The organism is Treponema sp. UBA3813 (genome assembly GCA_002368605.1).
GTDB lineage: Bacteria > Spirochaetota > Spirochaetia > Treponematales > Treponemataceae > Treponema_D.
The window spans coordinates 1-42,884 of sequence record DFEB01000065.1 but is presented as its reverse complement, the minus strand read 5'-3'; the positions used below and the strand labels follow the sequence as shown (position 1 = coordinate 42,884).

At 43.4% G+C, this 42,884-nt stretch carries 40 protein-coding genes; 36 read left to right on the top strand and 4 right to left on the bottom strand.

Features of this window, described 5'->3' with window-relative positions; genetic code table 11:
* The 14 genes from B2089_RS10015 to B2089_RS09950 all read left to right on the top strand — a co-directional run.
* A partial coding sequence (locus tag B2089_RS10015; protein ID WP_296687112.1) for a hypothetical protein occupies positions 1-820 on the top strand: 820 nt, incomplete at its 5' end.
* A gap of 412 nt (positions 821-1,232) precedes the next feature.
* A complete protein-coding gene (locus B2089_RS10010) occupies positions 1,233-1,940 on the top strand; it encodes a flagellar biosynthetic protein FliO (RefSeq protein ID WP_296323528.1) in 708 nt (235 codons plus the stop codon).
* A 1-nt stretch (position 1,941) separates the two neighbouring features.
* Entirely contained in the window at positions 1,942-2,820 is an 879-nt protein-coding gene (gene fliP / locus B2089_RS10005) for a flagellar type III secretion system pore protein FliP (RefSeq protein ID WP_296323530.1), read from the top strand.
* Positions 2,821-2,830: 10 nt separating this feature from the next.
* Positions 2,831-3,097 (top strand): flagellar biosynthesis protein FliQ, encoded by a 267-nt coding sequence (gene fliQ, locus B2089_RS10000; protein ID WP_296323534.1) that lies wholly within the window; start codon positions 2,831-2,833, stop codon positions 3,095-3,097.
* Between the two features lie 21 nt (positions 3,098-3,118).
* Positions 3,119-3,922: a flagellar biosynthetic protein FliR gene (gene fliR / locus B2089_RS09995; protein WP_296323538.1), complete on the top strand. Its 804-nt coding sequence runs from the start codon at positions 3,119-3,121 to the stop codon at positions 3,920-3,922.
* The gene (gene flhB / locus B2089_RS09990; protein WP_296323541.1) at positions 3,919-5,022 is read left to right on the top strand and encodes a flagellar biosynthesis protein FlhB; all 1,104 of its coding nucleotides are present in this window, start codon (positions 3,919-3,921) and stop codon (positions 5,020-5,022) included. The genes fliR and flhB overlap by 4 nt, the downstream gene beginning before the upstream one ends.
* Positions 5,023-5,047: 25 nt before the next feature.
* Positions 5,048-7,192: a flagellar biosynthesis protein FlhA gene (locus B2089_RS09985; protein ID WP_296323544.1), complete on the top strand. Its 2,145-nt coding sequence runs from the start codon at positions 5,048-5,050 to the stop codon at positions 7,190-7,192.
* Positions 7,185-8,480 (top strand): flagellar biosynthesis protein FlhF, encoded by a 1,296-nt coding sequence (locus tag B2089_RS09980; protein ID WP_296323546.1) that lies wholly within the window; start codon positions 7,185-7,187, stop codon positions 8,478-8,480. Before B2089_RS09985 ends, B2089_RS09980 begins: the two co-directional genes overlap by 8 nt.
* A gap of 2 nt (positions 8,481-8,482) precedes the next feature.
* Positions 8,483-9,328, top strand: coding sequence for a MinD/ParA family protein (locus tag B2089_RS09975; RefSeq protein WP_296323549.1), 846 nt, complete (start codon positions 8,483-8,485; stop codon positions 9,326-9,328).
* A gap of 95 nt (positions 9,329-9,423) precedes the next feature.
* Entirely contained in the window at positions 9,424-10,203 is a 780-nt protein-coding gene (locus tag B2089_RS09970; RefSeq protein WP_296323551.1) for a hypothetical protein, read from the top strand.
* A 15-nt stretch (positions 10,204-10,218) separates the two neighbouring features.
* Positions 10,219-11,016: an RNA polymerase sigma factor WhiG gene (whiG, locus tag B2089_RS09965; RefSeq protein WP_296323554.1), complete on the top strand. Its 798-nt coding sequence runs from the start codon at positions 10,219-10,221 to the stop codon at positions 11,014-11,016.
* A gap of 36 nt (positions 11,017-11,052) precedes the next feature.
* A complete protein-coding gene (locus B2089_RS09960) occupies positions 11,053-12,987 on the top strand; it encodes a FapA family protein (protein WP_296323556.1) in 1,935 nt (644 codons plus the stop codon).
* Positions 12,987-13,319, top strand: a complete 333-nt coding sequence (locus B2089_RS09955) for a hypothetical protein (RefSeq protein WP_296323559.1) — start codon at positions 12,987-12,989, stop codon at positions 13,317-13,319. The genes B2089_RS09960 and B2089_RS09955 overlap by 1 nt, the downstream gene beginning before the upstream one ends.
* Before the next feature lie 6 nt (positions 13,320-13,325).
* On the top strand, positions 13,326-14,072 hold the full coding sequence (locus tag B2089_RS09950) for a hypothetical protein (RefSeq protein WP_296323561.1): 747 nt from the start codon (positions 13,326-13,328) through the stop codon (positions 14,070-14,072).
* Here B2089_RS09950 and B2089_RS09945 read toward each other — a convergent pair.
* Both B2089_RS09945 and B2089_RS09940 read right to left on the bottom strand, forming a co-directional pair.
* Complete coding sequence (locus B2089_RS09945; RefSeq protein WP_296323564.1) at positions 14,061-14,474, bottom strand: J domain-containing protein; 414 nt, start codon at positions 14,472-14,474, stop codon at positions 14,061-14,063. The two genes, B2089_RS09950 and B2089_RS09945, sit on opposite strands and share 12 nt — an antisense overlap.
* Positions 14,474-15,784, bottom strand: a complete 1,311-nt coding sequence (locus B2089_RS09940; protein ID WP_296323567.1) for a glucose-1-phosphate adenylyltransferase — start codon at positions 15,782-15,784, stop codon at positions 14,474-14,476. Before B2089_RS09940 ends, B2089_RS09945 begins: the two co-directional genes overlap by 1 nt.
* Before the next feature lie 159 nt (positions 15,785-15,943).
* Here B2089_RS09940 and B2089_RS09935 point away from each other — a divergent pair, with 159 nt between their 5' ends.
* Genes B2089_RS09935 through B2089_RS09895 form a run of 9 tightly spaced genes read left to right on the top strand, consistent with a single transcriptional unit; the run spans position 15,944 to position 25,438 of the window.
* A complete protein-coding gene (locus B2089_RS09935; protein ID WP_296323571.1) occupies positions 15,944-16,720 on the top strand; it encodes an ABC transporter permease in 777 nt (258 codons plus the stop codon).
* Between the two features lie 7 nt (positions 16,721-16,727).
* The gene (locus B2089_RS09930) at positions 16,728-17,390 is read left to right on the top strand and encodes an ATP-binding cassette domain-containing protein (RefSeq protein ID WP_296323577.1); all 663 of its coding nucleotides are present in this window, start codon (positions 16,728-16,730) and stop codon (positions 17,388-17,390) included.
* 15 nt (positions 17,391-17,405) lie between these two features.
* The gene (locus B2089_RS09925; protein WP_296323580.1) at positions 17,406-18,335 is read left to right on the top strand and encodes an MlaD family protein; all 930 of its coding nucleotides are present in this window, start codon (positions 17,406-17,408) and stop codon (positions 18,333-18,335) included.
* 2 nt (positions 18,336-18,337) lie between these two features.
* Positions 18,338-19,252: a tetratricopeptide repeat protein gene (locus B2089_RS09920; RefSeq protein ID WP_296323583.1), complete on the top strand. Its 915-nt coding sequence runs from the start codon at positions 18,338-18,340 to the stop codon at positions 19,250-19,252.
* Between the two features lie 41 nt (positions 19,253-19,293).
* Positions 19,294-20,259, top strand: coding sequence for a PhoH family protein (locus B2089_RS09915; RefSeq protein ID WP_296323585.1), 966 nt, complete (start codon positions 19,294-19,296; stop codon positions 20,257-20,259).
* On the top strand, positions 20,252-21,976 hold the full coding sequence (locus B2089_RS09910; RefSeq protein WP_296323589.1) for an HD family phosphohydrolase: 1,725 nt from the start codon (positions 20,252-20,254) through the stop codon (positions 21,974-21,976). Before B2089_RS09915 ends, B2089_RS09910 begins: the two co-directional genes overlap by 8 nt.
* The gene (gene ybeY / locus B2089_RS09905) at positions 21,976-22,458 is read left to right on the top strand and encodes an rRNA maturation RNase YbeY (RefSeq protein WP_296323594.1); all 483 of its coding nucleotides are present in this window, start codon (positions 21,976-21,978) and stop codon (positions 22,456-22,458) included. Before B2089_RS09910 ends, ybeY begins: the two co-directional genes overlap by 1 nt.
* A 10-nt stretch (positions 22,459-22,468) precedes the next feature.
* Positions 22,469-23,290, top strand: a complete 822-nt coding sequence (locus B2089_RS09900; RefSeq protein WP_296323597.1) for a hemolysin family protein — start codon at positions 22,469-22,471, stop codon at positions 23,288-23,290.
* A 6-nt stretch (positions 23,291-23,296) separates the two neighbouring features.
* Complete coding sequence (locus B2089_RS09895) at positions 23,297-25,438, top strand: tetratricopeptide repeat protein (protein WP_296323600.1); 2,142 nt, start codon at positions 23,297-23,299, stop codon at positions 25,436-25,438.
* Here the strand turns inward: B2089_RS09895 and B2089_RS09890 are convergent.
* Positions 25,435-26,268 carry a tetratricopeptide repeat protein gene (locus B2089_RS09890; protein ID WP_296323603.1) on the bottom strand — a complete coding sequence of 278 codons (834 nt, stop codon included), beginning with the start codon at positions 26,266-26,268 and terminating at the stop codon, positions 25,435-25,437. The genes B2089_RS09895 and B2089_RS09890 overlap by 4 nt on opposite strands.
* A gap of 150 nt (positions 26,269-26,418) precedes the next feature.
* Between B2089_RS09890 and B2089_RS09885 the strand changes: the two genes are divergently transcribed.
* The 13 genes from B2089_RS09885 (at position 26,419) to tyrS (ending at position 41,896) form a co-directional block, all read left to right on the top strand.
* Positions 26,419-26,700 (top strand): CRISPR-associated protein Cas2, encoded by a 282-nt coding sequence (locus tag B2089_RS09885; RefSeq protein ID WP_296323605.1) that lies wholly within the window; start codon positions 26,419-26,421, stop codon positions 26,698-26,700.
* Positions 26,701-26,717: 17 nt separating this feature from the next.
* Positions 26,718-27,852, top strand: a protein-coding gene (prfB, locus tag B2089_RS09880; protein WP_296323609.1) for a peptide chain release factor 2 whose coding sequence is annotated in 2 segments (ribosomal slippage) — positions 26,718-26,786 and positions 26,788-27,852 — 1,134 coding nt in all. Because the reading frame shifts where the segments join, the coding sequence is not laid out codon by codon here.
* Complete coding sequence (locus B2089_RS09875; protein ID WP_296323611.1) at positions 27,852-29,552, top strand: hypothetical protein; 1,701 nt, start codon at positions 27,852-27,854, stop codon at positions 29,550-29,552. Before prfB ends, B2089_RS09875 begins: the two co-directional genes overlap by 1 nt.
* Positions 29,553-29,561: 9 nt before the next feature.
* The gene (gene ftsY / locus B2089_RS09870; protein ID WP_296323614.1) at positions 29,562-30,431 is read left to right on the top strand and encodes a signal recognition particle-docking protein FtsY; all 870 of its coding nucleotides are present in this window, start codon (positions 29,562-29,564) and stop codon (positions 30,429-30,431) included.
* Positions 30,432-30,444: 13 nt separating this feature from the next.
* A complete protein-coding gene (locus B2089_RS09865) occupies positions 30,445-31,707 on the top strand; it encodes a hypothetical protein (protein ID WP_296323616.1) in 1,263 nt (420 codons plus the stop codon).
* The gene (locus B2089_RS09860; protein WP_296323619.1) at positions 31,697-32,992 is read left to right on the top strand and encodes an ABC transporter permease; all 1,296 of its coding nucleotides are present in this window, start codon (positions 31,697-31,699) and stop codon (positions 32,990-32,992) included. The genes B2089_RS09865 and B2089_RS09860 overlap by 11 nt, the downstream gene beginning before the upstream one ends.
* Positions 32,985-33,671 carry an ABC transporter ATP-binding protein gene (locus B2089_RS09855; protein WP_296323622.1) on the top strand — a complete coding sequence of 229 codons (687 nt, stop codon included), beginning with the start codon at positions 32,985-32,987 and terminating at the stop codon, positions 33,669-33,671. The genes B2089_RS09860 and B2089_RS09855 overlap by 8 nt, the downstream gene beginning before the upstream one ends.
* An 8-nt stretch (positions 33,672-33,679) precedes the next feature.
* The gene (locus tag B2089_RS09850; RefSeq protein ID WP_296323625.1) at positions 33,680-35,008 is read left to right on the top strand and encodes an ABC transporter permease; all 1,329 of its coding nucleotides are present in this window, start codon (positions 33,680-33,682) and stop codon (positions 35,006-35,008) included.
* Between the two features lie 52 nt (positions 35,009-35,060).
* A complete protein-coding gene (locus tag B2089_RS09845; protein WP_296687089.1) occupies positions 35,061-35,576 on the top strand; it encodes a UvrB/UvrC motif-containing protein in 516 nt (171 codons plus the stop codon).
* A complete protein-coding gene (locus B2089_RS09840; RefSeq protein WP_296323630.1) occupies positions 35,576-36,673 on the top strand; it encodes a hypothetical protein in 1,098 nt (365 codons plus the stop codon). The genes B2089_RS09845 and B2089_RS09840 overlap by 1 nt, the downstream gene beginning before the upstream one ends.
* 115 nt (positions 36,674-36,788) lie before the next feature.
* Positions 36,789-38,036 (top strand): right-handed parallel beta-helix repeat-containing protein, encoded by a 1,248-nt coding sequence (locus B2089_RS09835; protein ID WP_296687087.1) that lies wholly within the window; start codon positions 36,789-36,791, stop codon positions 38,034-38,036.
* A 62-nt stretch (positions 38,037-38,098) separates the two neighbouring features.
* On the top strand, positions 38,099-40,624 hold the full coding sequence (locus tag B2089_RS09830; protein WP_296323636.1) for an ATP-dependent Clp protease ATP-binding subunit: 2,526 nt from the start codon (positions 38,099-38,101) through the stop codon (positions 40,622-40,624).
* Positions 40,625-40,651: 27 nt separating this feature from the next.
* Positions 40,652-41,896: a tyrosine--tRNA ligase gene (gene tyrS / locus B2089_RS09825; protein WP_296687082.1), complete on the top strand. Its 1,245-nt coding sequence runs from the start codon at positions 40,652-40,654 to the stop codon at positions 41,894-41,896.
* A gap of 70 nt (positions 41,897-41,966) precedes the next feature.
* Here tyrS and B2089_RS09820 read toward each other — a convergent pair whose 3' ends face one another.
* Positions 41,967-42,731 carry a DUF4469 domain-containing protein gene (locus B2089_RS09820; protein WP_296687078.1) on the bottom strand — a complete coding sequence of 255 codons (765 nt, stop codon included), beginning with the start codon at positions 42,729-42,731 and terminating at the stop codon, positions 41,967-41,969.
* Positions 42,732-42,884: the final 153 nt, after the last annotated feature.

The following is a 42,884-nucleotide window of genomic DNA, read 5'->3' as shown; positions in this document are numbered from 1 at the left end:
TGCAAAAAAACATGGTATAATCGGAGAGAAAATGACTGAGACTGAGAGAAAATTTTATCAGAATTCCTCAAAAAGCTGGCTTTCGGCCGTGCGGAGCATGGAAACACGCGGGAAAAAGCAGCTTCTTCCCTCAAATGGCAATTTGTATGCCTATGCCGCAAACAATCCTGTCAAGTATACAGACCCGGATGGGAAAGTTGTAAACTTTGTTATAGGGGCTGCCATTGGCTTTGTTACAGCTGCAGTTTCTGAAATTGGTGAAAAAATGATGAGTGGGCAGTCGCTCTCTGAAGCTGCTAAAAATACATTTACAAGTGGAAAATCATGGGCTGTTATGGGAGCATCTGCCGCAATAGGGGCTGCGACTTCTGGTGTTTCAGGAATTGCTGTAAAAGCAGCAACATCGACCTCAAAGGCTGTTATTTCACTTGCAGCAAAAGAAGGTACAAAAGAAATTGCAAAAGTGGCCTTAAAAACAACTTTGATAAATACAGCTTCAGGTGCAGTTGATGCAGGATTAAAAGATGTCGCAACTAAAGGTATAAAAGGACAAGAACAAAATTTTGGTGATACATTAAATAAAATGACCGATGGCGCAACAACAGCCCTTTTATTTACAGGTATTACAGAAGGTTGCATTGCTGTAAATACTGCGACATCAGGACAGATTACAAATGTTTTGACAGGAACAAAATCGAATTTTAATATGCATCAGCCAAAATGGGCGGGGTCTGTTGGTGTGACTGGAGAATCGATTGTACCTGCAGCCTTAGATATAAAAAATGAATTAAAAAAATCAACTGTGCATTATGGTGATTGACATGAGAAAATTTCCTTCTTTCATAAAATGGCTAACAATCACGCTAATCGCTCTTCTGATTTCTGTTTTTATTTCAATAGAAATTGATAAGATTCATTTATTTAATGACAGGACAAGTTCGATTATTTTCAAGGTTATTTTTTTTGTAATTTATGCTATATTGCTATTCTTTTGGGTAAGAAATGATAGAAATTGGTGGAGGTGACAAAAAATATAAGTTTAAAACGGTTTATTCGTATAGTCTTTCCCAAATCCCGCTGTATAGTGGAATTTTCGCCCTGTCTTAGTCACAACAATAGGCGTTTGCGGGAGTTGGGGCGATAGCCGAAAAATCTAAAAATCTTTCAAGCATCTGTCAAAAAACATTCGACAGATGCTTTTTTTTTTGCTATAATCATGTTAGGTGGGTAAAATGACAAAAAAGTTTCTTTGCCGCAAGCGGGTTTTGGCTTCGCTTTTGGCTTTTTTGCTTTCTTCGGCGCAATTTTCTGTTTTTGCGCAAAATTCAAATCAAACGACTGATTCTTCTGCAATGACCGAGATTTCTTCATCTTCGGTGGAGTCTCAAGATTTTTCTTCAAATTCTTCAAATCAAAATTCAAATCTTTCGGCACAAAACTGGAACTGGTCAAGCGGTGGCGAGCAGAGTCAAAGTCAGCCGTCATCAATCGGCCTTTTCTTCCGTATGGTATTTGCCCTCGCTCTTGTTCTTGCTGCCGCCTATCTTGCCATAAGGGTACTGAAGCGTGGAACTAAGCTTTCAAATTCTGACGACCCGTTTTTGCGCCATGTCTCCCATCTTGCTTTGAGCGCAAGCCGTTCGGTCGATGTTGTCACGATTTTAGACCACGCATACATTCTTGGCGTATCGGATAATGCTGTCAATCTTGTGGGAGAAATCACGGATCAGGAACTTGTGAATTCCATGAATCTTTACGCCGACAAAAAAGACAATACCAAACGACCGCGCTCATTCAATGATATACTCAATATTTTCATGCCTGGCGGCGGGGCGCAAAGCAAGGGCGAGAATGTATTCGGCTCTAGCGCATGGAACGCCTCAGAGTCGCTCCGCCGTCAGCGCGAGAGGCTCAACGAGAATGAGGAAGGGGGCGAGTAAAATGAAAGATGCGATTTCAATCTCCTTTCACAAATGGCTTCCGAAAATCGTGCTCGCCGCTTTTATCTCAGTTTTCTGCCTTTTCCCGGTAGCTTCTCAGTCAAGTCAGAATAGCAATTTCCCTCAGGGCTCGACGAATGGAAGAACTGAGATGAGTGGGCAGGTTCGCGGACTTGACTTTCCCAACATCGATGTGAATATTACCCGTCCTCAGTCGGGCGAGCAGATTGCCTTTTCGGTACAGCTCCTTCTTTTGCTCACGGTTCTTACTCTTGCTCCAAGTCTTCTGATTCTTACCACATGTTTTTTGCGTTTTTCAATCGTGCTTGATTTTATTAAGCGTGCTCTTTCCCTTCAGCAGGTTCCGCCGACATCGGTTTTGAACGGAATCGCGCTTTTTATGACGATTTTTATCATGTTCCCGACCTTGCAGCGTGTTTACAACAACTCTTTCCGCCCGCTCTCGAACGGCGAGCTTACTATCGAGCAGGCTTACCGAGAAGCAGAGGCTCCTCTCCGAGAGTTTATGCTACGGCAGACAGTCGTTGAGCAGCCTGATGGAAGCATGGGCTCTCGTTATATTTCCACCTTTCTTACTATGGCGAATCTTCCGGCTCCAAACGGACCAGAGGATATCCCCACTTATGTGATTGTTCCTGCTTATATTCTTCATGAACTTACAGTGGCCTTTCAAATAGGTGTTTTCCTGTATATTCCATTTATTGTCATAGATATGGTTGTTGCTAGTATTCTCATGAGTATGGGCATGATGATGCTCCCTCCAGTTCAGATTTCCATGCCATTTAAACTCATGCTTTTTGTCATGGTTGATGGTTGGGGCTTGCTGACGCAACAGCTTTTCTTGTCTGTGATTCGTTAGGAGGTAAGAAGTGTCTATAGGGCTTATCGTAAATCTTATGAGAGGGGCTGTTTTTCAGGTTTTTATCCTGTGCGCTCCTGTTCTTGGGGCGGCTCTCATCGTTGGTCTCATTGTCGCAATTTTTCAGGCGACTACTTCGATTCAGGAACAGACGCTTACTTTTTTACCTAAAATGCTTGTGATTCTTTTGATACTTGCGCTTTTTGGTGGTTGGATGTTCTCTATGATGGGCAACTATACGGTCAACTTGTTTTCTCAAATTCGGAACATTTCTTAGCAGAAAAGTGGTGCTTGAATTATGTTAGAGCGGATTCTAACGAATGCTCCGATTTTTCTCCTTATTGCGGTGCGTTGCTTTGCTATGATTATGACGCTTCCGCTTTTTTCTATCCGAAATGTTTCTCGCGTTGCAAAAGTGGCTTTTACCGGCTATATGGCATATCTTATTTTTCCCCATGTGGATCTTTCTGTATATGCGCCCTATATTGCCTATGACGGAGCTTTGTCGCTGCCTTATGTCGCCCTGCTTGTTGGTGAAGGTCTTATCGGTATTCTTACTGGTTTTTATGTGACGATTATTTTTGCTGCTTTCAGTTCTGCGGGTCAGTTTTTTGCCTTTCAGATGGGATTTTCCGCCTCTGAAGTTTATGATGCTCTTTCTCAAGTTGAGAATCCTTTGATGGGGCAGTTCTTTAATCTTGTCGCCATGCTCATTTTCTTGCAGAGCGATTGGGCTCTTATGCTTTTTTCAAAGGCCTTGCTCTCAAGTTTCGATTCTCTCAATGCGCTGAATCTTGTGTTGCAGCGTGAGAATATGATTCAATTTTTGCTCGGTGGACTTACGAAATTGTTCGCTGATGCTTTTGTTATTTCTCTCCCGATTATGGGAACTCTTCTGCTTATTTCGGTGACTATGGGAATCCTTTCGAAAGCTGCTCCTCAAATGAACCTTATGAGCGAAGGTTTTCCGATTATGATTCTGACTTCATTCTTTATAATCACTGTTGTTTTTCCTCAAATTTGTGAATTCTTCATTCATTCTTTTGAAGCAGGATTTGCAAGCCTTCAGCGTTTGTTTACGATTGTCGGAGGTGGAGCATGAGCGGGGAAGAATTCGAATTCATTGATCTTCAGTGGTTTGCTGCTGAAGACGAGGGACGAACGGAAGAGCCTTCCGAGTATAAACTCCGTAAGGCGCGTGAAGAGGGGCGGGTTGCAAAAAGTCAGGAGCTTTGTTCTGCGCTTGTTATGCTCGTAACGGTAATCGTGCTTATCATTGCCGCTCCTTATTTCTGGCGCTGGTTTGAGGAAATCCTTGTTTTTTATTTTACCCATGCGACTGAAACGGAGATGCTGCAAAAACGCTTCTTTTATCACTTTTTGATTTCCCTTGCAAAAATGGTTCTGCCACTTGCTTTGTGTGGTATTGTCGCTGGAGTTCTGGCTAATCTGATTCAGAACAGGGGTTTTATTTTTTCAACGAAGCCCATTGAGCCTCAGTTTTCTAAAATTACTCCGCGAATTGGTCAATATCTTAAAAAGACACTTTTTTCATTTGAAGGTGGGTTTAATGTAGCGAAATCATTTGTTAAGGTTGGAATGGTAGGCTTTGTTTCCTTTATGATAATTCGCCTGAATATAAACATAATTCTTGAATTTATAAATGCTTCCAGCGTTCATCACGCTGTGGGGAAAATTGCATGGACAGCGGCCCAAATTCTTGCTGCCTGTGCAATCATTTTCCTTGGAATTTCCATTCCTGACTATCTTGTGCAGCGCAAGCAGTTCATCGAGAGCATGAAGATGACCAAGCAGGAAGTTAAGCAGGAGTACAAGGAGATGGAAGGTGACCCTGAGGTAAAAGCTCACTTGCAGGCTGCTCAACGGGAACTTTTGCAACGGAATATGCCCCAGCAGGTCGCAAAATCCGATGTTGTCATCACGAACCCGACCCATTTTGCGGTCGCGCTCATGTATGATCAGGCCGTTTCCGACGCACCGCAAGTTATGGCGAAGGGAAGCGATAATCTTGCCTTCAGAATCCGTGAGATTGCAAAAGAAAACGATGTTCCTATCGTAGAAAATCGTCCTTTGGCCCGCGGGCTCTATGCAGAAACTGAAATCGGTGATATAATACCTAGTGACTATTTCTCTGCTATTGCAACGATTTATAGTCATCTGGAAAAATTTAATAAAAAGTAGTGAGCTATTTCGGGTGGGGATTTGAATGGCGAGCCGTTTTAATTTAAAAAATGTTTTGGGGAACATTGAGAATCATGCTGTAGCCGCAGCTGCAATTGCTGTCGTGCTCATGCTTTTGATTCCCGTACCGGGAGTCCTTCTGGACTTCCTTATGATTATAAACATTTCAATTTCTGTTATAGTTCTTCTCGTTGTTCTTTATACGCCCAAATCTTCTGATTTTACATCTTTTCCCCGCGTTTTGCTTTTTGCCACTCTTTATGGCCTTGCCCTTAATGTGTGTTCCACGCGATTGATTCTCACAAAGGCTTCTGCAACCGGTTACCGTAACTTTCCCGGCAACATGCTGAAAGCCTTTTCTTCTATTGTAACTGGTGACAATCCGATGAGTCCGTCAACGACAGGTTTGGTCATCGGTATGGTGATTTTTATCATCCTCATTATCATTCAGGTCATCGTCATCACAAAGGGTGCCACCCGCGTTTCTGAGGTCGCAGCCCGATTCAGTTTGGACGCCATGAACCAGAAATTCTTCGCCGTCGATTCTGAACTCAATTCAGGCTATATCACGGACGAAGAGGCTCGTGACAAAAAAGCCGCCATTCAGCGGGATATCGACTTTTACTCAAGCATGGACGGTGCCTCAAAGTTCGTCAGCGGAAATGTTAAGGCCGGTATTTTCATTACGGCCATTGACTTGATTGCGGGAATCATTGCCGGCGTCGCTATTGGTGGAATGCAGTTTGGGGACGCGGCAAGCACTTATTCACGACTTACCATTGGTGACGGCCTTCTCGGTCAGCTTCCGTCGCTTTTGCTTTCTTTTGCCACAGGTCTTATCGTTACCGGCAATTCAAGTGACGAAGTCCTTGGTGATCAGCTTAAAAAACAGCTTACGGCAAGCGGTTATGTCTACATTATTACTGGCGTTACCCTGGCTCTAATGAGCCTTATTCCCAACTTTCCCTGGTATCTTTTGCTTCCTGTTGGTGCGCTTTTTGTCTTTTACGGTTATCGTCTTGTTCGTAGTGAGAAGGCTTCCTTTGCTAAAAAGCTTGAGGAAGAGCAGAACGCAAAAAACAAGAAAGCGGCCGGAGAAAATGGTGAGGTCAGCCCTGTAGTTCCTCTCGATGCCCTTTGCCTTGAACTGGGCTATGCTCTTATTCCTCTCGTGGACAAAGAAAAAGGCGCGGAACTTCTTGAGCGAGTCACTCGAATCCGCCGTGAAGCAGGCCTGGATTTGGGCTTGGTTGTTCCGAAAATCCGTATCATCGATAATATGACCCTTGCTCCTGATGAGTACAGCTTTAAAATCAAGGGAATTGAGGCTGGTCGTTCTCGTATTAAAATGGGTTATTATATGTGCATGAATACGGGTTCTGTTACCGAAGAGCTTAAAGGCGAGGCTACGACCGATCCTGCATTTGGTGTTCCTGCTATTTGGGTTAGTGAAGAGCAGCGTTCTGAGGCAGAAAATGCTGGTTATGCCGTTGTTGACCCTCCGACTATTATCGCAACTCACATCACTGAGATTATTCGTTCTCATGCGGCAGAGATTCTTGGTCGTCTTGAGACAAAGGCTATTATCGACAAAATTAAAGAAACGAATCCTGTTGTTGTTGATGAAGTCCTTAATACATACAAATACACTTATGGCGACATTGAGCGTGTTCTTCAAGGCTTGCTTAAAGAGCAGGTTTCTATCCGTAATATCGTCGCTATCCTCGAAACTTTGGCAAATTATGGTAACATGCCGCATAATAACTGGCTCCTTGTGGAGAAAGTGCGTGAAGCCCTCGGTCTTCAAATCTGCTTGCAATATGTAGACAGCCGTGACCCGAATAAAAAACTCAGTGTTCTTCAGGTCTCGCAGTCTGCCGCTGAGAAGATTATGAGCCATTGTGTGGTTCCGAATGACGGCGGACAGCCTTTCGTGGCTTTCGATCCTGTTGACGGACGCAAGTGGATAAGCGCCGTTAGCTCAGCTATGGCATCGGTTCGTGAGCGAAATTACCTCCCTATTTTGCTCTGCGGTACTGCCGAACTCCGTCAGCTTGTGCACAATTCACTTTGCAGGGAAATGCCAGGAACTGTCGTGCTTTCACTGAATGAAGTTGTTGCGGCTGGAAATAATGTTAATTTGGAGATTCTTGGAGAAATAAATGTATAACGACGGTTTTGCTTTATCTGCTGATAAGAATAATCCAAAAACAACTCCTGCATATTCTGGTATTACCGGATATGCCCGAAATGACGAAGAGACTCAGGTCATTGTTGGAAAGAGTGTTGAGGAATGTAAGCAGAAATTGTTCAATTTGTACCAGCATAATTACAAAATCTGGGGACAGAGGCAGGTTCTGAAACCCGGTATTCTCGGTGGCCTTTTTGGACAGCGTGAATATTACGAGGTTAGGTATACGATTGGTCAGCCGAAACCCTTGTCATCACAGGAATCTTTTCAAAAAAGCCGTGATGAGATTCTTACGAAAGCAGGAAGTAGCGTTACTAATACGCTTCAGATTGCAACGCTGGATAAAAAACTCGATGAAATGAAAAAAATAATGGAAGCGAATATGAAAAATATCGCTGCCGCCACAAACGCTGGTGATAAACCTTTGTCTATTCAAAAAATCGAGGATTTGCTTCAAGAAAATGAATTCACATTTGCATATATAAATAAAATTACCACAAGACTGCGTTCAGAACTGTCTGTCGATGAACTTGAGGATTTTGACTATGTGCAAAAAAAAGTCGTTGACTGGATTGGTGAGTCTGTTAAAATTGCTCCAAAAATTCCCCATACATATCCCCATGTAGTTATCGTAGTTGGTCCTACTGGAGTTGGAAAAACGACTACTATAGCAAAATTTGCCGTTAATCTTATCAAAGAGGCTCATGAAAAAAATGAACCTCGTCCCCGTGTAAGAATGCTTACTACTGATCACACCAGGGTTGGTGCCGTTGAGCAAATCAAAAGATACGGTGATGTCATGGAAATTGAAGTTGACAAGGCTGAGACTGCCGCCGATGTAAAGAAAATCTTTGAAACCTACAAGGATAATCTTGATGTTCTTTTTATTGATACGCCAGGATACAGTCCCAAAGATTTTGAAAACCTCGGAAAAATGCGAAAAATGCTGGAAGTGCAGGGGATTCATCCTGATGTTTACCTTGCTGCCACGGCTTCGTCAAAAGCCCGTGATTTAATTTCAATCATTCAGAATTATGAAGTCTTTAATTTCTCTTCTGTAATTATTACGAAATGGGACGAGACTTCTGCAATCGGAAATGTAATCAGCGTTCTTTCTGAAAAAGGAAAGGCTGTTTCATATATCACTGACGGACAAACTGTCACGAAAAATATTGAGCGCGCGTCTGTCGTTCGATTCTTAATAAATTTACATGATTTCACTATTGACCGCAAGCATATAGATGAGACATTCCCGGAGGATAAATAATTATGGAAGATCAGGCACAGGAACTCAAAGAAATGATGTCTAATAACCGCAAGACAAGGATTATCGCTATTACGAGCGGTAAGGGCGGTGTCGGAAAGTCAAATCTTTCCGTTAATATGGCGATTGCCTATGCCCAGCAGGGAAAGAAAGTCATTCTTATTGACGGTGACTTGGGAATGGCCAATGTAAATGTTCTTATGAACATCGTCCCCCAGTATAATCTCATGCAAGTCATCAACAAGCAGAAGACCATGCAGGAAATCATCACCGACACAGAATTCGGGATTAAATTTATCGCAGGAGCCAACGGTTTCTCAAAAATCGCTAACCTCACTGTGGATGAGCTGGATTATTTCGCAAAGCAGTTCGCTATGCTGGGTAACGCCGACATCATCCTTATTGATACAGGTGCTGGTATCGCAAACAATGTTCTCCAGTTTGTCGCTGCCGCCGATGAGGTTTATGTCGTCACGACTCCGGAGCCAACGGCAATTACCGACGCCTACGGCATCATCAAAATCATTACCACCGAGCTTGTTGACCGCGAGACGAACATTAAATTGCTTGTAAACCGCGTTCACTCTGCTGACGAAGGAAAACGCATTTCAGAGCGAATCATAAACATCGCCGCTCAATTCCTTAACTACAAGGTGGATTATATCGGCTTCGTATATGATGATCCGGTCGTTCAAGCTTCGGTTATCCGACAAAAGCCATTTATCGTTGTAAATCCGACTTCAAAGCCTGCCCAGTGTATTAAGCACATCGTCGGACGAATCGAGAAAAGCGATAATGGAACTTCAGAAGGAGTTTCCAGCTTCCTCAAAAAATTCTTGCGGAAAAACTAGTTATTTCAGTTCTTTTTCAGAAAAGTGGCGGCAAAAATGATAAAAAACTTGACCGAATGAATTTTCTGATTTAAACTCTTATATGGGAGGAAAATATGATAAACCCGAAAAATATATGCGTCTCGGCTTGTATCGGGTTTTTTCTGTCTTTTTTTATTGGATTGCTTTCCGATGTCCGTTTTTCGCATGTTTTAATCCGTGCTTTTTCCTTTGCGCTGGTTTTTGCTGCTCTCTGCATCGGCGTCACTTTCCTGTATCAAAAATTTCTTTCCAATGATAACGGCGGTTTTTCTGCTGAGGCTGAAACTGTTTCCCAAAAAACGACTTCTGGCGGTGTCGTAAATATTGTTGTTGACGATTCAAATCTTTCTGATGATGGCTTGGCTCCAAAATTTACGATTATGAGCAAACATGTCGGTGATTTGGCTAAATCTGATGAAGCTGTAAAAAAAGAAGAGCCTGTCAAAGCCCAATCGAAAAGTCCCGAAAGTATTTCTGCGGCTCCTTCACCACAGGAAGCTCCTGCAGTGCAGCCATCTGCTGCCGTAGATAATAATTCTGGTCAGAATGATTCTTCATTTAAACCAGTAAGTTTGGCTGATACACAGGCGCAGTCAAAGCAAGAACCCGCTCCTGCTTCGGCTCCTGCTGCTGATTCAAATTCGATTGAGCAGTTGGACGAATTGCCTGATATCAGCTCGATGAGTGAGAGTCCCTCTGATTCCTCATCAGATTCTGTTCTTGATTCTGTAAATGAGGTTGTAAGCGACTCGGAATTTGCTTCGGGTGGAGCTCCTTTAAAAGAGCAGCCTGTTAGCGGAGATACAAATGTTATGGCGAAAGCTATTCAGACATTATTGGCACAGGATAATTAATACAAAGGTGTGAATATGGATAATACAAAAACGCAAATTATTAATGATGAAGAAGAAGACGCACTTTGGGAAGAATTTAAAAAGACCAAATCTGCGGCTCTGCGCGACAAAATCATCCGAAAGTATATGCCTTTGGTAAAATATGTTGCCGGTAAGGTTTCGGTTGGTCTGCCAGCGAGCATGGAATTCGATGATTTGGTCGGTTTCGGACAGTTCGGACTTCTTGATGCAATTAGCAAATACGATTTAGATAAAAAAGTAAAATTCAAGACTTATGCTGTTACCCGAATCCGTGGTGCGATTTTTGATGAAATGCGTCAGCTTGACTGGGTTCCTCGTTCTGTTCGTCAGAAATCCCGTGAAATCGAAGATGTCATTGCGGGTTTGGAGTCACGGCTTTCTCGTCCTGCAACTGATGAAGAAATAGCAAAAGAAATGAATCTCTCTTTGGAAGAGTACCAGCATACGGTTATGAAGGTTAGCGGTACATCTGTCCTTTCTCTCAATGATGTCTGGTATTCAGGAGATGATTCGGATCATCTTTCAATCGGAGATTCAATTGAATCCCCCCAGAGCCTTAATCCTGATGTTCAGGTCGAGCGTGAGGAAATTCGAAAGGTCATCATACAGGCAATTAACGAGCTTCCCGAAAAAGAAAAAATGGTCATTGTTTTGTACTATCATGAAGACTTAACATTTAAGGAAATCGGTCAGGTTCTCGATGTGTCCGAGTCTCGTATTTCACAGCTTCATTCGAACGCAAACTTGCATCTGCGTGCAAAACTTACTAATTTCAGAAAGGGAATTTTCTAATTTTTTATGATAACGCTCGAAATAATTCGCAAGGATATGGCAGACTTTCTCTCAAAAGACAAAGATATTGAGTGTGTTGAGGTGCGTGCCGATACGCTCGACGAGGCTTTGGCTGATGCTGCCGTGCAGTTTGATACGAAAGTTTCTAATCTTGAGTATGAAGTCATCGAGCGAGGTTTTGATGGTTTTTTAGGAATTGCAAAGAAACCCTGGTTTTTGAAAGTTTATCAGAATCCTGACATGGTTAAAAAAGTCGTTGTGGGTAAGAACGGCGAGATTATCGAATCAGAAGACGAAGAGAATATCGAAAAAATTGTTTCAAAAAACGGCGAATACTTTATCCATCATTTTGGTCCAGAAATCATGCTCAAGGTTACTTTGCCTGTGGGTGAAGGAGTTCCTGTCATTGAGGATGTTGTCATTGAAGATTTGCAACGCCCTGATACAAAGAGTTTTGATGAAGACCTTGTTCGCTCGCTTGTCAAAAACGGAACTGATGATGAGTATAAAGCTGTCGGAGAGTACAATCATGAGGCCTCTGCCGACGCGATTTTCGTTATTGACATTTCAAGCGATGAGTTAAAGGCAACGGCAACAATCAATCCTCCGTCTTTGGGCGGAGCTGATGTAACGGCCGAAGCAATTGAAAAGGCCCTTGGGCAGCAAGGAGTTGTCGCCGGCATCTCAAAAGAGAAAATTCAGGCTCTTGTCGATCGCCCGATTTATAATGAACCAGTCGTTGTTGCTGAAGCAATTTTGCCGATTGACGGAAAAGACGCTTATATTACATACAACTTTGAGACAGACCGATCAAAACTTCGCGCAAAACAGGCGGCGAATGGTCAGGTCGATTTTAAGGAACTTAACCTTATCCAGAATGTAGTCGAAGGACAACCGCTTGCGCAGAAAATGCTTGCAGAGCAGGGAAAGGCTGGAAAGACGCTTTACGGTCGTTATCTTGAGGCGAAAAATGGCAAGGATATCCAGCTCCCTCTTGGAAAAAATGTCCGTGTCGATACGGATGGACGCACGATTCTTGCAGATGCCAACGGTCAGGTTCTTCTTATAAATGATAAAATTTGTGTTGAGCCAATTATGGAAGTCGATGGCGTCAATATCAAAACAGGAAACATTACCTTCCTCGGAACTGTTATTGTCAAAGGTGCGGTCGAAGATGGATTCAATGTCAAGGCTTCTGGAAATATCGAAGTCTCTGGCACTGTCGGAAAGTGTACGCTTGAATCGGACGGCGATATCATCGTTTCTTCAGGTATCATCGGTCGAGACGAAGGAAAAATCGTCTGTGGCGGCTCTCTTTGGGCAAAATTCATTCAGAATACAACTGTTCAGGTTGAAGAAAATGTCATTGTAACAGACTCAATCATGAACAGTGAGGTCTCGGCCCAAAAACGCATTATACTTAATGGAAAACGAGCCCAGATTACGGGCGGAAATGTTTTTGCTACAGAGGCCGTTATTGCTAAGAATATTGGCTCTGAAGGCGGTGGTACGGAAACAACTATTTCTGTAGGTTTCGATCCGAGGGCTAAAAAGAGATTGGAAGAGTTGCTTGAGATGCAGAATAACAATATTAAGCAACTTGATGAACTTGAGCTTAATATTTCAACTCTTGAAAATATGAAAAAGGTACGAAAGTCTCTTCCAAAAGAAAAAGAAGAGAGTCTTGTATCTCTCAATGAGCAGAAGAATGAAATAATTGAAGAGAATATTAAATATAATGAAGAAATTGAGCAGATTCAGGCTCGGCTTCGGGAACTCAAAAATATCGGAAAAGTTTATGCGTCAGGAACTGTTTATTCCGGCGTGAAAATCTTTGTTCGTGACGAAAAAGACGAGGTTAGAGCAGATACGAAGAGTGTTACATTCTTCTACGAAAACGGATTTGTTCGGCGCGGAAAATATGAGCAACCTAATATGGATGATATAAAAGGTCCGGAGGGTTATAGCTAATGAGTGTTTCGCCGCTTGATTTGCAGACAATGTATGCAAATATGAACAATGTAGCCCGAACCGTTTCTCATCAGCAACAAGGAGTGGTGCTTGCGCAGCAGCTTCAGGAATCAAAGATAATTCAGCAAAATGCAGAGAAAGCGGCTCAAGTTCATAAGGCTGCAGATAATGAGGCGAAGTCAAGCGGAATAAACGATGAGGGGCATCAAGGAAGCGGTGGCGGAGCCTCTTCAAAGAAAAAACAAAAAGATAATCAGGAAGAGGGGCTTCCGCGGCGAGAGTCAGAAATCCGCGAGTCTTATCTAGGCATTCATATTGATATTGAAAGGTAATAACTAATGGCAGTTGTTTTTATTGCGGCTTTTTTTTGTGTATTGAATATAAGCCTTTGGATTACGATTATCCTAAAATTCAAGAAGCTTTTTTCTACAGATGATATCATCGCTTCGACCAGGGAAGAAATGGATAATATGATTGCTGATATGAACAGAAATGCCGGCCGAAACATTGAACTCATCGAGGATAGAATCAAACAGCTTAAACTTGTTGTTGCAGAAGCTGACCGGCATATTGAGACGGCAAAACGAGAAATAGAAAGCCAGAAAAGTGCTCTTTCTTATCAGCAAAAAATCGATTCAGTTGTTAATGCGAAAAAATCATCTCAGTCTGGATTTTCAGCTTCTGAAAGGGCAGCTCAAAAGTATCTTCAAACTCAGAATATTTCAGCAGGCTTGCAGTCGGGAAATCGTTATGAGATAACTGATGAAGGAAATCGGCATGTTAAGCATGGTCGTGATGTTCAGGGTGATTTGTTTGAACAGGCAGAGGCCGATGATAACAAGAGCATTGTCTCTGATACAGGTACTACTTTTACCGTTGAAAGTGACGGCTCTTCGTATGCCAGTGTTCCTGTTATTGGTGGAAATGTGAGCTATGCGGACGATCCTATACATCCGCAAAAGAAATTCGGTGAGCTTGTCAGGGATTTGCATTATGCCGGTCATTCAGTAGAGGAAATTGCGCGTGAATTGAATAGTTCCACGACAGAAGTGCAGCTTGTTATTGATATGGACTTAGGATTTTAATTTTTTTGCTTTATTTGATTCGTACCAGTTTTCGATTAGTTTCCATTCTTTTAAGAGTTGTGCAGTTTTTTCTTTCGCTACTTTTTGTAAAACTGGATTATCGTTTCGCCTGTCGGGATGATAATACATTAATTTTTCGCGGTAGATTCTTTTTGCCGAGTCAAAATCCGCCTCTTCGCTTATTCCGATAAAATCAAATGCCGCCTTGATTTCGGCAGGAATCCTTTTTTTTGTTTTTTGAGCGGGCGGGGGAGATGCTTTTTCTGCTTCTTTTTGTATAAAATTAAAATCCGAGAATGTATTCTCAATTCTTTCGTTTTGAGAAGTCTCCCCGGATTTTGGAAGTTCACCCTTTTCGAGGGCTTCGCTGAGCAAATCGCCCAGCTTGTCGAACATTGTCATTAAATTACTGTGCCAGACGGGATGACCGCGCCTTTTCGGATGACGATGATTCCCTCTGAACTATAGAATGAAACTCCGTTGTCGAGTTTGTTTTCGCCGTCAGGGTAGACTTTGCCGCTTACATTGATGCTACAGTTGTCACCGATAGCCGCGTCTTTGTCGATGATGGCTTTTGCAATCTTACAGTTCTTTCCGATTCCAATGTTTGGACGACCTTCCTTTTTGTTGTCGGCTTTTGCCTCTTCGTTTTCGTAGAAATCTGCGCCCATAGTGATTACGCCGTCAAGCTCGCTGCCTTCTCGGATAATCGTCCTTACGCCAATGACAGATTTTGTGATTGACTTTGCGTTGATGATCATACATCCTTCTGTGAGAAGGGAATTTTCGATGTGCGGAGCCCCGTTGACTTTTGGCGGCGGAAGGTTTCGCATGTGTGTGTAAATCGGTGCGTCCGCGTCGTAGAAGTTGAATGGAGGATGGTCAAGGGTGAGATCCAAGGTTGAGTTGTAGAAGCTGCGGATTGTACCGATGTCTTCCCAGTAGCCGTCGAAGATGTATGAGTTGACCTTTTTGTTTTTGATTGCGCGGGGGATAATCTCTTTGCCGAAGTCAGTGAATTCGTTGTCCAGCATTTCTTCCATTGTTTTTGCGTTGAAGATGTAGATGCCCATTGAGGCGAGATATTCCTTTTCGGCCGGCAAGTCTCCGCGGGCATTTGCGGGAATCTTCCAGTTGCCGCTCTTTAAGACATCGACTGATGGTTTTTCGATGAATTCAGTGATGGCCTGCTTGTTGTCGATTTTCATGATGCCGAAACCAGTTGCGTCCCGTTCGTTTACGGCTGTGGTGGCAATCGTGATGTCAGCGCCGCTTGCGATATGACTGTCCATGAAGGCCTTGAGATCCATGCGGTAGAGCTGATCGCCAGAGAGAATGATGTAGTGGGTCGGGTTCTGTGAGCGGAAGTGAACCATGTTTTTTCGGACTGCGTCTGCCGTGCCCTCAAACCAGCCTGAGTGTTCCAGTGTTTGCTCTGCTGCCAGAATCTCTACGAAGCCCTTTGAGAAATGGTCGAAATTGTATGAGCTTGTGATGTGGTGGTGTAGTGAAGCCGAGTTAAACTGCGTGAGAAGATAAATCTTGCGGTAGCCTGAATTGATACAGTTTGAGATTGGAATGTCAACGATTCGGTATTTGCCACCGAAAGGAACTGCCGGCTTGGAGCGTTCTTTTGTAAGAGGGTAAAGCCGTGTTCCTTTACCGCCGCCCAAGATGATTGCCAAAACTCGTGGTTCTTTTGAATTTGCCATAATGTATACGCTCCTGAAAATTTAATTGTGTATTTTTAATGTCTATTCAATAATCATAACCCCAAAAAAAGGAGATTGCAAATTATTTCTAGCAGAATTTTGTGGTTTGATAAAAAAAAGTGTGCTATTATAGTAAAAGCCTCTTCGGACGGCTTTTTTATGCTAAAAAAAATCGGATTTTTGGTCTCTTCTTATTTTGTCTCTCTGCCTTATCTTTTGGGATACATCGGAAAGGTCTTTGTTGGTACGACCGGATTTTTAAAGAGAGAAAAGGCTGCTCGAAAAGTTCTTGTCATGCAGCTTTTGTTCACTTTTATTGAAGCCCTTCCCATTGTCGTAGTCCTTTCGGCAGCCTTTGGTTCTGCCATGTTCATTATCGGTTATTCTTTCTTGCAGTCAATTGGTCAGGAATCTTTGATTTATGGGCTTTTATCCCTTTTGATTATGCGGGAGCTTGGACCTGTCCTGGTTGCCTTTGTAGTCATCGCCCGTTCGGCAACTGCTATAGCCACCGAACTTGGAGGAATGGTCACTTCGCATCAAATCGAAAGCTATGTCGCCTGCGGAATTGACCCTATAGATTACCTTGTCGCTCCGCGTTTTTTAGGAGTGACACTTTCTATGTTTTTTTTGAATCTTTATTTTTCTCTCTGCGGACTCCTTGGCCCGGCTCTTATCTCACAATTTATTAGTCCCCTTGGTTCGGCCGGCTATGTAACGAACCTGTTGAAAACGGTCTCTGCCTTTACGATTATCACTTCAATGCTGAAAAGTTTTATTTTTGGCATGATTGTCTCAATTATTGCGACCTACTATGGTTTTAATGTCGAGCGCGCCTCTACCGAAATTCCTGTCGCTGGAATTCAGGCTGTTTCAAAGTCTTTTGTCGGAATTATTCTGGCTGATGTCGTTATCATTGTTCTTTCTTCAATGTGAGGCTAAAATGGCTCTTTTTACTCTGGAAAACCTTTACTTCAAGTCTCGTAACCAGGAAATTATCAGGGGCGTCAATCTTGAAATCGAAAAAGGCTCAGTCGTTGGATTGACGGGAAAGTCTGGTGGCGGAAAGTCAACCTTGCTAAAACTTATCGCCGGAATCCTCGTTCCTTCTTCTGGTAAGGTCTTGTATGAAGGCGTTGACATTCAGTCGATGAATAATATAAAAAACAAAGAGTTCCGGCGGAAATGCGCCTTCGTTTTTCAGGATTCTGCCTTGTGGGCGAATCAGGATATTCAGCAGAACCTGAATCTTCCTCTTCAAACCCACAATCCGGATATGACTTATTCCCAGCGTCTCGAAAGAATCCATGAGATTTGTTCGATTGTAAAGTATGACCGGTCCCTTCAGCTCAGACCCGCAGATTTGTCTATGGGAGAGCAAAAAAGAATTGCATTTGCAAGAGCACTTATAAACAATCCTGAAGTGCTTTTCCTGGATGAGTGTACCGAGTCACTTGACCGAAAAGGAGTTGAGGTTATTATGTCCCTGCTTAATTCTTTTGTGAACGAGGGAAAAACCGTGATTTATGTAAGCCATAGCTCTGTATTCATTACTTCTCTGGCTGGCAAGGTTCTTGTTATTGAAGAAGGTCAATTAAGTGAGTAAAATAAAGGCAAAAGTATGAAATTTAAAATTCGTTATGCTGATCAGATTGTCGGATTATTCTCATTGATTGGACTTGTCGCGCTTGTTCTTTTTATTTTTTTAATCGGTGCCAAGCAGAGTTGGTTTGCCAAAAAAAACAATTATTATACTTATTTTACATCAGGCTCCGGCTTTTCGACTGGTATGGATGTCACTTACAAGGGCTTCTCAATCGGTAAAATCAAAAAGGTTGAGCTTGACGGCTATGATGTTCGCGTTGATTACTACATTCTTGGAGAATATGCTGATTATGTAAAAGAAAATTCTCTCGTAGAATTAATAACGAGCCCGATTGGTCTTGGCGCTTCCTTTATTTTCCATCCTGGAAAGGGACCTGACTTACTTCCTTCTGAATCAGAGATTTATCGCATTGATTCTATCGCTGCCCGTGAGATTATCGCTGCTAAAAAAATTCGTCTGGATAGTCAAGAAGATTCTATCGGCGTACTTATGAAAAAAGTCTCCACGGTTCTTGATAATGTCAATATGCTCCTCTTTACGGTGAATGGAGCGCTTGATGGAAGGGGGAACTCAACCCTCAAGGATCTTGTCTCAAATGTCAACGATATTACGAAAAATTTAGCTTTCCTTACTGACAGCCTTAATGATGAGCAGGGGGCAGTTCCTTCTTTGCTGGGACCAGAGCTTTCCAATAATTTGAATCATGCTCTTTCAAATGTTGCGGTTATTACCGAGGAGCTTGCTTCTATTTCAGAAACCGCAGATATCCTTATAAACAATGCATCTCCTGAAGTTAATTCGATTCTTGTCCAACTTAATGCGACTCTTCTCGATGTTCAGGATGTTCTGGACGGCGTGAAAAATAATCCTCTCATAAGGGGTGGTGTTCCTGACCGAACGAAGGGAAAATCTTCGACAACTCAACTGAGAAGCGAGGACTTCTAAAAATGAAAAAAGCATTTTTCTATTTAATTCTTTCCTGCCTTTTCTTTTTATCTTGCTCTTCTGCGCCAAAACGGGCGATGCTTGTGACGGACAATTCTCAGGTTGCCTATTCTCAACTTGAGGATGCGAATAACAGCATTGTTTCCGGGAAATATTCCCGCGCTTACAATTTGCTTGCATCGGCATACTCCCTGGCTCTTTCCGTTGATAACACGGATTTGCTGTGTAAGGTTACTCTTTCCGGAATAGTCTTTAAGATTCTGTGTCCTGATATTTCGGAGATAATCCCGGCTGCTGAACGGCAAACTTCGGTAAATGAAGATGTTTTTCTCCTGAAATCCAAGGACGAAATCCTTGCGGAGTCAAAAAAACTCGCCAACCGTTCTTCAAATCCTGCCTTTTTCTCGAAACTTTGTTCCATATATGAAACACGAATTTTTCTTGAAAATGAACTTGCTGCTTCTGATACAAATTCAATTTCTTCAGACTCCTGTCGCTCCTATCTTTCAGTTCTTGAATCTGTCCGGCCTTTGCTTAAGAAAGAGCCTTATTATCACGCTTATCTGTATCGTACTGAAGGGGATGTTTGCATGGCAGCCGGCATGTATGATGCTGCTCAGAAAAACTTTGCAGAGGCGGCTAGAATCCACACGAATGACCGCTATCTTGTTGAAATTGGTTTAGACTGGTATTGTCTTGCCCGCGCTTATTCTCTTGGTGGTAAAAAAAGTGATGCGATTTCCGCGATTCAGAGTGCTCTCAAATACGATAAAGATGCCGAAAATACAAGCGGAATTGCCTCTGACTATATAGCTTATTCAAAAATTCTTTTAAAAGATAATCCTACTGACGAAGAAAAAAAATTATCTGAGGAACTTGCCTTGTGGGGTGAGAAGATTCTTAATGCAAGGAATTAGTTTAGTTGCATGAAAGCGATTTTGCTATTACAATAAAGCAAGTGAATTCTGAATATACGATTGTGCTTGCCGACAGTGATTTGCTTTCCAGAGTGTGCGGCACAAATGACAGCAATTTAAAACTCATAGAAGAACACATCGGGGTGCCTGTTTTTACAAGGGGTAATGAGATTTCTATTTCCGAAGACAATCCCCGTGTGCAGCAGGAATTCAAATTCATCATAGACCGAATCGTTGACGAAATTTCAGATTCCGGGGATTCTTCTTCCGACTTAATCCATTCTATTTTAAATACGGGTTTCGTTCACGGTGTCGCTGACACAGACTTTAATGCCGCCCGCTATGCGATTTCAATTCCGGGGGCAGTGCGAAAAATCTATCCCAAAACGCGCAATCAGGCCGAGCTTGTAAAGGCATTCCGCAAGCAAGATTTGGTTTTCGCTGAGGGACCTGCTGGAAGCGGCAAAACTTTCCTTGCCATCGCAGAGGCTCTTTCCCTTGTCCTTTCAAAAAAAGTGAATTCCATCGTGCTTACCAGGCCAATTGTTGAGGCGGGGGAGAGCCTGGGATTTTTACCCGGTGACCTTGAAGATAAAATAAATCCTTATCTCAGGCCTCTTTATGACTCAATGAATGCCTGCCTGCCTCGTGAAATAGTGCATAAGCTTACCGAAAATGGTATTATTGAAGTGGCTCCCCTTGCCTATATGCGGGGAAGAACCTTAAATAACTGTGCTGTCATTCTTGATGAGGCGCAAAACACAACGACAGAACAGATGAAGATGTTCCTCACCCGTATGGGCGAGAACGCAAAAGTCTTCATCACCGGAGATATAACACAAATTGACCTTCCCAAGCGCTTTACATCTGGTTTGGTTCATGCCTTGCGGATTCTTGACGGAATCCCGGAAATCGGCATGGTTCGCCTTACTGGAAGCGATGTAGTCCGCTCTGAGCTGGTCAGAAAAATCGTACAGGCGTACGAAAATGAGGTAAAAAATGAGTAAAGAAAAAAACGAAGAAAAGGGAATTTCGGTTTTCTTCTCTTCGATTGGGCATTTTATCACAAAAAACTGGCGTTTTATCCTTGCCTTCTTCCTTACTTTTGTGGTCGCTACTGCAATCGTCTGGTATGACGCTAATACCACCGAAACTCTAGCTTCTTTTGCAATCGAAGAATATGAAGTTGGACAGGTAGCTGATAAAACAATTTATGCCACAAAATCCTTGCCTGAAGATATGCAGTATCCTGTTGCCATCGAAAAAGGCGAGAAGGTAATCAGAAAAGGCTTCCCTATTACCGAAGAAGAATATTTTAAGTTACAGAAAATGGCAGATTCTCCGCTTTATGTGGATTACCGTGCTTTCTGTGATAAAGTCCTCTATTTAATTCTCGTTGCAGTCTTGTGGATTGTGCTTTTTAATCCAGTTTTGCTCAGGCGGAAAGTCGAGGTAAAAGAGGTTATTTTGGAGTGCGTACTTTTCGTGCTTGTATTCTTTGCAACTTCATTCGGCATGAAAAACGCGATTTTCCAGAATCCTTTTACTCTTCCGATTATGATTCCGTCTGTTTTCTCCGCCTTCCTTGTCGCGATTCTTTTTGGACAGACCTCGGCACTTTTCTTCTCCTTCTTGCTTTCCCTTGGAGTTTTGGGCGCCTCTTCTTTCCAAATTGTGCCAGCCTTGTACACTCTTGCCCTTTGCGTGTCAGCGGCGCGAATCGTTATGAAAATCGAAAGACGAATCGACATGGTTTTTGCCTCAATTATGCAGGCTGTTTTGAGCATCGTTTTTATAATTTTCTTTAAAGTTATGTTCAACTCGGATTTTAACGATGCTGTTTTTGTTTTCCCGGCACTTGCCTTTAATTCATTCCTTTCTGGAATTCTGGTTCTCGGCTTCCTTACGCCTCTTGAGTCAATCATGAACACGGCTTCTGTTTTCCGTCTCATGGATTTGAGTGACCAGAACGCGCCTGTTTTGCGAAAACTTCTCCTTACCGCCAGCGGAACTCACCAGCACTGTATGATGGTGGCTCAACTGGCCGAAAATGCCTGTAAGGAAATCGGGGCAAACGCTCTTTTGGCACGAGTTGGCGCATATTATCACGATATCGGTAAAATGGAACATCCGGAATATTTCACCGAAAACAATATCGATACGGCCAACAAGCACACTGACTTGAATCCTTCGCTTTCAGTTTCGGTCATTAAAAGTCATATCAAACTTGGCGTGGAAAAGGCTCACCAGCTCCGCCTTCCCCAGCAGATTATCGACATTATCGCAGAGCATCACGGAAATTCTGTCATCTCTTACTTCTACATGAAGGCAAAAGAAAAAGACGAGAATGTCAGCCCGGAAGATTACTCATATCCCGGTAACCCGCCGGCTTCAAAAGAGAGTGCCGTGGTCATGCTGGCAGATGTCTGTGAGGCGGCTTGTAAGTCTCTGGAAAAGCCCACTGCCCAGCGTCTTGAGAAATTCATTCAGGAACTCATAAACGCCAAAATCGAGAGCGGCCAGTTGGACAATTCAGCCCTTACTTTCGGCGAACTCACCAAAATCCGCGATACATTTGTGCGTATCCTTGCCGCCTATTATCATGGCCGAATCAAATATCAGAATCAGCGGGATCCGGACGCGACTGGCGATACTGAAAACGGCGACAAATCTTTCACCAGCGAAAAAGACAAGTCACTTTCAAGCGAAGTAAGGGGTAAATAATGGCAAACAGAGTTCTTATTTCTGTTCAGGGGGGAATCACGATTCCCACATGGCTGGATGATAATAAAATAGGAAAATTCGTTATCGAAGTCCTGAAAAAACTTTCTTATGATAAAGAAGAAATCTCAATTTTATTTTGCAATGATTCTGCCATTCAACAACTTAACCGGGATTACCGCAACATTGACTCGCCTACGGATATTCTCTCATTTGAGAACGGTACGAAGTATACCGATGAGGAAGGAGAGTGGCTTTCTGCCGGGGATATAGCCATTTCCCTTGATACGCTCCCCAAAAATGCCGATTATTTTAAGGTGAGCCAAAACGAGGAGCTTAAGCGGCTTTTAATTCACGGAGTCCTGCACTTGAACGGCTACGACCACGGCGAAGAGCACATAGAGCCTGGTGTCGCTCCAACGGACGAAATGCTTGTCCTGCAGGAGAAAATTTTGTCAGAGTTTAAAGAAATAAATTTAATATAAAGGAAACAGTATGGGATTATTTAAATTCGGTAAAAAGAAAGACGAGGACTATCACTCCAGTAACGCCGCCAAGTCGGAAAAATCTTCTGATTTGGATCGGGCACAAGAAGAAATTCTCATTGAAGAAAAAAAGGACATGATTAAGGGAATCGAGGATTTGTCTGAGACCACGGTCAAGGAAGTCATGATTCCTCGGATTGATGTTGATTTTATTTCAATCGACACTCCGGAAGACGAGCTTCTGGAAAAAATCGCCGCCAGCGGTCATTCCCGCTTCCCAGTTTACAGCGAGTCAATCGACAATGTTACGGGAATCCTCTATGTAAAGGATATTCTCAAAGCCTTCTCTAAAAAAGAAAAGGTTGACTTGCAGAAAATCACCAAAAAAGCATATTTTATCCCTGAGTCAAAGAAAATCGACGGGCTTTTGCGTGAATTCAAACGCCGCCACCAGCACATTGCCATCGCAATCGATGAGTACGGCGGAATTTCCGGCATCGTCTGTATGGAAGACATCATCGAGGAAATCGTAGGTGACATTCAGGACGAATTCGACAACGAAAAAGAGGACATCGTTTCTCTGGGCGAGAATGTCTGGCTCTGTGATGCCCGTGTTGACCTGGACGACCTTAACGAGACTTTGGAATCCAACTTTCCCACTGAGGATTTTGACACTCTGGGCGGCTTCGTCCTTGATATGTTCGGCCGCATTCCTGTCAAATACGAAAAGATTGAGTACGAGAATTTTGACTTCATCGTTCAGGACATGGAAGGCCACCGGGTCAATCTCATAAAAGTGATTAAAAAGCCGGTGGAAAATTCCGATAACTAATATTGTATGAAGTCGATTTCAAAATTTTTTCTTGTTATTGCGATTTTTTCTCTTTCACTTTCTGCTTTTTCTCAGAATCTTGGCGCTCTCCGCCTTTTCGATCGGGGCGTGGCAAAACAGAATAGCGAAGATTATTACGGGGCCAGTGAGGATTTCCAGCAGGCTCTTCAGGCAAATCCTTCTTACGGGGAGGCTTGGTTTCACCTTTCTCAGGTGACTTACTCGCTGGGAGATTATTCCCTTGCCCTCACTTACCTTGATGAAGCCGACAAATATGCAAAAAATCGCACCGACATTCAGAATCTCAAAGGCTTGATTCTTATCGCACTGGGACGACTTGATGAGGCAAGGACTGTTTTCAGTGACGTTCTTAAAAAATATCCCAATGATATTGATTCCCGCTTCGGTTTGGCAGAACTTGACCTTTTTACGGGAAGCTTTATAGGGGCAAAAAATCAGTATGAGGACGCTCTAAAAAGACAGGGAAACAACCGCAAGGCTCTCCTTTCTCTCGCTCTTATCAGTGAGGAAATGGGAAACCACGATACGGCGCGAAAATATATCGAGCAGGCTTTGCGCTATCACTCAGGTGAGGCAGAGGTTCACTATCTGGCGGGCTATCTTGACGCAAAGCAGGGAAAATTCGCTGAAGCAGAAAAGCGTGCCCGTGCCGCCGTGCAAATTAACCCTGACTACACGAAGGCCTATGTGCTTCTTTCTTCTATTCTTTATGCCCAGAAAAAATACAGCAATGTTATCGATTTGTGTGATTATTTAATTGAGAAAAATCGAAACACTAGCGAGGCCTGGTATTTAAAAGGCCTTTCTCAAAACCGACGGGGAGATTGGAAGAGCGCAATCTCAACATGGTCAACGGCTCTTACAATCAATCCCCATGACGAAGTGATGCGTAGCGGTCTTGAATTGCTGATTATGAAGAATCTTCCTGTGGAGGATGCGAGCCGCGCCGAATATGCCTCATTTCATGCCCAAAAGGGCCGTGAATTTGCAAAATCTTATTTTGGAGAAGAAGCTCGCTACGAGTACCAGCGAGCCTTAAAAATCAATCCCTATGATGACACGGCCCGCGCTGAATTCGCGGCATTGCTCGGAAACACAGGCTTAAATGAAAATTACCTCAATCAGTTGAAATTTATAAAGCAGAATCAGGAGCGCGCCGAAGCCGAAAAATCTGAGTCTGAAAAGGCAAGTACAAAACTCACACCTGAGCAGAAAAAGGTCAACGATACTATCGAGGCCTATGAATCTCTGATGAAGTATTCTCTTGCTGCAAAATGGAATGTAGATCCTTTCTATCTTGATAAGACACGCTGGCATGTGGGCTTATATTACACGAAGTCTCCTGTTCAGCTTTTGCACTGCGATGCCGAAGAAATTGCCGCAGGCATGTGCGCGGATATATTTTCTGGAATTGCATCAACATCAGTCGCTGTGCAGAATCAGCCTGTTTCTGGATACGGCGAAGCTTATCGCTTGGCTCGAAACAGTCACATGGATTATTTTGTCTTGCTTGCCATTGATGAGAGTGAGCGTGAAATCACTTTGAGTGCAGTCGTATATTCGGCTCGAACTGGAACGGAAACAGCGAAATTCTCTTCATTCCGAACTGGAAACGATAAATTTTCTGCCGTTTTGCGCGCCTTCCGCCGTGACTTACTGGATATTCTTCCTGTTCGTGGAAAAATCTTGCAGAGAAGCGTGAATGAAATTCTTGTTGATTTGGGAAGCGTTGAAGGAATGAAGGCTGATGTCGTGCTTGATGTCATTAAGGCTGGAAAAATCGTCACTAATGATAAAGGGCTTGGTGTCACTTTTGAAGAAAAAAATCTTTTGGGAACGATAAAAATAAACCGTGCTGGCGAGGAAATCTCACAGGGAACCCTCTCGCAGACGGGATTTTATGATCGTGTGAATGTGGGTGATGAGGTTCTCGTTAAATTCCGCCCGGATGAAAAATCTGCGGAGGATGCACAAATTTCTGAAAATGCGCCTGCCGCTGGTGAAAACGGCTCTCGAATCTTGCCGGAAGATGAAAACGCCGAAAAACAGAAGAAGCTTGATGCCCGTGAGATGGGCTTGATAAAAACTCCTGCAATTATTCAGCTTATTCGTGGGCTTAAAAACTAAAGACTTTCTTTGGGAATCTGATAAAAATCTAGCGTAGAGTCAATCCACTTTTTTGAAAGCTCTGGATATTCATCTTCGACAAAAAGGAAGAGCTCCAGGGCTTTTCTGTAATCTTTGCAATAATAATGGGATTCAGCAAGGTAGAAAATAGCTCGAATCATGACAGCCGGGTCTCTCGTGAGACTCAAAAATTCGCGTAAGTCTTTGACAGAGCCTTTGTAGTCTTTTTTTATGAAATAAGTTTTTAGTGACTCAAAAAGAAAAAAATCATCTCCTTCTGGGGAAAGCACCATATCTTCTTCGAAAATATATGGACTGAGTAATTTTGTTTTTTTAACGGCGTATTTTCCTGCGAGAATTTTGCCCTCGTTTTTTGCCTTTGCTCCCATTTTTGTTGGGGGGATGTTTAAGTCTGAAATTAAATCCAGGTAGGGAAGTGGAAGCTCTCTCAAAAATCCTGGAATATATTGGTCTTCAGGGGTAGATGCAATCTCAATGTAATCATCTGGAGGAATAAGAGAAACTGCTTTAACCGTTGCGTTAACTGTGGGAAGAAGCATGTTGAAAAGGTCGCCGTTTTTGTCGCGGGCAATGAGGGCATAGTAATAGTCGCCATAGTGAGTTAGAGTATCGGTGTAGCTTGTTGTTTGCGCTGGAACTTCGGCAACAGGTTTTTCTGCTGAAATGCTGGATTTTTGCTGGATTTGGCTGGTTGAGCGGAAAATTGCAATGCTTGCCGCATTGAAGTCCGAAGGAATGTTCCATTTTAGTTGGATTTTGTTTAGACCGATTTTTTGTGCGGAAATTGCTGTGCAAACAGGCCTTGCCATGACTTTTTGGGCGTATAAATTTACAGGGAAAGAGAGAAAAATGATTAGTGTTAGTAATGTGAAAAAAGCCCTGCGCAGAATCTGCATATCTTTATTTTGCAGCAAAAAGTGCGGTTTGACAAGATAAAATCTATGTTTTATTCTATATAAATGTTCGTATCCGTAGTTCTTGATCCGGGCGGAATTGACAGCGCAAAATCAATCGCCGAGATTCTTACCCGCTACTCTTTCAAAAAAATTCAAAAGGCTTGTTGGGAAAGTATGCAGATTAACGAGGCTCAGCTTACGGTTCTCAAACGAGAAATTGATTCCGTCACAGATTATTATGACACGCTTAGAATTTACCAGTTTCCGGTCAATTCAAATTTCGCTGTCACGGAATTGCGTCACAAGCAATGGAAGCGGAGTGTCTACGGAGCAAAACAAAATTAAAAATCCAGGAGAAAAAAATGTTAGAAGAACTTAAAGAACCGATTTCAACTCTCGAAGAAGATATTAAAAATGTCTGGGGGCGTCTTTGACGCGCCTGCCATCGATAAAAAAATAGCCGAAACCGAAAAACTCACCGCCGCAGAAGATTTCTGGAATGATGCCGAAAAAGCCCAGAAAGTCATGAACGACCTCAAATTGCTTAAAGGTCGGGTGGAGCCTTGGCGGGAGCTTTTGCAGCAGATTGACGACATTAAAACTCTTTACGAGCTGGGCGCCGAGGGCGGGGATGATTCCGTGGAAGAAGAGGTGAGGGCTGAACTCGCTGACTGCCAGAAAAAGTTTGAGGAGCAGAGCATATTAAATCTCCTTTCGGGCGAAGTTGATAAAAACGGCTGCTTCCTTACGATTCATGCCGGGGCTGGCGGAACCGAGGCCTGTGACTGGGCTTACATGCTTTCACGAATGTATATCCGCTGGGCAGAGCGGCACGGCTACAAGCTTGAGACAGTTGATCTTCAGGAAGACGAGGGCGGAATCAAATCCACCACGATTCAGATTACCGGCGATTATGTATACGGTCATTTAAAGGGCGAGGCCGGCGTTCACCGCCTGGTGCGAATCAGCCCCTTTGACGCCAACGCCCGAAGGCACACTTCATTCAGCTCGGTTTTCATTTTCCCAATTCTTGACGATACGATTAAAGTCGATATCAGGCCGGAGGATTTGCGGGTTGACACTTACCGTTCTGGCGGAAAAGGCGGCCAGCATGTAAACAAAACTGACTCGGCAGTCCGCTTCACCCATATTCCCACCGGCATCGTCGTTCAGTGTGACAGCGAGCGAAGCCAGATTATGAACCGGGCCACTTGTATGAACCTCTTGCGGGCAAAACTTTACGCCCATTACGAGGAGGAGCGGGCAAGGGAGACGGCAAAATTCGGTGCCGAAAAAAAGGACATTTCCTGGGGTAACCAAATCCGTTCCTATGTGTTCCAGCCATATACGATGGTAAAAGACCACCGCACAAAATTCTCTGTGGGTGACATTCAGGCCGTCATGGACGGAGACATCGACCAGTTCATCGACTCCTTCCTTCAGGCTCAGTGGAAAGGCCTGCCTGTTGGCGGCGACGATGACGAAGATGACTTGTAATGAAGAAATTTTTTTTCGTTCTTGTTTTTAGTTTTCTCGCTTTTTTTGCCTTTTCGGATAACTGGACTCTGGGCGTCATGGAGTTTTCTTTTAAGCAGACTCAGGCTAGGAGTGAAAGTGCTTCTAAGGCAGCCTCCGTGCTTCCCCAACTTATAATTGACCAATTTTCCAATGAAGAGCTACGCACGATTCCTGCCACCGAGATCCTTGACCGCAAGTTGAATGAACTTCAAACGGCGCGTCTGTCACTTTTTCTTCAGCTTTCAAAGGAATACAAAAGCCGGGATTCCCTTGTGCTTACGACGACAAAGCCAAAAACGCTTCAAAAATCAATAAAAGAGGAGATGGAAAAAATCCGAGACATCGAGATTAAAATCGATGAGAATCTTGCAGAAGTAAAAAAAGTCCGAGATGAAGCCGCTCCTAAGATAGAGCGTGAAAAAGCGATTTCGGAAGGAAGAAAGGTTGACGACAAAAAAGAAAATGACGGATTTTTCCCTTTTCAACTTCCATTTTCTTTTTTTCAAAAAGATGAAAACAACGAGATTGTCAGTGAAAAAATAAAACTATATAAAAGTGATTCGTCTTCACTTTTTACGGCAAGTGAAAAGGCTCTGGAATCGGGCTATTCTTCATGGGATTTTGAGTCTGAGGTTATTGCAGCGAAAATCAACGGTCTTATTACTGGCGAGATTACGGTTTACGGCGATTATTGTTCTGTTACGGCAAGTCTTCGTGTTTATCCTGGCTCGCAAGTCCTCGGATCTGTTACAGAAGTCGGGCTTTTGACTGATTTGATGCCGCTTGCCAATTCCATTGCGAGAAATCTTGATTCAAAAATTGCGAATGCCCTTCCTGTTCTGCTTGAATTTGAGATTGAGCCAAGGGAAATTGCCCGGAGTACGAAAATTACAATAGACGGGATTGTTTTTCCGCTTGAAAACAGCGATGGACGCTTTGAGAACAAAATCATTGATGAATCGGGAATTCATCATGTTGTAATCGAAGCACCTGGATATGAAGAATTGGCCTTTACTTATGCCTTTTCTGGCGATAATCATTTTTTTGTTCATGTCAACCTTGTTCCTGAAGTGCATGGGCTGGCAAATATAAGGCTGAAAAAATATCGTGACGGTGTTTTCCATACATACGGACTTTCACAGTCGTCTGTTACGGAGAAAAATCCTTGGGCAAGCGTTGAGGTGAATTCTAAATCTGTGCTTGGTGTATTCTCTGTTCCAAAAACAAATCCTGATGATTCAGCTTCAAGCAATATTGCCTTTTTTCAGATACCTTCTCAAAATGCTTTTGACGGCGCATATTTGTTCGTAAATGCAAAACCTTTTGACCGACAGGCGAACATCGACAAACGGCGCAGATGGATGTATACTGCCTACACTGCTCTTATTTGCTCGCTTCCATTTACTTTTTATAATCTCGGTGAATTTACTGCAGAAAATACGGCATATTCACAGGGGCGGGGGGATCTGGAACGGCTCAAGGATTTGCAGGGTAGGACAAATATTTGCCTTGGCGTTACTGCAGTCTGTGGTGTTTGGGTTGTCATTGAGTTGGTACGGTATTTGTGGTCTGCTGACCGCGTTCTTCCTGAAAAGGTCAAAATCGATAAAAAAGCGCTAAAAAATGCCCAGCTTTTTGAAGAGCCGATTGAGACTCAAGAGGAAATTGAAGTTCAATAAGGAGAAATCATGGCTAAACTTTCATTCGCTCAAAAATTTAAGAATCTCTTTTCATCAAATAAAATCGACGAGGAATTTTTTGATGATTTGACAGATGCCCTTGTTGAAGGTGATATGGGCGCAAAAATGGCCTACGAAATCACAGGAGAACTCGAAAAAATCTGCCGTGAAAAGAAAATTTCTGATGAGGCGGCAATCAAAGACGAACTAAAAAATCTTCTTTCATCTTATGCTAAAAAAACTGAGTTTTCTCCCGAAAAGGGCAAGGTCAACATCTATATGATGCTTGGGGTTAACGGAGTCGGAAAGACAACGACGGCGGCAAAAGTCGCAAAACTTTACAAAGAAAAGGGGGAGAATGTTCTTCTGGCGGCCAGCGACACTTTTAGGGCTGCGGCTGAGGAACAGCTTGAAATGCACGGAGAGCGGCTTGGAATCCGCGTGATTTCCCATCAACATGGCAGCGACCCCAGTGCGGTTGTCTTTGATGCGGCTGATTCTGCCCGTGCTCAGGGGGGAGCCCTCATTATCGCGGATACGGCCGGCCGACTTCACAATAAAGAAAACCTCGTGCGCGAGCTGCAGAAAATCGACCGCATCGCCGCGCAAAAGGCAGATTCTGACTGCTACAAAAAAATCTTGGTCATTGACGGAACCACGGGACAGAATGCGCTTCGTCAGGCAGAAGTCTTTTCTGAGAGCGTGGGCGTGGACGCAATCGTCGTGACAAAATACGATTCCACGGCGCGGGGGGGCTGTGTTTTTTCCATTGGTAAAGAACTTGGAATCCCTGTGCTTTTCGTTTGTACTGGCGAAAAATACGAGAACATCGAGCCTTTTAATCCTGAAAAATACATCGATGAATTCATAGGAAAATAAAAAGAAAAATCGAATGAGAAAACTTCCGGCTTTAAATTTCCAGCTTTCAATCCTCATTTTGCTTTTCTCTTTTTTTTCTTCTTTCTCTGTTTTTGCCAGGGATTTGTCTCCTAATGAAGAAAAATCCCTGGTCTATCTCCGGGAACTTTGCTTTGAAGTTACGCGCTATTCACTGACAGATGTAGCCACCCGTCCTGAATGTTTAAAACTTGCAGAACTCTCGCGCTTTGGGACAAGGCTGTTTTCGCAGAGAAAAATCCTTATTCCGGAAATGAAATCTGTTTATTTTTGTGAATTTTTTGATCCTGAAAAACTTGGAATTATTGATTGTACTTTTTGTCCAGAAGATGTTTATGTTTCATCCGATGAGCCATATTTTGACTGGATTGATTTAGTTCTTGCTTCGGCTGGAGCGCAGGCTAATCCTAAGAATTCAAATAATTCCATAGATGTCACTGACGGAAGGAAAATTCTTGAAATGCTTGAGAATAATGACAGTCGTGGAATTGAAGCTCAGAATGAAAATAAAGACAGTGACTCCCTCCCGCAGGAAGCGTCATATACAAAAAAAGATGGCTCGCTCAGGCGGTTTTCTTATGATGGTGAGCAACTTACAGTAACAAAGGAAGATGATGACACTGTTATAGTGAATTATTATGGGCAAAAAATCATCAGGAAACGATATGACTCTTTTTATCGCCTTATACGAAATGAAAGGTTTAAGACTGGGAGAAAGGCAAAAGATTTGGTGCTTGAGGATGTTATCGTTTATGAATATAGCCCTGACTCGTATATCCCGGAAAAAACGATAGAGGAGATTTTTTCCGAAAAAAAAAGGCTTGAGAGTCTTTATGATTCAAACGGAAAACTTCTCCTTCTGACGGAAAGCCATTATGATGAAGATAATGAGCTCCGCACTGACAAAAAGACTGCAAGACGCTATGATATTCAAGGACGCACTGAAGAAGAGGAAGTCCGCTTGTGGAATTACAAAAAAAACACATTCGGAAAACTGTCCGTTGATGAGCATGTAATGAAAACTGTGTATGATTACGAGGCGCTTCAAGGGGGAAATCATTCAGAACCTGATATTCATTATTATGAGGACGGAGAGCTACACTTGGAGCGAAAACACACTAGCCCTGAGTCTTATTCCGAAAAACTCTTCTTTGAGGGTGGATTTTCGGTGGAAGTCCTTTATGAGAATGGTATTAAAAAAACTGAAATCATCTATTTAAATAATGTGGAGCAGAGGAGAAGGAATTTTGAGTATTAAGTGGATTTATTTTGTGTCGCGTCGTTTTGCCAAGGTTGACCGAAAAGGCTCTTCCGCGGTTACGACGACACTTGCTTCTCTGGGAATTTGCTTCGGCGTGATGACCCTTATCACCGTAATCAGCGTGATGAACGGGTTCCAGCACAGTTTCATCGATGTCATCATGGAAATCAGCTCCTATCATATTCGTGTTGAGAATTGCAGCGTTCCCGAAGAAAAGAATTTTGACGATTCCTTTGAAAAATTCTGTCTTTCTGAAAAACTTGTAAAATCTTTCACTCCTTTTTATGAGGCTCAGAGTCTTGTCGTGGGAAGCAATGGAAAAGAAGCTGCCGCCATGATAAAGGCCCTGCCAGATTTTGTTTACAATCATGATGAGGGCTTTAAAAAACAAGTGACTATGATTGCAGGCCAGTTTGACATTTCTTCGCCAAACAATATCGTTATCGGCTCGGAGCTTGCCCGCCGCTGTGGTGCCCGCTTGGGCAACGAAATAAATCTTTATGCCCTTTCCGGCGGAAGCGATGTGGATTTGTTTTCAAGTGAGCGGCTTTTTACTGTGACGGGAATCTTTCACACGGGCTATGCCGACATCAACGCTTCTTTCGCTTTTATAAATATAGATGACGGAAAAAAATATTTCGGTAGCGACGCAAAGCTGATTTACGGAGTCAAGCTTCTTGATGAAAACGACTGTGACCGTCAGATTGCCCGCTTTTCTTCTCAATTTCCAAATTTAAAATTTGAGTCATGGAAGACTTATAACCGCTCCTTTTTCGGAGCCTTGCAGGTCGAAAAGAATATGCTCATGGTCTTGGTCTTTATGATTTTCGTCGTGGTTGCAATCAATATCTTCAACGGAATGAGGCGAATGGTTTTTGAGAGGCGGGAGGAAATTTCCGTTCTTACGGCCTTTGGCGGAAAGCCTGTCTCTATTCAGTCAATTTTTGTCATGCAGGGATTTTTGACTGGCATTTCAGGCTCTGTCCCCGGAGTCCTTCTTGGTCTTTTCCTTTCAATCAACATGGACACGGTATTTTTGCTTCTTTCCAAACTCTCTTATTATGCCAGCCTTTTTTTCGTGATGCTCTCTAATCCGGCTAACGGTGATTTTGTGAGGGAAAATCCCATGTTCATGCTTTATGCCAGCATCCCGCCGAAAATTTTTACAAGTGAAGTTCTTATGATTTCCATGTTTGGAATTTTATCGTCGCTTATCGCAAGTTTTATCGCGAGCCGTGGCGTTTTAAAAATGACAGTTGCAGAGGTAATGAGAGATGAGTGATATAATTGTTTCGATTCAGAATCTTGAGAAAACATACAAAACTGAAAGCGAATCACTGACGATTTTAAAAAATCTTAACCTTGAGATTGAAAAGGGAAAGAAAGTTACGATTGTAGGGGAAAGCGGAAGCGGAAAAAGCACTTTCCTCAATATTATCGGCGGACTGGACAATGCCACAAGCGGCTTGGTAAGGTGCGGCGAATATGATTTGTCCCGTCTTGATGAGAACAAACTTTCGCTCTACCGCTCTCATTTCCTCGGCCTGATTTTCCAGTTCCATTATTTGCTCAAAGATTTTACTGCTCTTGAGAACGCTTTTCTGCCGGCTCTTATGGCAGGATGCTCAAAAAAAGAGGCCAGCGAAAAGGCAAGGCAGCTTTTGTGCGATGTCGGTCTTGAAAAACGACTTGATCACCTTCCAAGCCAGCTTTCAGGCGGAGAGAGGCAGCGTGTTGCGGTGGCCCGTGCCCTTATCAATGACCCTGAACTTATCCTTGCTGACGAGCCTACAGGAAACCTTGACCCGCAGAATGCGAAAATAATCGGCGACTTGCTTTTTTCTATGGCTGACAAATATAATAAAACGCTTTTTTTGGTCACCCATGATATGAATCTCGCGAAAAAAGGCGATTTTTCTTATTCGATAAAAGGCGGTCAGCTTGAAAGGGTAGAGGCCTAGGAGAAATCATGACTTTTTCTTCGTCACTTTTATTCGCTTCAAGGCTTCTCTTTCCCCGCACGGGCAAAAAATCCAACGCCCGGCGCAGTTTGTTCGGTGCTTTTGTCTGCATAGGAATAAGCCTCGTTCCCCTCATTATGGTGCTCACTGTCTCGGACGGCATGATTAAGGGCATTACCGAGCGCATGATCGGACTTGGTTCTTCTCACATTCAGCTGGTCCTCTATCCTAAGTCAGAATATGCTGAAAATGCCGGAAATATGCAGATTCTTGCTGACGCGATAAAAAAATACGACACTGGCGTAAAGGCAGTTTACCCCGAATTGCAGGGAATAGGTCTTGCGTCATCAAGCAAAGGCCGTTTCGGCTCTTCAATCCGGGCCCTTGAAAGCGATATCTTTGAAAAAAATCCTGCTTTTGCTTCACTTTTTGAAGTCATTGATGGCAACACGGATTTGACGGCGCGGAATTCCTGCGTTCTTGGAAAAAAACTTGCCTCAGACTTGGGTGTAAAGGCTGGGGAAAGAATCAGACTCATCACCACAAAAGAAAATTCTTCTGGAAAGACCATGCCGAAAATCACTTCATTAAAGGTTAGCGGAATCGTTTCTTCTGGCTATCAAGAACTGGATTCTCTCTGGCTTTTTGTCTCCCTTGAAAACGGCTTCGATTTGATTTCCCTTTCTTCGGGAACGGCACTTTTCGGAATTGATACAGATGACGCATTTTCTCTCAGCCTTGAAAAAACTTACCGTAAACTCTCGCCTTTTCTTTCTTCTGCAGGACGATTGTATCGCTGGAACGACTTGAATTCAGCCCAATACGAGAATTTTGCCTCGACTCAGATTATGCTCATTTTCATTATGATGCTGATTGTTCTCGTCGCTTCGGTGAATATTTCAAGTGCCCTTGTCATGCTGGTCATGGAGCGCAAAAAAGAAATCTCGATTTTAAAGAGCCTGGGCGGAAGTTCCAACGGAATTGCCCTTTCTTTTATCATCACCGGCCTGGTTACAGGTGCCCTGGGAGTGCTTTTCGGTCTTCCACTGGGGCTTTTCTGTTCCCTTCATTTTAACGGAATTATGGGGGCAATAGAGTTTGTTGTGAATCTTGGGGCAAAAGTATTTTATTTTCTGACAGAGGGCAGTCTTGCCAATTATCTTCCAGTCCATCTTTTGGACGAGGCTTTTTACTTGCAGAATTTTTCGATTGTGATTCCTCTTCCTAAAATTTTATTGATTGCCCTTGGAACCATAGTCCTTTCTCTTCTGGTGAGCTTGATTCCTGCCCTTAAAGCCGGCAAAGAAAAACCCATTGAAACATTGAGAAAAATTTGACGCTGGATTATAATTATCAGTATCTTTATAGAAATTAATTTACAGGAATATTATGCTCTGCGATTTATGCGGTGAAAACGAGGCTGTTCTTTTTATAGAGCAGACCAATGCAAATAATAAACGAAAACTCAATCTTTGCGTGGAATGTGCCAGAAAAAACGGCGTTTCTCCAGATTCTAAGTCAATCGGCCGTTCTCTTGCCATGCTTTTTGATTCACTTCTCGGAAAAAATAAAGTCCAGAATCAAAAAGAAGATAACCGAGTCTGCCCTGTCTGCGGAAGCAGCGTAAAAGAAATCACCATGACCCGCCATGCCGGCTGTCCTGAGTGCTATGCAGTCTTTAAGAGCGAGGCCCAGGATTCTTTCAAAAAAATCGGCGTCATTCCTCCATACAAAGGCACTCTTCCCAAGCGGCTCAAGAATTTCCGCTCAGTCCTTACCGACAGAATCATCATTCAGGCAAAATTGGAAGAGTCATTAAAGCGGGAAGATTATGAGAAGGCGGCGGTCTACCGTGACTATCTCAAGGCTCTTGAAAAATCCCCGGTTTCAGGCGGAGAAGAATAATGGCAGAAAGCGAGACAAATCTCTCAAGTGACGCATGGTACGCCTTCAAGGGGCCTGAAAACGATGTTGTTCTCTCGACCAGGGTGCGCCTGGCCCGAAATTTAGCGAATTTTCCCTTTCCCGGTAAATTCAAGGACGATGACGCTTTTCGCGTTCAGACTTTGGTTTTTGATTCATTTTCTCACTGTCAGGAGCCTGACAAATATCAGGGAGTGGTGGCTTCGGAACTTGACGAACTGGGAGCCCTCATTCTGGAAGAGCGGGGCGTTCTGGACTCAGAAAGCGCAAAGGAAAAGGGCAGCGGAATCATCGTTCGCACCGACGGCAAAGTTTCCTGCGCCATAAATTCAAAAGACCATGTGCGCTTGGCTTCTTTTGTGCCTGGATTGGACGGCAACGAAGCCTTTTCTCTCTGCGCGAAGATTGACGACGAATTGCAGAACACAATGCAGTTTGCGGCTGACTACGACTTCGGCTATCTCACATCATCTTTGAACGACTGCGGAAGCGGCATGAAAGTCTCTTGCAGGCTTCATTTACCCTCTCTTTCTTTTTCGGGCCGGTTATTGGATTTGTTTTCATCCCTCAGCCAGAAAGAAATAATCGTCAGCGATTGCTTTGGGACGGGAACTATTCCTTCTTCATCTTTGGGATTCTACTATCAGATTTCTACAAAAACGGCGGGAAACGGCACTGAACTTGACCAAATCGCCAGCCTTGTTTCTTCGGTAAAATATCTTGTTGAGAACGAGCGGCGGGAAAGAAATGTGGTCTTGCGCTCACGGCAGACTGAGCTCCGTAACCGCATTTACCGCTCTTACGCAAAAGTAAAATACGCCTCTCTGATAAGCGACCGGGAGGCAATCGAAATTATCTCTGACATCAAATGGGGAAAGAACCTTGGCTTTTTCGCCGGAATCGAAGACTCTGAGCTCTGCGCCCTCTTGTACCGGGTGCAGAAGGGACATTTGCAGTTCGTGCTGAAAAATCGGAAATTCAATTTCCCCGTGGACATTTCCGAAAGCAAATCTCTTAAGACGGACTATCTCAGGGCTCTCATTTTGCAGGAAGCCTTTGAGAATATCAAACTGAATTAAAATAAAATTTTCTATGAAAAAAAATCTTTTTTTTGTTTTCTATTTTCTTGCTTTTTCCGCAGCATCTTTTGCTTCAATTCGAGTTACAGCAAAAAACTGTCCGGGACCAAATGACTTGCCAAATTTTCTTTTAAAAGCTGCTTCTGAAGCTGACAAAACTTTGATTATTGATGGCAGCGATGGAATTTTTAAATCCGAAATGCTTTATTTTTCTGGCGATGAAATAAATATCATTGGTGAAAATAATGCCGTAATTGATTTTAGTCCCACCATGTTCATCGATGAAAATCTCCTGGCTGAAATCAGAAAATTTATGATTGAAAACAATAAATGGATGATTAAGGATTACAGCAGCGAGCTTGATAAAAAAATGGAAGCTTCTGCCGGAATTTATCTTTTGAAGGCAAAAAAAGGCTCAATAAAAAATCTAAAAGTGATGAAGGCTCAGTTTGCAGGAATCTGTCTGAGTCTTTGTGAAAATATAGTGCTTGAAAATATAGAATCCTGTTACAACCATTATCAGGGATTCAGACTTGTCGGAAAAATCGGAAGCAAAAAAACTGTCTATACAAGAAACATAAGAATCAGGAATTGTTATTCTCATGGAAATTATGATGATTTTACTTTGGGCGAAGAAGGGGACGGATTTTTTATTGCACAGGGAGCAAAAGATATTATTCTAGAAGACTGTGTAGCTGACTGTAATTCTGATGATGGATTTGATACCTGCAATGCTTTAGGTAATATTGTTTTTAAGCGGTGTGCTGCAAGATATAACGGTTTCAGTGAAGAAATGGTACTTTCTGGTAAAGCTGATAATATTTTAACGAATTCAAAATGTCAGAGAGCGAATAACAAGGAAAACGGTGCCCTTGACTTAAGATGTGATGGTGGTGGTTTTGGAAGCCCTTTCTGGGGAACGACTTTTGCGCCGAAAGTTTTGTCTGGTCAGGCATTGATAAAGCCACAGGATTTTCTGGAACCGGTTTCATTTTATGAATGTTGTGCAATCAATAATTATGGCGATGGATTTACAAGACGGTCTGCGCCAAATCCTGTTTATATCGAAAATTCTTATTCGGTAGGAAATGGCCTGAATAGTTACAGATTGAACTGCAGCAAAGATGTGACTGCAAAATTCTTAAATTATGGAATAAAACTGGAAAATACTGTAAAAAAATCTTTCCAAAGAAGCAGTTCTTTTGGAAATGACTTTGATAAAGGCTCTGGAACAGCAGAAATTGATGATTCCAAAATAAGTATAAAAACTACAAATAAAACACCTGAAGAAATAATGAAAGAACTGCAGGTTTCTTTTCCTTTCAAGTCTGCTGTGAACGAATATATAGAAGCTAAGAGATAAGGCCTTAATAGCAGAGATTTTTCGCTTGCCGTTTTTGAAAAAAAATCTTATCTTTATTATATATGAAAGGTCTCTCTCCAAAAGCACAACGACTTCTTACAGAATATGCCCAGACTGAGGGGCGAAACTCAGGACTTACGGAACTTTTACCGGAGCATGTGATTCTTGCCATGCTCAAATCAGCGGACAGCATGGGCTTTAACGCCCTTAAAGTCCTCAATATAAATGTACTTTCTTTCCAGCTTTTACTGGAGCAGAGTCTTTCCACTTTCCCCCGGCTGGCAAATCCCCCGGCTTTTTCCGCCCTGCCGCCCAGCCGACGACTGCGCACTCTCCTTGATGTGGCGGTGATTGAGTCCCGCTCCCTCCGAAGCGAATATGTGGGAACGGAGCATCTTCTTCTTGCCGCAATCCGTGAGGAAAATTCTGCCTGCTACCGCTTTTTTGAAAGGGCTTCGATTCAGCTTGAGACCGTGCGAAATGTAATCCGTGACTTGCAGAACGAGAACGGCGGCGAGGAAGCAAACGATGAAAAAGGCGAGGCTGAATTTGCTAATGCCCGCAATAATGAGAATCCAAATCAGAAAAAACGCTCTTTCCTCGCAGAATTCAGCCGAGATTTAACCGAACTTGCAAAAAAGGGCGAGCTTGACCCGGTTATCGGACGCGCAAAAGAAATTGACCGGGTGATTCAGATTTTAAGCCGAAGAACGAAAAACAATCCAATCCTCGTGGGAGAGCCTGGTGTGGGAAAAACTTCCGTGGCCGAGGGATTAGCCCAGAGGGTCGCCTCTGGTGAAGTTCCATACAATTTGCTTCAAAAACGAGTCCTTCTCCTGGACATCACGGCTATGGTCGCAGGAACGAAATATCGTGGCGACTTTGAAGAGCGAATGAAGCGCATGATGAAGGAAGTCAAGGAATCTGGCGACATCATTCTCTTTATCGATGAAATGCACATGATTATCGGCGCGGGAAGCCCTGACGGCACGATGGACGCGAGCAATATCTTAAAGCCGGCTCTTTCCCGCGGAGACTTGCAGCTTGTGGGAGCCACAACTTTTAAAGAATACCGAAAATACATTGAAAAAGATTCCGCATTGGCACGAAGGTTCCAGCTTGTAAAAATCGAAGAGCCCTCAACCGAAGAGACGATTCAGATTCTTGAAGGCTTAAAGCCAAAATACGAGGAATTCCACAATGTCACTTACGATGAAGGCTCAATCGAGGCAATCGTCAAACTTTCATCCCGTTACATTCCCGAAAAATACCAGCCGGATAAGGCCATTGACCTCTTGGACGAGGCGGGAAGCGCAAAAAAAATCACTTCGGAGAGCCGTCCGACAGAACTTGCCGAGCTTGAAAAATCAATCGAAAATTTGAGTCACGAAAAGGAAGCCCTTGTTGCAAATCAGGATTACGAGCGGGCCGCCATGATTCGTGATAAAGTCCGGGAGTTAAAGCAAAAACTGGACGATTTCAACAATTACTGGAAGAACAATGCCGTCACCGTGCGAAAGCATGTCACAGTGACTGATGTGGCACAAATCATCTCGGATATGACAGGAATTCCTGCCACCCAGCTGGATTCTGCCGAAAGCGGCCGCCTTTTGGACATGGAAAAGGAAATCCACAAGGATGTTATCGGACAGGACGAGGCCGTAAAATATCTTTCAAGCGCAATCCGCCGAAGCCGGGCAGGGGTTTCTTCACCGAATCGTCCTCTTGGCTCTTTCATCTTTTTGGGACCTACTGGCGTTGGAAAAACCCAGCTTGCAAAGGCAATGGCAAAATTCCTCTTCGGAACGGAAGAAGCCCTTATCCGAATCGATATGTCGGATTTCATGGAAAAGCACACTTCAAGCCGCCTTGTGGGCTCGGCTCCGGGCTATGTGGGCTACGAAGAGGGCGGTATGCTCACCAACAAAGTCCTGCAAAAGCCATATTCCGTGGTTCTTTTTGATGAAATTGAAAAGGCTCATAATGAAGTCTTCAATCTCCTCTTGCAGATTCTTGAAGAAGGCGAGTTGAGCGACAATCTTGGCCATACCGTAAACTTCCGTAATACCGTAATCATAATGACAAGTAATGCCGGAGCCAGAAGCATTACCGCCGACAAAAAGCTTGGATTTGCCCAGCTGGACGACGGATTCTTGCCGCCCGCTGAAATAAAGGCCAACGCCATGGAAGAACTCAAGCGAATTATGGCACCAGAGCTTATCAACAGAATCGACGACATCGTGGTCTTCAATCCATTGAAGCGCGAAGAGATTTCAAAAATCCTCGACATCCAGATTGCAGAGCTTGAAAATCGACTTTCAGAAAAGAACATTCATCTTTCAATAAAGCCAAAAGCCCGTGATTACCTTCTCGACCACGGCTACGAGCCCAGCATGGGAGCACGCCCGATGCGCCGCCTGATCCAGAACGAAATTGAAGACCAGCTTGCAAACCTGATCCTGAGCGGAAAAGTGCCTGAGAACGGGGAAGTGGAAGTCGGCTTTGAGAAAGAAAAACTTGTGGTGAAAGGGGCGCGAGGAAAGAAGGTAAAAGTCCCCTTGATTGAAAAGAATGCAAATCTTGGGTAGAATAAAAGCCATAAAGGAAAATTAAAAATGAACAAAGCACTTGAAGTATTGAAAGAACGCGGATTTTTTGCCCAGTGCACTGATGAACAGGGACTTTCTGATTTGATGGACAAGGGACCGGTTGCTTTTTATGTCGGTTGTGACCCCACAGGTCCCAGCCTTCACATCGGTCACATGGTTCCCTTCTTTGCCCTCCGCCATTTGCGCAAATTCGGCCATATCGGTATCGCTTTGATTGGTGGCGGAACTGCCCGAATCGGAGATCCTTCCGGCAAAACCGAAATGCGAAAGATGATTTCTTACGAGCAGATTGACCAGAATGTCGAGACAATCAAGGCTCAGCTGGATAAATTCATCGGTTTCGACGGAAAGACTGCTTTTTCTGCCAACAACAAGGACTGGCTTGCCGACCTTAACTATATCGACTTCCTGCGTGACATTGGCTCATGCTTTAGCGTAAACAAAATGCTTTCTTACGAGGCTTACAAGCAGAGACTTGAGCGAGGGCTATCTTTCATCGAGTTCAACTATCAGCTTTTGCAGAGCTACGACTTCCTCCGTTTGCACGAAAAACACAACGTTCAGCTTCAGATTGGCGGCGATGACCAGTGGGGCAACATCACTGCGGGCGTTGATTTGATTCGACGAAAGCTCGGTGGCACTGAGGAACTCAACGCACAGCACAATGTGTTCGGCCTTACCTTCCCGCTCATCACCCGAAGCGACGGCAAAAAGATGGGAAAGACCGAAAAAGGCGCAATCTTTTTGGATGAAAAACTCACCAGCGTCTACGACTTCTTCCAGTACTGGCGAAATGTGGCTGACCCTGATGTGGAGAAATTCTTCAAGCTCTTCACTTTCCTCGAAATTGACGAGATTAAGTCTATTTGTGCAGGCGACATCAATGCCGCAAAAGAACGGCTGGCTTACGAGGTCACCAAGGAAATCCACGGCAAGGAAAAGGCTGATTCTGCCCTTGCAGGCGCGAAGGCGGCTTTCAGCGGCGAGGGCGACAAAACCCAGATGCCGACTGTTGAAGTTTCAAAGGCAGAACTTGACGCAGGCCTTGGTGTTCTTGCCCTCTTCGTAAAGGCAGGTTTGTGCGCCTCAAACGGCGATGCCCGAAGATTGATTCAGGGTAACGGCGCTTCCTTAAACGGCGAGGCACTTTCTGACCCGACCCTCAAAGTCACGGCGGCAAATCTTGACAAAGACGGCGAGCTTGTCCTGCGGGCAGGAAAGAAAAAGTTCTGTCGCGTGGTATTCAAGTAAAGGAAATGATTTTTGTAAGACCGTCAGTGAAGTGTGCTTCATTCTGGCGGTCTTTTTTGTTTTTGGGAAACTATTCTGACTTTACTGTAATTATTTCGCTTACAGTTTCCAGCATAGTTTTACGGCTCGTGCCTTTTCCAAGGTAACTTGTGCGAAGAACAATCTGCCAGTTTCCTTCGGTAAGGGAATCCGGCACAAAGAAGTTCAGTTCGCTCGGCTTGTTGCGGAAAAGGCTTGATTCATCTGTTTTAATCCACTGACTTTCATCAGAGTTCATTTTTCCTTCTGAATCGACAGGCGCAAAGTAAATGCCCCAGTTTTCTCCGCCAAGCTTTAAGCGGCTTCCCGTTATTCTGCAGGGCTTTCCTTTAGTTAGTGTGTTTTTTGATTCTACGTCCGACAAATCTGTAATTTTAGTTATTTCAGGGCTTCCGTCGGCATAGACGATTTTATCTACGCTTAAAGACGTGATTGCCTCGTTTGCAAGGGGGGTGGGCGTAAACTTGATGTAGAAATTTCCGCTTTCTGAAACGTCACTTTTCCCTTTTGCATTGCACTTCATGGCAATGTACATGGTTCCAAGGTCAAGGACGTTTACAGCTTTTCCCTGCTCAAGCATCTTGAGGATTTTCTTTTGAATCAGGATTGCGGCAAACTGAAGCATGAAAGGATCCATGCCTTTGTTGTCTTCTGCAATCTCAGAGAGAATGTTTTTGAATGTGGCTGTATTACGGCTGACTGTAGCGTAATAAGATCCGTCTTTTGTGAAATTGTTTTCGTGCAAAGTCACACTTAAAATAGAAGAACTGTTTTCAAGAGTGGAAATATTTTCCATAGCATTATCCTACTGTCTTTTTTATGGGCGACAGTCCCCGGGTGATTTTTTAGAATTTCATACGAAATTCGTAGTTTTGCAGATAAATCTGCGTGACAAAAAAAAATTTGTCTTTTGGCGTGTGCGGCACTGTAAATTCCAAGAAACAAATAG

What these genes read in the sequence shown, in the direction of transcription:
- ybeY (WP_296323594.1), top strand. Translation starts at nt 21,976, where the DNA reads ATGGCAAACAGAGTTCTTATTTCTGTTCAGGGGGGAATCACGATTCCC.
- B2089_RS09945 (WP_296323564.1), bottom strand. Translation starts at nt 14,474, where the DNA reads ATGACAATGTTCGACAAGCTGGGCGATTTGCTCAGCGAAGCCCTCGAA.
- B2089_RS09955 (WP_296323559.1), top strand. Translation starts at nt 12,987, where the DNA reads ATGAGTGTTTCGCCGCTTGATTTGCAGACAATGTATGCAAATATGAAC.
- B2089_RS09940 (WP_296323567.1), bottom strand. Translation starts at nt 15,784, where the DNA reads ATGGCAAATTCAAAAGAACCACGAGTTTTGGCAATCATCTTGGGCGGC.
- B2089_RS09970 (WP_296323551.1), top strand. Translation starts at nt 9,424, where the DNA reads ATGATAAACCCGAAAAATATATGCGTCTCGGCTTGTATCGGGTTTTTT.
- B2089_RS09840 (WP_296323630.1), top strand. Translation starts at nt 35,576, where the DNA reads ATGGCAGAAAGCGAGACAAATCTCTCAAGTGACGCATGGTACGCCTTC.
- B2089_RS09910 (WP_296323589.1), top strand. Translation starts at nt 20,252, where the DNA reads ATGAGTAAAGAAAAAAACGAAGAAAAGGGAATTTCGGTTTTCTTCTCT.
- B2089_RS09855 (WP_296323622.1), top strand. Translation starts at nt 32,985, where the DNA reads ATGAGTGATATAATTGTTTCGATTCAGAATCTTGAGAAAACATACAAA.
- B2089_RS09900 (WP_296323597.1), top strand. Translation starts at nt 22,469, where the DNA reads ATGGGATTATTTAAATTCGGTAAAAAGAAAGACGAGGACTATCACTCC.
- B2089_RS09935 (WP_296323571.1), top strand. Translation starts at nt 15,944, where the DNA reads ATGCTAAAAAAAATCGGATTTTTGGTCTCTTCTTATTTTGTCTCTCTG.
- B2089_RS09950 (WP_296323561.1), top strand. Translation starts at nt 13,326, where the DNA reads ATGGCAGTTGTTTTTATTGCGGCTTTTTTTTGTGTATTGAATATAAGC.
- B2089_RS10010 (WP_296323528.1), top strand. Translation starts at nt 1,233, where the DNA reads ATGACAAAAAAGTTTCTTTGCCGCAAGCGGGTTTTGGCTTCGCTTTTG.
- B2089_RS09820 (WP_296687078.1), bottom strand. Translation starts at nt 42,731, where the DNA reads ATGGAAAATATTTCCACTCTTGAAAACAGTTCTTCTATTTTAAGTGTG.
- B2089_RS09890 (WP_296323603.1), bottom strand. Translation starts at nt 26,268, where the DNA reads ATGGCAAGGCCTGTTTGCACAGCAATTTCCGCACAAAAAATCGGTCTA.
- B2089_RS09865 (WP_296323616.1), top strand. Translation starts at nt 30,445, where the DNA reads ATGAGAAAACTTCCGGCTTTAAATTTCCAGCTTTCAATCCTCATTTTG.
- B2089_RS09920 (WP_296323583.1), top strand. Translation starts at nt 18,338, where the DNA reads ATGAAAAAAGCATTTTTCTATTTAATTCTTTCCTGCCTTTTCTTTTTA.
- B2089_RS09830 (WP_296323636.1), top strand. Translation starts at nt 38,099, where the DNA reads ATGAAAGGTCTCTCTCCAAAAGCACAACGACTTCTTACAGAATATGCC.
- B2089_RS09975 (WP_296323549.1), top strand. Translation starts at nt 8,483, where the DNA reads ATGGAAGATCAGGCACAGGAACTCAAAGAAATGATGTCTAATAACCGC.
- fliP (WP_296323530.1), top strand. Translation starts at nt 1,942, where the DNA reads ATGAAAGATGCGATTTCAATCTCCTTTCACAAATGGCTTCCGAAAATC.
- B2089_RS09980 (WP_296323546.1), top strand. Translation starts at nt 7,185, where the DNA reads ATGTATAACGACGGTTTTGCTTTATCTGCTGATAAGAATAATCCAAAA.
- B2089_RS09895 (WP_296323600.1), top strand. Translation starts at nt 23,297, where the DNA reads ATGAAGTCGATTTCAAAATTTTTTCTTGTTATTGCGATTTTTTCTCTT.
- B2089_RS09930 (WP_296323577.1), top strand. Translation starts at nt 16,728, where the DNA reads ATGGCTCTTTTTACTCTGGAAAACCTTTACTTCAAGTCTCGTAACCAG.
- B2089_RS09875 (WP_296323611.1), top strand. Translation starts at nt 27,852, where the DNA reads ATGAAGAAATTTTTTTTCGTTCTTGTTTTTAGTTTTCTCGCTTTTTTT.
- fliR (WP_296323538.1), top strand. Translation starts at nt 3,119, where the DNA reads ATGTTAGAGCGGATTCTAACGAATGCTCCGATTTTTCTCCTTATTGCG.
- flhB (WP_296323541.1), top strand. Translation starts at nt 3,919, where the DNA reads ATGAGCGGGGAAGAATTCGAATTCATTGATCTTCAGTGGTTTGCTGCT.
- B2089_RS09985 (WP_296323544.1), top strand. Translation starts at nt 5,048, where the DNA reads ATGGCGAGCCGTTTTAATTTAAAAAATGTTTTGGGGAACATTGAGAAT.
- B2089_RS09885 (WP_296323605.1), top strand. Translation starts at nt 26,419, where the DNA reads ATGTTCGTATCCGTAGTTCTTGATCCGGGCGGAATTGACAGCGCAAAA.
- tyrS (WP_296687082.1), top strand. Translation starts at nt 40,652, where the DNA reads ATGAACAAAGCACTTGAAGTATTGAAAGAACGCGGATTTTTTGCCCAG.
- ftsY (WP_296323614.1), top strand. Translation starts at nt 29,562, where the DNA reads ATGGCTAAACTTTCATTCGCTCAAAAATTTAAGAATCTCTTTTCATCA.
- whiG (WP_296323554.1), top strand. Translation starts at nt 10,219, where the DNA reads ATGGATAATACAAAAACGCAAATTATTAATGATGAAGAAGAAGACGCA.
- B2089_RS09925 (WP_296323580.1), top strand. Translation starts at nt 17,406, where the DNA reads ATGAAATTTAAAATTCGTTATGCTGATCAGATTGTCGGATTATTCTCA.
- B2089_RS09960 (WP_296323556.1), top strand. Translation starts at nt 11,053, where the DNA reads ATGGCAGACTTTCTCTCAAAAGACAAAGATATTGAGTGTGTTGAGGTG.
- B2089_RS09845 (WP_296687089.1), top strand. Translation starts at nt 35,061, where the DNA reads ATGCTCTGCGATTTATGCGGTGAAAACGAGGCTGTTCTTTTTATAGAG.
- B2089_RS09850 (WP_296323625.1), top strand. Translation starts at nt 33,680, where the DNA reads ATGACTTTTTCTTCGTCACTTTTATTCGCTTCAAGGCTTCTCTTTCCC.